The following is a 57,396-nucleotide window of genomic DNA, read 5'->3' on the forward strand; positions in this document are numbered from 1 at the left end:
TGCGCTTCCGCCCCCTGCCTCCGACGACCGCATGGCTCGTCGCCGGCCTGCTGCTGACGCTCTCGTTCTTCCATTATTATACGGCGGGCTTCGGGCTCCTGCGGGAGGCCACCCATCGTGGCATCCACATGGCCTTCGTGCTGGGCCTGATCTTCCTCGTCTTCTCCGCCTTCAAGAGCGGCCAGGAGCGGATCGCCCCCTCGAACTGGTGGCGGCCGGGCAGCATTTCCCTGGTCGACTGGGCCCTGGCCGTCGCGGCGGCGGCGTCCAGCCTCTATGTGCCGTGGATCTTCAACGAGCTGGCCTTCAGGGTCGGAAACCCGTCTCCCACGGACGTGGTCATGGGGACGACCCTGATCGTCGTCCTGCTCGAGGCGACCCGCCGCTCCGTGGGCTGGCCGCTTCCGGTCATCGCCATCGGGGTGATGCTCTATGCCTATTTCGGCCCTTCCATGCCGGGCATACTCCAGCATCCCGGCGCCTCATGGTCGAACATCGTCAACCACCTCTATCTCACGAGTCAGGGCATCTATGGCATCGCCCTGGGAGTCGTTGCCACTTACGTGTTCCACTACGTGCTCTTCGGGGTGCTGGCGACACGGGTCGGGCTCGGCAAGCTCTTCATCGATCTCGCCACCTGCGTGGCGGGCCGCTTCGCGGGCGGGCCGGCCAAGGTCTCGATCTTCGGCTCCGCCCTGTTCGGCATGATCTCGGGATCTTCCATCGCCAATACGGTGACGGTCGGCTCGCTCACGATCCCGGCGATGATCCGCGTCGGCTATAAGCGCCATTTCGCGGCGGCCGTGGAATCGGCGGCCTCGACCGGCGGGCAGATCACGCCGCCGATCATGGGCGCGGCCGCCTTCCTGATGGTCGAATTCCTCAACGTTTCCTACCGGACCGTCATCCTGGCGGCTCTCGTGCCGGCCCTCATGCATTTCTTCGGCGTGTTCATGCAGGTCCATCTCGAGGCCAAGCGGGCGGGTTTGAAGGGGCTGCCGGCCGAGGAGCTGCCGAGGGCCGCCCAGGTCCTTAGGGAAGGGTGGCAGACGATCATGCCGCTGGCCGTGCTGCTGATCGTCCTGTTCTCCGGCTTCACGCCCTATCTCGCCGCCTTCTGGGGCATCACGGCCTGCCTGGTGGTGGGCGCCTCGCGCGTTCCGGCCATCACCCTCGGCTTCCTGGCCGCCATCGCGGGTGCCATCGCCACCGGCATGCTCACGCAGCTGGTCTTCTCGGTTCCGCTTCTCGGCCTGGTCCTGGCCCTCCTCGTCTATACCTTCGTCAAGAGCGACGCGGGCAAGGCGCTCGTGCTCGATCTCGTCGACGCTTTCGTGGTCGGCGCCAAATACGCCATCGGCGTGGGTGCGGCCGCCGCGACGGTCGGCATCATCGTGGGCATCGTCACGCTCACCGGCGTCGGCTTCAAGATCTCCTTCATCGTCACGTCCTTCGCCGCCCAGATGGCTCAGGTCTTCACGGATCTGGTGCCGGCGGGCCTTGCCGACATGAAGGCCATGACCCTGTTCTTCACGCTGCTGATGACGGCCGTCGTCTGCATCCTGCTGGGATGCGGTGTGCCCACGACGGCGAATTACATCATCATGGTCACCGTCGCGGCTCCGGCTCTGGGGCTTCTCGGGGTCCAGCCGCTCGTCGCGCATTTCTTCGTGTTCTATTACGGGGTGCTCGCCGACATCACGCCCCCAGTGGCGCTGGCGGCCTATGCAGGGGCCAGCATGGCGGGCGCCGATCCGTTCAAGACCGGCAACACCGCCTTCCGGCTGGGACTGGGCAAGGCGCTCGTGCCGTTCGTCTTCGTCTACGGCCCGGCCATGCTGATCGTGACGCCCGAGTTCACGTGGTCGGGCTTCCTCTTCGTCACGGCGGGAGCCGTCGTCGGCATCATGTTCCTGTCGGCGGCCTTCGCCGGCTATGCGCTGACGCCGATGCGCGCCTGGGAGCGCTGGCTCATCGGCCTCGCCGCCCTGCCCATCATCGCGCCCAATGGGCAGATGACCCTGATCGGGCTGGCAATGGCGGTTCCCGTGATCGTGTCACAGCTTCTCAGGGCCCGATCCGCCATGGTGCCGAGACCCGCCTGACGCGCCGGAGAGAACCTGAACTATTCGGCGGTCCTTCCGTTGTTCCTTGCTGATGGAAGAACGGGAGGACCACATGGTCGATTACAGGAAACTTTTGGATGCGTTCGTCGGAGCCATTGGCCGTCCCGATCTCCGCAATCCCGACCCATCGAGCCAGGGAAGCATCGGTCAGCAGGCCGGAAGGAGCGTGACGCAGATGACCGGTCAGACGCCGGAACAGCTCCTGCAGAAGGCCAAGGATTTCGCCGCCCAGCATCCGGGACTGACGCAGACGGCTCTGGTCGGCCTGGCGGGTCTTCTGTTCAAGGGACGCAAGAAGAGCGGCAAGCTCACCGGCAATCTGGTCAAGCTCGGCGGCCTCGCGGTGATCGGCGGGCTGGCGTACAAGGCTTACCAGAACCAGCAGACCGCCAAGGGAGGCGCTGGAAGCGACGCCTCTGCGCCCACCGCCCCGGCGGCCGGACCCGATGAGGCCGTCGCCCAATCGGCCCTGAGCTTGCCGGAGACATCCCGGTTCCATCCGGTCTCGCAGACCGAGGACGACGCGCTCCTGTTCCTGCGCACCATGGTGGCGGCCGCGGCCGCCGATGGGCATATCGATCAGGCCGAGCGGGCCCGGATCGTCAAGGGCCTGACCGAAGCCGGAATCGACCCGGAGGCGAGCCGTTGGCTGGAGACCGAGATGGCATCGCCCGCCGATGTGGAGGAGCTGGCCGCCGGCGTCAACGATCCGGACATGGCCGCACAGGTCTATGCGGCCGCCCGACTTGCCATCGACCCCGACACGATCCAGGAGCGCGAGTTCCTGCACCAGCTGGCCGAGGCGCTCGATCTCGACCCGGCCATCCGTTCTCAGATCGACAATACAGCCGAGGGCCTGAGTTCAGTTTGAGACAGCCGCCGGCACGCAGCTGAAGCCGTCTCTCCCGCCCAAGAGATGGGCGGCGCCTTCCACGTCATGGCCGGCCTTGTGCCGGCCATCTCGATAAGTGAGGCTCGGCGTTTCACCCAATCGGAATCACCGGGAATGGTCCCAGGCTAAAGTCCGGGGACGACCAGGATGTGAAGGGCGAGGCGGGTCGCGATGCCCTGCCAGCCAGCATTGGGCGGAGAGCCCGATCTCAGAGCGGCGAAACCCGCCCCAGTGGCCTGATGCTCTGGTATTTGATGGTGGTCTGCGTGCCGGGTCTCTCCTCGTAGCGCTTGGCCAGGACGAAGCCGAGTTCGGGCGAGTAGAGGTCCGTGTGTTCGGACGTCATCTTCCCATCCCCATTGAGGAAGCGGTTGCGCACCACCAGGACATTGTAGGAGCAGGAGCCGAGCTGGATCTGCTCCTGGCCCGTCACGGTCAATTCCAGCGAGATCAGGGCGCCCACCTTGCCCGGCTGGGCAGGTGCGTAGGTCAGAGCCCGCCGGGCTTTCGGTTCGAGCGGAAAGACGGTGCGCAGATCGGAAACGGGAATGTTGATGCTCCGAGCCGTATCGTCGAAACGGCTGATCGGGAAGAAGCCACGGTAATAGATCACGTCCTGTTTTTTACCGCCGGGATATGCGTTCAGCACATGGACGAAATGATCGGAGGTGGGGCGAACCTCCGCAACCGTTCCCTGCCGCTCCAGGATGAAACCCAGCTTCGCAGTCTGGGCCGTCGGGCAGTCGTCGCCATAGGCCGGCGAAGCAAGCAAAGCCGTTAAGGCGAAAGGATATACGGGTCGAAACATGGCGGGGCCCCCGGCGTTATCGAAGAAAGACGAATGTTCAGGAAAGAGACCGGTAAGATCATTTAATAACATTATGTTTGGCGAGGTGGAAAGCGGCTCCGCCCACCCATCGCAGGGCAGCTACTTTAGTCAGGGGATGGTTGATCTCGACGCCTGTCCTGGATCAAATACCGCCACCGCATTTACGGATGCCCGAAAGGAAATGAAGAATGGCTGAGAGGCCTCACCGTCGCACTCCCGATCAGCTTCGCTCACGGCTTTGGTTCGACAATCCCGACAACCCGGGCATGACCGCGCTCTACCTCGAGCGGTATCTCAATTTCGGCCTCACGGGCAAAGAGCTGCAGGGCAAGAAGCCGATCATCGGCATCGCGCAGACCGGCTCCGATCTGTCACCATGCAACCGGCATCACATCGAACTCGCCAAGCGCGTGCGCGACGGAATCACGGCGGCCGGCGGCGTCGCCTTCGAGTTCCCGTGCCATCCGATTCAGGAGACCGGCAAGCGCCCCACCGCCTGCCTCGATCGCAACCTGTCCTATCTTTCCCTCGTCGAGGTTCTCTACGGCTATCCGCTCGACGGCGTCGTGCTGCTCACGGGCTGCGACAAGACCATGCCGGCCTGCATCATGGCGGCCGCAACCGTGAACATTCCGGCGATCTCGCTCAATGTCGGGCCGATGCTCAACGGCTGGCACCATGGCGAGCGCACGGGTTCGGGCACCATCGTATGGAAGGCGCGCGAGCGTCACGCGGCGGGCGACATCGACTACCAGCAATTCATCGACATCGTCGGCTCATCCGCCCCGTCCGTGGGCCACTGCAACACCATGGGCACGGCGTCGACGATGAACGCACTGGCGGAAGCCCTCGGCATGTCCCTGCCGGGCTCCGCGGCCATTCCCGCGCCCTACCGCGAGCGTGGCCAGATGGCTTACGAGACCGGCAGGCGCATCGTCGATATGGTGTGGGAGGACCTGAAGCCGTCCGACATCATGACTCGCGAGGCGTTCGAGAACGCGATCGTCGCCAATGCGGCCATCGGCGGCTCGACCAACGCGCCGATCCACATCAATGCGATTGCCAAGCACATCGGCGTGCCGCTCGATAACAACGATTGGGAGCGCATCGGTTTCGAAGTTCCGCTGCTCGTGAACATGCAGCCCGCTGGCGAGTACCTCGGTGAGGAATACTTCCGCGCGGGCGGCCTGCCGGCGGTCATGGCCGAGCTGATCGGCGCCGGCAAGATCCACACGGACGCGCTGACCTGCACGGGCACCACGATCGGAGAAAACTGCAAGGGCAAGTTCACCTGGGATCACGACGTGATCCGCTCCTACGACAATCCGCTGAAGGAGAAGGCGGGCTTCCTGAACCTGAAGGGAACGCTGTTCGATTCCGCGATCATGAAGACGAGCGTGATCAGCCCGGAATTCCAGGAACGCTACCTCAACAATCCGGACGATCCGAATGCCTTCGAAGGCCCCGTGGTCGTGTTCGACGGACCGGAGGACTACCATCACCGCATCGACGATCCGTCGCTCCACATCGACGAGCACACGATCCTCATCATGCGCGGCGCTGGCCCGATCGGTTATCCCGGCGCGGCCGAGGTGGTGAACATGCAGCCGCCCGGAGCGCTGATCAAACGGGGTGTCCTCTCGCTGCCCTGCATCGGCGACGGACGCCAGTCAGGCACCTCTGGCACGCCGTCGATCCTCAATGCCTCGCCGGAGGCCGCCATCGGCGGCGGGCTGGCACTGCTGCAGACGGGCGACCGGATCCGCATCGACCTGAACAAGCGCAGCGCCGACATTCTGCTGTCGCCGGAAGAGATCGAGAAGCGCCGGGCCGATCTGGAGGCGCGGGGCGGCTATGCCTATCCGGCGAGCCAGACGCCCTGGCAGGAGATCCAACGCTCGATGGTGGATCAGCTCTCCGAGGGCATGACCCTGAAACCAGCCGTGAAGTACCAGAGGGTCGCACAGACCTTCGGCGTGCCGCGCGACAATCACTGATCGACCAAGAAGGAAGCGGGGGCTGTCATGAACAGACTTCAAGGAAGGACAGCCCTCGTCACGGCGGCGGGGCAGGGGATCGGACGCGCCATTGCGGAAGCCTTTCTCCGCGAAGGCGCAAAGGTCTGGGCGACGGATCTCGATGTCGCCAAGCTGGAGGGACTTGACGGCGCCGAGAAGCGCCGGCTTGACGTGCTCTCGAGCGCCGATGTCGAACAACTCGTCGCCGAGGCCGGACCTCTCGATATCCTCGTCAATGCGGCGGGCTTCGTGCATCACGGCACGATCCTCGAATGTTCCGACAGGGATTGGGACTTCTCGTTCGAGCTGAACGTGAGATCCATGCACCGCACCATCAAGGCCGTTCTGCCGGGTATGTTGGAGAAGGGTCGGGGCTCCATCGTCAACATCGCGTCGGGCGCCTCGTCGGTGCGCGGCATCCCCAACCGCTACGTCTACGGCACCACCAAGGCGGCGGTGATCGGCCTGACCAAGGCCGTGGCGGCGGATTTCATCAAGCGCGGCGTCCGTGCCAACGCCATCTGCCCCGGCACGGTCCAATCGCCTTCCCTCGACGAGCGGATCGCGGCGCTCGCAGAAAGTTCGGGACAGAGCCTTGAGACGGTGCGTCAGGCCTTCATCGACCGCCAGCCGATGGGCCGGCTCGGCACGGCCGAGGAGGTGGCGGCGCTGGCCGTCTATCTCGCGTCGGACGAAGCGAGCTACACGACGGGGCATATCCACCTCGTCGATGGCGGGTTCGCGCTGTAGTTTCGCGATCGACAGAGACCACGCTCCACGTCATGGCCGGCCTTGTGCCGGCCATTCCGCTATTGAGAAGCGCCACGCCTTTCCGATCGAGATCACCGGCACAAGGCCGGTGATGACGTCGTTACGATCCAGACCTTCGCCTCAACCCGCTTTGCCCTTGTAAGGCGTCTCCGCCACCGGGGTCAGCGGGCCTTTGCCGTCGAACCACGAGATCAGGTTGTCGGCGACGAGCTTGCCCATGGCATTGCGGGTGTGAACCGACGCCGAGGCGACATGCGGCAGGAGCACTACGTGCTCCAGGTCGATCAGCTCCTGCGGCACGCGCGGCTCGTCCTCGTAGACGTCGAGGCCTGCGCTCAGGATCGTGCCGGACTTGAGCGCAGCGATGAGCGCCTGCTCGTCCACGACCGTGCCGCGCGCGACGTTGATCAGAACGCCGTTGGGCCCCAAGGCCTTCAGCACGTCCGCGTTGATGAGATGCTTCGTGGCGGGGCCGCCGGGCGGGATGACGATGAGCACGTCGCAGGCTTCCGCAAGGCCGGTCACGGTCGGATAATAGGGATACGCTACGTCGTCCTGCTGCGTGCGGCCGTGATAGGCGATGCTCACGTCGAAGCCGGAGAGGCGCCTTGCGATGGCCTTGCCGATGCGCCCGAGTCCGACAATGCCGACCTTCCTGTCGCGCAGGGTCGCCGACAGGGGGAAGGAGGCCTTCAGCCATTTCCCGTCACGCAGGTAGCGGTCGGCCTGCGGGATTTTCCGCAACGTTGCGAGGAGCAGGCCGAGGGTGAGGTCGGCGACCTCGTCGTCGAGAACGCCCGGCGTGTTGGTCACGACGATGCCGCGCCTCGCCGCTTCCTCCGCATCCACATTGTCGTAGCCGACGCCGAAGCTCGAGACGATCTCCGCATGCGGCAGGCGGTCGAGGAGCGTGGAATCCACGCGGCCGAAGAGCGTGCTGGTCGCCACGCCGCGGATGCGCGGGCCGAACTCCTTCAGGAAGGCCTCCTTGTCGGTCTGCTCCCACAGGCGATGGAGCGTGAAGGCCTTGTCGAGCGCGTCGATGACGACGGGCATCATCGGCGCGGTCATGAGGATGTCGGTTCGGCTCATGGCGGTTCCTATTGTCGTGTCGGGTTAAAGGGAGCAGCGTGCGACGCCGCCCCGGCGAAAGGCCTCGTCGATGATCCTGGCCTGCTGCTGGAGCGCAGCCTTCACGTCCCGCGGCAGGTCGAGCCAGTGGCAGCCGCGCAGGGCGGCTTCCAGCGCGTAGAGCGCATTGAGGCTCACCTGCCTGGGAAGCATGAATTTCAGCCGTAGGTAGGCCTCGACGGAGCCCATGGCGCGGAGTTCTCCGACCGTGCGGATACCCGCCTCCGCCAGCCTGCTCCGCGTCACGGAACCGATCCCGGGCAGGGTGTCGATGGCGGCATCACTCACGAGGACGGCTCCGGTTGTCGAGGCTTCACGCGCTCACGGTAGAGCAAATAGAGCCCCGATGCGATGACGATGCCAGCCCCGACGAAGGTCCAAGCATCGGGCCAGTCGCCGAAGAGGACGTAGCCCAGGACCAGCATCCAGACGATCTGGCTGTAGATGAAGGGCGACAGGATCGCGGCCGGCGCACGGGCATGGGCGAGGACCAGAAGCCAATGGCCGAAGGCCCCGTAGAAGCCCGTCGTCGCCAGCAGGAACCACATGAGGGGCGAGGAGGGCGTGGACCATATCCAGGGCAGGATCGGGGTGACGAGGACGATGCCGGCGACGCTCGAGTAAAGGGTCGTCGTCGCGACGGAATCGCTCGATGCGAGCATGCGGGTCACGATGGCGTAGAAGGCATAGGCGACGGAGCCCATGAGCGACAGAAGGGCGGCGGGATGCATGGTGCCTAAGCCTGGCCGCGTGATCACGAGAATGCCGATGAAGCCGATCCCGATGGCGATCATGCGCTGCCAGCCGACGCGCTCTCCGAGAAGCGGGCCGGCAAGGAGCGCTACCAGCAGCGGCGTCGCGAAGATGATCGATTGCGTCTCGACCAGCTGCAGATATTTCAGGGCGAAGAAGTTGCAGATCGTCGATGCGAAGAGCAGGAACGAGCGGATGAGCTGCAGCGGGAGGCGGCGGGTCCTCAGCGCTCCGGGCTGTGTCCTCGGATTGATGACCAGGAAGGTGAGACAGGCCGCCGAGATGTAGCGGGCCCAGACCGTCACCATCGGATCGATGGAGCGGTTCACCCACTTGGCCGTCGCATCGAGGCACGAAAAGCAGAACAGCGCCGCGCACATGAGGGCGATGCCCGCGATGCGGCTCTGGTGCCACGCGGCGGTCTTGGGCGGGGATCGGGTGAGGGTGTCGGCCATGCGGGGAATGCTAGCCGCTTCCCCGTCCCGACACGAATGCCCGCCACGCACGACCCTCGTGCGCGGCACACAGGGGTGAGGATCAGGCGGTTGCGGCCAGTTCCGGCTCGCCGGCGGCTTCCAGCCCGTCGACTTCGTCGTCGGCCTCGAAGCCGGTCTGATCGGCTCCGGTGAGGCCAGCGAGGTTCTTGGCGGCCTTGCGCAGCAGCTTGCGTAGGCGCTTGCGGTCCTTGTTGTCGAAGCCCTGGAGCAGCTCGCCCTCGACCTCCTCCCACAGGGCGTCGATGGCGGCGGCCTTGCGCTTGCCTTCCTTGGTGAGTTTCACGCGAACGACCCGGGCATCGCCGGGTTCGGTGTGGCGTTCCACCAATTTGAGGCTGGAGAGGCGAGAAACCGTCTTGGACGCGGTCGGCGGGCGCACGCGCAGGATGGCCGCGAGTTCGCCCATGGTCATGGGGCCGGAATTGCTGAGGGCCTGGAGAACCTGCTCCTGGCCGGCGAAGAGGCCGAGTTCCGAGAGCTTGTCGCCCGTGCGGCTTCGATGCAGGCGCGAGGCTTGAACCAAAGCCCATCCGACGCTCTTGATGCCCGGATGCTTGTTGTCGGTTTCCATGGATCCTCGCTGTTCGAAGCTTTTCGACCATACCATGGCCCTGACTCATGACGGTACGATGACAAGCCGGCACATTATTAACAGGCTAAGGAATCAAGGGTCTCGGGGAACGGCGCTTTCATGCCAGCGCCGGAGGAGCGCGTGATTGAGCGCAGCCAGAGCCAGGAACAGCCCGATTCCGGTCGCGGCCAGAAGAACGAGCGCCGCGAAGAGGCGCGGAATGTTGAGCCGGTACTGGCTCTCGATGATGCGATAGGCCAGTCCCGACCCCGCCCCGGCGGAGCCGGCGGCCATCTCGGCCACCACGGCGCCGATCAGGGACAGTCCGCCCGCGATCCGCAGGCCTGCCAGAAAGGCCGGGAGGGCGGCCGGGCGGCGCAGGTACCACAGAGCCTTCAAACGCGCCCTGAGCCGCGCGAGAGGGCCTTGCGAGGCCGGGGCGCCGTAGAGCTGAAACAGCTCCATGAGGTTCCTGTCCACGGATTGCAGGCCGAGCATGGTGTTCGACAGAACCGGAAAGAACGCCACGAGCCACGCGCAGGCCAGGACCGCCACATCCTGCGGCATGTAGATCAGCAGCAGGGGCGCGATGGCGATGACTGGCGTGACCTGGAGCACGACGGCGAACGGGTAGAGCGAGTACTCGACGATCCGCGACAGGCTCAGCAGCACCGCAAGGCCCACGCCGCCGATCACCGCCAGGGCAAGACCCGCGAGCGTGGTCTCGAGCGTCGTCAGGAGAGAGCCCCAGAGCAGGGGCCAATCGGCCACCATGGTCGTGGCGATCAGGCTCGGCGCGGGCAGGATGTAGGGCGGGATGCCCTTCAAGCGCACGGTGGCTTCCCACGCGGCGATGGCCGCCGTGAAGACGGCAAGCGGCAGGATGATCCTCAAGGGATTGCCTTGCGGCCGAACGAGCGCCATCACGGCCGCTCCCCGGCGGTCTGGCCGAGCAGGGCCTGCGAGATCCGCCCGCACAGCTGCGTATAGCTCTCGCCGGTGCGAAAGTCCTTCGCGCGCGGTCCGGGCGGCATGCCTTCGATCTCGGCAACGATGCGCCCGGGACGCGGAGACATGACCGCGATGCGGCTCGACAGATAGGCGCTCTCATACACCGAATGGGTCACGAAGACGACCGTGCAGCGCAAGTCGCTCTGCAGGCGAAGCAGGTCGTCGTTGAGCCTGAACCGGGCAATCTCGTCGAGGGCGGCGAAGGGTTCGTCCATGAGCAGCAGCCGGGGCTTCACGGACAGGGCCCTGGCAATCGACACGCGCATCCGCATGCCGCCGGAGAGTTCGCGCGGATAGGCCTTGGCGAAGTCGCTCAAGCCCACGAGGGCAAGGCTCTCTGCGATACGGTCCTGTGCATTGCGTCTGGACACGCCGCGAAGGCGCAGGGGAAGCCATACATTGTCCGCCACGGTAGCCCAGGGCATCAGCGTCGCGTCCTGGAATACAAAGCCGATCTCGCTGCGACGACGATCGTCATTGCAGGAACTCGGCCAAATGACACGGCCCTCGGTCGGACGCGCGAGCCCCGCGATGATGCGCAGCACCGTCGACTTGCCGCAGCCGGAGGGGCCGAGAAGGGAGAGAAACTCGTTTGCCTTGACCGAGAGATCGAAGCCGTCCAGGGCCAGGACGCCGTTACTGAAGCGTTTGCAGATGTCCCGCAGGGCCACCAGCTCTGAAGAGATCGGCGACATGGTCTGTTGCAGTGACGGACTCATCGGAACAGGGATGTCATTGAGGGTTCTGCGGAGCAGATTTGCAAGTCATGCTCCAGGGTTGCCCGGCGTCAATAACGTTGCTTTGACTAAGGATACGATCGAAGCTTTCCTTAGACAGGCCCCTCGCATGGAGCAGCGCGGATGCGTTGTGATCCGTTACGGGAGGCCAGGCAACCAGGACCTCGTCCTTGCGGCCCATGAAATGGTTCGTTCTTGCCGCGGACACATGGCGGCCGCCCATCGAAACCTCCCATTTCTCAGCAAGGGATAAGGGGCCAAGGTCTCTTGGAGGAGTCGGCGCGTTCCACCAGTGCAGGACAATACTGGCTCCTCTTTCATCGGACCAGGAGCAGAAAAGCTGGTCGGTGTGCCCGAGGACAGGAGGCTGAAGGTTCAAATTGGCAACCCGCTCAGTCGTAGCGGCGACCGGCTTCATCTCCGCAGGTAAAAGCAGCAAAAAGCCCGCTGCAATCCAAAGTGTCTCAGGCATGTGGGCGTTGCCTCACTTGCGTGGCCTCAACTCAAGCCCGACACCCTTGTTCACGAACCGGAGCGTATAGGCTTTCCTGTAGTCGAGTTCCGCCTTGAAGAGGCCCGCCTTCACCATCTTGTCGAAGAAGTCCTTCATGCGCGCATCCGTCATGGCGCCGATCCCGAGCTGATGCGTGTCGCCGGAATCGACGATGCCGTATTCCTTCATCTTGGCCTGCGAGAAGCTCAGCAGCTCGTCCGTCATTTCCGGATTGTCGCGCTTGATGAGTTCCTTCGCCTTTGTGTTGTCGCCATAGAGGTAATTGTACCATCCGATGGTCGAGGCATCGACGAAGCGCTGCACGAGATCGGGATTCGTCTCCACGACCTCGCGGCGTGTCTCCACGGTGGTCGAATAGGTGCTGAAGCCGTAATCGGCGAGAAGGAATACGTTGGGCTTGAAACCGGCGGCTTTCTCGATGGTCAGCGGCTCCGACGTGACGTAGCCCTGCTGCACCGAGGCCTTGTTGGCGATGAAGGGAGCCGGATTGAAGCCGAAGGGCTTCACCTGCTCGTCCTTGAACCCGTATTCGGCCTTCATCCACTGGAAGAAGGTGGCGACGCCGTCCTTGGACAGAAGAATGTCGTTCGATTTCTTCAGGTCCGCGAAGGTGTCGAGCCCCTGGCCCGGATGGCTGAGGAGCACCTGCGGCTCCTTCTGGAAATGGGCCGCGACCACGATGGTGGGGATGTCCTTCTCCACGGCCGAGAAGGCCTGAATCATGCTGCCGCCCATGTAGAAGTCGAGCTTGCCGACCGTCATGAGCATGCGGTTGCTGGCGCGGGGGCCGCCCGGCACGATGGTGACCTTGAGGCCATACTTTTCGTATGTGCCGTCGGCCACGGCCTGGTAATAGCCGCCATGCTCTCCCTGGGCGATCCAGTTGGTGCCGAAGGTCACCTCCGTCAGCGGCTGCTGCGCCAGGGCGCTTCCGCTCAGGAAGGCTGCAAGCGCTCCCATGATCCAGGCGTTCAACTTCATCGGCATTGACCCCTTCGCTCAGGCCGCTCGTCGGCCGCGTCAGCTTCTGCGCGGTTCGAGGGGGCTTGGCAAGGTCTTCGTAACGCCGGGTAGGAGGACATGGCAGGCGCATGCCGATCGATCCGTCCAAAGAGCCAGCACCGTGGGGCCCGCAGCTTGCGCTGCGAACCTTTCAGGGTTCGAGGGTGGCGCGTCGGGCAGCCCGGCTCGCTCGTGTGTGTTGATGGAAGAGCCGGACGGCCGCTTCGCGCACGGTTCTTTTCAGGTGGACCAGCTGGGGAGCCCCCAAGGTCGACCTCCCGCGACCACAGGCGTGCGAGGCCTGCGGCGGGACCGTGCCTGCTCTCACTCTTGCGACGCCTCGCGAGCGCGCCCCTCGTCAGAGCAGATCTAGGGCAACGATATAGCCAAGGTTATCCGCCCTGTCAAGAACAAAGTGAGAACATAACATCGCCTTTCCCCCTGCGCCCTCATCCTGAGGAGCGAAGCGTCTCGAGGTCCTGGACCGTGTCCGGGCACGCGGGCGCCTTGCCCTCTGAACGATCCTTCGAGACGCCGCCTTTGGCGGCCCTCAGGATGAGGCCGGAGGGTGTTGGCACGGAAGGCGTGAATGGCCGGCCTTGTGCCGGCCATGACGATGGAAGGTGTTCACTCGCGGGCAAGCAGGCCGGCAATGGTGAGATCCGCGCGGATCACTCCACCGCCCAGGGATAGGTCCAGGTCTCCGTCAGGGCCTTGTTGCCGGCGCGCAGGAAGGCGCGGAGATCCGTGGATTGGCCCGGCTCCAGCTTCACGTCGATGGCCGCCCTGAAGCCGTTCGTGTGGCTGTTGGGCATGATGAAGGTATTGGTGATCTGCCCGGTCGATGTGGAGGGGACCAGCTGCACCTGCTCCGGAGCGCCGAGATAATAGGCCAGGTTGCCGCCCGCGAAGTCGATGATGAAGCGGCGGTGCCCCTGATCGCTCGGCGCGTTCGACCCGCTGGCGCGGGGAGGGGTCTGGAAGGTGTTGATCACCTTTCCGCCCGTATGCATGGCGCCGATCGCCGACAGGGCCCGCAGGCGATAGGACAGGACGACCTCCTGTCCGGGCTCGAACGGCCGGTTCGGCTGCCAATAGGCCACGATGTTGTCATGGGTCTCGTCCGGCGTCGGAAGCTCGACCAGCTCGACCCAGCCCTCGCCCCATTGCCCGATGGGCTCGACCCAGTAGCCGGGGCGCTGGTGGTAATAGGCCTCGATGTCCTGGTAGTTCTCGAACACGCGGTCGCGCTGCATCAGGCCGAAGCCGCGCGGGTTCTTGTCGCTGAAGGACGAGATCGTCTTGCGGGCCGGGTTGCGCAGGGGGCGCCAGATCCATTCGCCCGCTCCGGACTGGATGAGAAGGCCATCCGAATCGTGGATCTCGAGGCGGTAATCGTCCGTGGGCTTCCGGTCGTTCTCGCCTTCGAAGAACATGGAGGTGAGGGGGGCGACGCCCACATTGGCGATAGGCTGGCGCGGGAACAGCGTTGCCGTAACGTCCAGGGTCGTTTCCTTGGACGGGTAGACCTCGAACCGGTAGGCGCCGGCGACCGACGGACTGTCGAGGAGGGCATAGATGATGGCCCGCTCGTCGTTGGGCTTGGGCATCTCGATCCAGAATTCGCGGAAATGCGGAAACTCCTCCGCTTCGCCGCCCTCCACGTTGATCGCGAGGCCGCGCGCCGAGAGGCCGTATTTCTGGTTGGCGCCGAGGAAGCGGAAATAGCTCGCGCCCAGGAAGGCGATCAGCTCGTCGAAGACCTTCGGGTTGTTCAGGGGGTAGTGGAGGCGAAAGCCCGCGAAGCCGAGATTGACGGGCAGCGGCCGCTCGATCTTGTTGCGGCCGTAGTCGAACAGCTCCCGCTGATAGGGGATCGGCGTCGGGACGCCGTCGCGGATGACGTTCACCGTCACGGGCTGCTGGTAGAGGAAGCCGGGATGGAAGAGCTGCATCCGGAACGGCCCGTTGCCGGAGCCGAGCAGGGCCTTGTCCGGACGGAAGCGGATGTCCCGGTAATCGTCGAAGCTGAGCCGGTTGAGCGGCTCCGGCAGCTGCACGTTCGGCGCCTCGTAGGGCACGGCCGCGAGCTCCCGGGCCCGTCGCCCCACGTCCTCGTGGCGGAAGGGACTGGGCGCCGGCACGCCGTTCTGCTGCTGCTGCGCCCAGCTCTGCCGGTTCAAGGCGGGCAGCGCGGTGGCCGCGAGCAGGCTTTGCAGGAGGATACGGCGGGACAGGTTCGTCATGGCTGCGGAACGTTCTCGTCTAAGAGGAAGATGGCCGAAAGTCAGGCTTTGGAATATGGGCCCGGATCGTCATCCGTGTACCTGTCCCGCTTAATGGAGGCTGAATGGTGATGCGGGCAAGACACAGGTCCCGGCAGGGTTAAAAAAATCCTCGGAAGGCCCCGAAAAGCTCTTGTGATCCCTGGCGAATATGCTTATTTCACCCCTGCCCAATTTCGCACGTGCCTGTGGTCGCGTGCCGGTTGGTGGGCATCCGGACAAGAGGCCGGACAGCCGCCCGAGAGCGTCCTAGCTCTCGATACCCCTAACCGGCAGCCGGAGGCGAAAACCGGCGCACCCCGTTCTCAACGGGGGACGCGACTTAAAGCAACGACGAACGGGCTTTTTTGGTCTCGTTGGCCCTCCAAAGGTCAACACCGAAGAGGCTTGTTTATCATTGCCAGGCGTGCGGATGGAGTATCCCCATCCAATCCAAGGCAGCATCGTCGGGTGAAGAACCCATCGCCGCTTCTCGTGTCTCCATCGCACGAAGCGGGATGTCGTCTTCCCTCGCTGACGCCGGACGGCAGGAGTTCCTGATCGTCTGAATTTCAATCCGGAGGCTTGAAGACCTCCATTGAACCTTTGGTGGGGAGAGCGCCATGACTCAGCGCATCCGTGAATTCCTGCGCAACCGACGTGAGGACGGCCCGTGCGTGGTCGTCGACCTCGAGGTCGTGCGCGACAACTACTCGAAGTTTGCCCGTGCGCTCCCCGACACGCGCGTGTTCTACGCCGTGAAGGCCAACCCGGAGCCGCAGGTGCTCAAGCTCCTGGCCGAGCTCGGCTCGTGCTTCGACACGGCGTCCGTGGTCGAGATCCAGCTCGCGCTGGATGCCGGCGCCACGCCCGAGCGCATCTCCTTCGGCAACACGATCAAGAAGGAGCGCGACATCGTGCGCGCCCTCGAACTCGGCGTGCGCCTTTATGCGGTCGATTGCGAAGTCGAGGTCGAGAAGATCGTGCGTGCGGCTGCCACGGCCGGCATCGACGCGTCCGAGGTGAAGGTGTTCTGCCGCATCCTGTGCGACGGCGCCGGCGCCGAATGGCCGCTCTCCCGCAAGTTCGGCTGCGTGCCCGAGATGGCCGTGGACGTGCTGGAGCATGCCTATCGTCAGGGCCTGGAGGCTTACGGCGTGTCCTTCCACGTGGGCTCGCAGCAGCGCAACACGGAAGCCTGGGATCAGGCTCTCGGGTCCGCCTCTGCGATCTTCCGTGAATGCGCTCATCGCGGCATCCACCTGTCGATGGTCAACCTCGGCGGCGGCTTCCCGACGAAGTACCTGAAGACGGTTCCTCAGGTGGAAGCGTACGGCGAGTCGATCTTCCAGGCGCTGTCGAAGCACTTCGGCAACCGCATCCCGGAGACGATCATCGAGCCGGGCCGCGGCATGGTCGGCAATGCGGGCGTCATCGAGGCCGAGGTCGTTCTCGTCTCGAAGAAGAGCCGCGACGAGGAGGAAGTGCGCTGGGTCTATCTCGACATCGGCAAGTTCGGCGGCCTCGCCGAGACGATGGACGAGTCGATCCGCTACCCGATCCGCACGGAGCACGACGACGACCGCATGGTGCCTTGCGTGCTCGCGGGTCCGACCTGCGACTCGGCCGACGTTCTCTACGAGAAGGAGCCTTATCCGCTCCCCGTCTCGCTGGAGATCGGCGACAAGGTGCTGATCGAGGGTACGGGCGCCTACACGACCACCTATTCGGCGGTCGCGTTCAACGGCTTCCCGCCGCTCAAGTCCTACGTGATCTAACTCACGTCCCGCCTGCCTCGTCGAATGAGGCAGGCATCAACCTCAACAGAGTTGTCCCGGACGGCCTGTGAGCAATGATGCTCACAGGTGCGAGGGCTGTCGCTCACCCCACGTGTTTTGGGAGGCCACGGCCATGATCACGATCCGCGAAGAAATCTTCCGCGATGTCGAGGCGCGCGAGGCGCTGCTCGATGCCTGCTTCGGACCCACCCGGTTCCAGAAGACCTGCGAACGCCTGCGCGAGGGCAGGATGCCGGCCGACGGTCTGTCCCTGGTCATCGACCGGGACGGCGAGATCATCGGCACGGTGCGCCTCTGGCACATCTCGGCCGGTCCGAATCGTCCGGCCCTGATGCTCGGGCCCATCGCCATCGACCCGTCCGTGCAGAGTCTCGGTCTCGGCGGCAAGCTGATGCGCGAGGCATTGAAGCGCGCGGCCGATCTCGGTCACAAGGCGGTGCTGCTCGTGGGCGATGCGCCCTATTACGAGCGCTTCGGCTTCTCGACGGACAAGACCGGCTCCCTCTGGCTGCCGGGTCCCTATGAGCGCAACCGCTTCCTGGCGCTCGAACTCGAGACGGGAGCACTCGCGGGTGCCCGCGGGCTCGTATCCGCCACCGGCGCCTTCGAGCGGAAGCCCGATCTCGGCGTGCTCGTCGCCGCCGCCGCGCAGGGTGCGCTGGCGGGCCTTCGTCCGGCGCTCTGAGGCCGTCTATCCCTCCGAGGGCCGCACGTTTGCAGCCCTCGGATCGGGCAGCGCCAAGCAGGCATGTCGTCGTCATCGCACCTTCGTCATCCGCAGGGAAATTTCCCTTTGGCTCTCACGAGGAGCCGCAGCCATTGACCCCGGGGGCTCCTCAATCCTAGATGCGCCCGGAACCGTTCACCCCGGAGACCTCTCGTCCTGTTCCAGGACCCCGCAAAGGAGAATTATCGATGACCACTTGGCCCATCCACGGCCGCATCACCGGCCCGATCGTCATGATCGGATTCGGTTCGATCGGTAAGGGCATGCTGCCCCTGATCGAACGGCATTTCGAGTTCGACAAGAACCGCTTCACGGTCATCGATCCTGTCGACACCGATCGCAGCATGCTCGACGTGCGCGGCATCACGCTGGTCAACAAGGCTCTCACACCCGAGAACTACCGCGAGATCCTGACGCCGCTGCTGACCGAAGGCGGCGGGCAGGGTTTTTGCGTGAACGTTTCGGTGGACACCTCGTCCCGCGCCATCATGGAGCTCTGCCGCGAGCTCGGCGCCCTCTACGTCGACACCGTGGCCGAGCCTTGGGCGGGCTTCTACTTCGACAAGAGCGCAGGCCCGGCTGAACGCACCAACTACATGCTGCGCGAGAACATCCTCGATGCGCGCCGCCAGTCGCCCGGCGGCCCCACGGCGGTGAATTGCTGCGGCGCCAATCCCGGCATGGTGTCCTGGTTCGTGAAGCAGGCGCTGCTCAACATAGCCAAGGATACGGGCCTCGACGTCGAAGTGCCGAAGAACCGCGAGGAATGGGCCGCGCTCATGCAGCGCGTGGGTGTGAAGGGCATTCACGTCGCCGAGCGCGACACGCAGCGCGCCGAGCATCCCAAGCCCATGGGCGTGTTCGTGAACACCTGGTCCGTGGACGGCTTCGTGTCGGAGGGCCTGCAGCCGGCGGAGCTCGGCTGGGGCACGCACGAGACGTGGATGCCGGACAACGCCCGCACGCACGACAAGGGCTGCGGCGCGGCGATCTACCTGCTCCAGCCCGGCGCGAATACCCGCGTGCGCAGCTGGTGCCCGACGCCCGGTCCGCAATACGGCTTCCTCGTCACGCACAACGAGGCGATCTCGATCGCGGATTACTTCACCGTGCGCGACGGCGACAAGGTCGCCTACCGTCCGACCTGCCACTATGCCTATCATCCGGCGAATGACGCCGTGCTGTCGATGCACGAGATGTTCGGCGCCGCCGGCAAGTTCCAGGGCAAGCAGCACATCCTCACCGAGGACGAGATCGTCGACGGCATCGACGAACTCGGCGTGCTGCTCTACGGCCATGCCAAGAACGCCTATTGGTACGGCTCGCAGCTTTCCATCGAGGAAACCCGCAAGCTCGCGCCCTACCAGAACGCCACCGGCCTTCAGGTGACCTCCGCCGTGCTCGCCGGCATGGTGTGGGCGCTGGAGAACCCGAACGCAGGCATCGTGGAAGCCGACGACATCGACTTCCGCCGCTGCCTTGAGGTGCAGCTGCCTTATCTCGGTCCGGTGAAGGGCTATTATACGGATTGGACGCCGCTCGACGACCGCCCCGGATTCTTCCCGGAGGACATCGACACCTCCGACCCGTGGCAGTTCCGGAACATTCTGGTGCGCTGACCGATTCGTCGTGCCCGGGCCGAGCCCGGGCACGACCAATGGAAGGAACCGGCATGCCTCATTTCGAGGAATTCTACGCCAACAAGTTCCGCGGCGGGCTCGGCCTCACGGATGCCGAGAGCGTGCTCGACCTGCGGGGCGTCTCGCGTGAAAAGGCGGAGGCATCGATCAAGGACATGCTGGAGCGCAGCCGCTTCGCGGCGCCGAAAGCGGTCGCCATCCGCCTCGACCCACCGCCGGAAGGCGGCGGCGAGACCCTGTTCCAGCCGGTCGGCAAGGCCCTGCTGGACGCCAAGAAGCGCGGCTGGATCGACCGGCTGCAGACCCTGCCGGCCCAGGACGGCCTGGGGTTCTACGTGGTGCTCGCCGGAAAGCCGGAGCGCGAAGCTTAAGCGATCGCGATATTTGTGTGGGGGCTCGCTCAGGCCCTCGCAGGATGCCTGGGCCGTCGCCACAGGCTGCGGAGGAAGCCCGCCAGCAGGAGCAGGCCGCCCCACAGGACGACGAAGCCGGCTGCGCTCGAAAGGACCCCTTCCTCAGTGACGGGCAGGGCCGGCTCGAAATCGCGATAGACCGCCTCCATCACGTCCTGGTCGCCGTCGCGAACCATCAGGGCGATCCGGCTGAAGGGCCCCGCCTGCATCATCGCGCCGCGATGGGCCTCCAGCCTCCCCAAGCGCTCCACATTGGCCTGCATGGCCGCGCCCTGCCGGCTGACGAAATCGTCCGTGTTGGAACGCAGGCGGGCTATGGCACTCGCCTGGGTCTCGCCGCTGGCCTGGGCATCCGCGTCGAAGCGCGTGATCACCTGCCGCAATTCGTCGATGGCGCCCCCGAGGCGCTGACGGTATTGCTGCGCGAATTCGGGCCCCTGCGAGGCGACGATGCCGCCGCACAGGCCCATCCCGAAGGCGACGATGCGGATAATCCTGGACACGCTTGGCCTCCCTAAAGGTCAAGTGCCCTGATGATATCTTGTTCCGTGACCTCGTCGAGAGGCTTGGCGATCTTGAGCGCCTGGGTCTTCTTGCCGGGCTCCATCACCAGGATCACGGTCTCGATCCCGGGGCAGCCGGGATCGTTGCAGGCGATTTCATTGACCGCGAAGGCGGTGTCGGGCGCGACCTCGAGCGCCGTGCGGGCGAGGTCCTTCACCCGTTCGATGGCCTGCCTGTCGGGTTTCGGGAGGCCGAATGTTCCTCTCAGGAACGCGCCTAGCAACGCCACGGGCGACCTCACGGCAGGGTCAGGATGCCGGCCTGGCCGTCCTCGCAGCCGAAGGCGAGGCGCCGGCCAGCCTTGTCCCAGGCCATGGCCGTAATGCCGCTGTCCTTGACGGCGGGGCGGACCAGAAGCTCCGAGGCGTCGTTGAGACGGATGAGCAGGATGCAGCCGTCCTCGTAGCCGACCGCCAGCACGAGGGTGTTCGGATGGAAGGCCACCCGGCTGACCTTGGCCGGGCGCACGCCGCATTCCCGCGGCGCCTTGCCCATGGGGCCTTCCTTCGATTCGAAGGGCCAGATGATGGCCGCCTCGGCCCCGGAGGTGGCGAGCCATTTGCCGTCGCCCGACCAGGAGAAGGAGCGCGTCTTCGACGGGTAGCCGCTCATGCGCATATGGCCCTTGTCGGGGATGAGCCGCCAGCCGTGGAGGGCGTTCTCCTGCATGGAGGTCACCACGAAGCGGGCATCGGGCGACCAGGTGATGTCGAGATGGGAGCCCTTCCATTCCAGGGATTCGGGCTTGGCTTCCACGTTGGGGAACCAGAGCGTCGCGCCGTTGTAATGAGAGATCGCCAGCCGGTAGCCCTTGGGCGCGAAGGCGAGGCCGCGAGCCGCGGAGGGAACCTCGAGGGTCTTCTCCCGCCCCTTGTCGTCGCGGGCGATCACGCGCTTGCCGACCCCGTAGGCGAAGGCGCCGCCCGCGCTGACGGCGAGCGAGTCGATCCAGGCGCCCTTGGTTTCCGCCAGGGTCTTCGTCGAGCCATCGGAGCCGGTGACCGCCACGCGACCGTCGTCTCCGCCGGTGACGAAGCGCTCGCCGTCGCTTGCCGCCACCAGCACACCGGCGTCCGGATGGGCCTCGACGCGATGGCTCTCGCCCTCCTTGGCCAGCAGAACGCCGCCGTCGCCGAGGCCGAAGGCGGCCGTGCCTTTCAGCCATCCGACGGCCGTGACATGTGCGCCCGCCGCGAGAGGCGTCACGTTCTGGGTCAAGGACGGGGCGGTTCCAGTACTCATCGAGGCGATTCCTTCATGCGCGCTGCCATATAGCATCGGACCCGCCAGGGGACACCACTTGCGGGTCCGATTCCTCAGCCGTCAGGCCGCGCAGGCCAGGAATCCTTCCTTGATTGCCTTCTCGTTCAGGTCGCGGCCGATGAAGACCACCTTCGAGGTGTGCTTCTCGCCGGGCTTCCACTCGCCCTGCACGTCGCCGTCCAGGATCATGTGGACGCCCTGGAAGACGAAGCGCTTGGGCTCGTTCGGGAACGCCACGATGCCCTTACAGCGCAGGATGTTCGGTCCTTCGACCTGGGTGAGGTTCGAGATCCAGGGCATGAACTTCTCCGGATCCACCTCGCCGTCGATGGCGACGGAGACGGACTGCATGTCCTCGTCGTGGTGATGGTGATGGCCTTCCTCCAGGAAGTCCGGCTCGATCTCGATGATCCGGTCGAGGTCGAAGGCCTTGCGGTCGAGCACCTCGGAGATCGGGATCGCACAGTTCTGGGTGCGGTGGACCTTGGCGTAGGGGTTGATGGCGCGGATCCGCGCCTCGACCTCTTCCAGCTCCTTCTCTGAGACGAGATCGATCTTGTTGAGGATGATCACGTCCGCGAAGGCGATCTGGTTCTTCGCCTCCGGGGCGTCCTTCAGCCGGTCGGACAGCCACTTGGCGTCGGCCACGGTCACCACCGCGTCGAGGCGGGCGGTGTCGGACACGTCCTGGTCCATGAAGAAGGTCTGGGCCACGGGGGCGGGGTCGGCGAGGCCCGTGGTCTCGACGATGATGGCGTCGAACTTGCCCTTGCGCTTCATCAGTCCGTCGAGAATGCGGATCAGGTCGCCGCGCACGGTGCAGCAGATGCACCCGTTGTTCATCTCGAACACTTCCTCGTCGGCGCCGACGACGAGCTCGTTGTCGATGCCGATCTCGCCGAATTCGTTGACGATCACGGCATATTTCTTGCCGTGCTGCTCGGTGAGAATGCGGTTGAGAAGGGTGGTCTTGCCGGCGCCGAGATAGCCTGTGAGGACGGTGACGGGAATCTTGTCGGTCATCGGAGCTTCCAGAAAAATTGGGTGTCATCCCCGGCGGCCTGCTTGGCAGGCCGGGAAGGGGATCTAGGCGCAGGTGGGTCACCTTACCTGGATTCCCTTCCCTCGCTGCGCTCGCCGGGAATGACACCAAGCGCCGCAGCGATCAGGGCTTTCAGCGCGACAGGGCCGCGCTGAAAGCCCTTATATTGTGTCTCATCATATCAATGTAAGTGGCAGCGGGGCCGTTCTCGTCCGAGAGCGCATCGGAATAGACCCGCTCTCCGATCCTCGCGCCGGTTTCCTTGGCGATGCGCTCCATCAGGCGGGCGTCGGAGACGTTCTCCACGAAGACGGCGGTGATTTTCTCGCGCCTGATCTGCTGGATGATCCTGGCCACGTCCCTGGCGGAGGCTTCCGACTCCGTGGAGACGCCCTGAGGGGACACGAAGTCGATGCCGTAGGCTGCCTCGAAATAGCGGAAGGCGTCGTGGGAGGTGATCAGCTTGCGGCGCTCAGGGGGGATCTTGGCGACGAGGCTCTTCACCTCCGCGTCCAGCGCGTCGAGCTGCGCGAGGTAGGAGGCGGCATTGGCCTCGTAGGCGGCCTTGCCGGTCGCGTCGGCGGCGATCAGGGCGTCGCGGATATTGGCCACGTAGATCTTTGCGTTGCCGATGCTCTGCCATGCATGGGGATCGGCGCCCCCATGGCCGTGATCGCGTTCCTTCCCATGGCCGTCGTCTTCGCCCGACAGGGGCTTGATGCCCTGGGCGGCCTCGATCGTCACGGCTTTCGTGCCGGAGGATTTCACGAGGCGATCGATCCAGCCTTCGAATTTCAAGCCGTTGGTGAAGACGACCTTCGCCTCGGACAGGCGCCGCCCGTCGGCGGGCGTCGGGGAATAGACATGCGCGTCTCCGTTCGGGCCCACGAGGGTCGTGACCTCGACCCGCTCGCCGCCGACGTTGCGCACCATGTCGCCGAGGATCGAGAAGGTCGCGACGACCTTCAGCTTCTCGGCATTCTGCGCCGCCGCCGGCAGCGACGATGCGGCAAGGGTGAGGCCTCCTGCCAGAAGGGAGAAGGCCGCTCTTCGCGTCAGCATGAATCTTGATCCTTTTAAGGGGTCAGGCTTCCAGGTGCCTGCCGGGCCATGCGAGCCACAGCAGGCCGCCCTCGCGCCCGAGCACGAGGGACATCACGTAGACGGCGCCGGCCGAGAGGATGATCGCCGGCCCGGCGGGCAGCTCCGCGTGGAAGGAGAGCAGGAGACCGCACAATCCGGACAGGATGCCGATCAGGACGGAGGCCAGCATCATCAAAGTGATGTCGCTCGTCCAGAAGCGGGCGGCGGCGGCGGGGAGCATCATCATGCCGACGGAGAGCAGGGTTCCGAGCGCGTGAAAGCCGCCGACGAGGTTCATCACGACGAGCCCGAGAAAGATCAGGTGCGTCGGCGTGCCGGCGCGGCTCACGGAGCGCAGGAAGACCGGGTCCACGCATTCGAGCACGAGCGGCCGGTAGAGCACCGCGAGCGCCAGGACCGTGATGGTCGAGATGGAGGCGAGCAGCAGCAGCGTGTGGTCGTCGAGGGCCAGCACGGTGCCGAAGAGCACGTGGAGCAGGTCCACGTTCGAGCCGCGCAGCGACACGATGGTGACGCCGAGCGCCAGGGACAGGAGGTAGAAGGCCGCCAGCGACGCATCCTCCTTCAGGGAGGTGAAGCGGGAGACGAGGCCCGCCGCGACCGCGACGATCACGCCCGCGAACAATCCGCCGATGGTCATGGCGGGAAGCGAGAGACCGGCCACGAGATAGCCCACGGCCGCGCCGGGCAGGATCGCATGGGCCATGGCGTCGCCGGTCAGGCTCATGCGGCGCAGCATCAGGAAGACGCCCACGGGCCCGCCGCCGAGCGCGATGGCGATCACGCCCACGAGGGCGCGCTGCATGAACTCGAATTCGGAGAACGGTGTGTAGAACAGGTCGAGCATGGATTGGATTCCTCACGCGACGTTGCGGTGGCAGACATCCGCGTGCGGATCGTAGGCCTCGACCATGTGCCGGGCCTTCAGGAGGTTCTCCGGGCTCAAAACCTCGATCGTCTCGCCCCAGGCCACCGGTTCGCGGGCGATCAGCAGGGTCTGCGGGAAGGCGCGCCTGACCATGTCGAGATCGTGCAGCACGGCGACCACGGTGCGGGATTCCGCATGCCAGCGGCGCACCAGATCGAGCAGGTCGGCCGTGGTCTTGGCGTCGATGGCCGTGAACGGCTCGTCGAGCAGGATCACGGGAGCATCCTGGAGCAGCAGGCGCGCGAAGAGCGCCCGCTGCATCTGTCCGCCGGACAGGGTCGAGATCGGACGGCGCTCGAAGCCGGTCAGGCCCACGGCCGCCAGCGCGTCGTCGATCCCGGTGCGGTCCTGCCGGGAGATGCCGCCGAACAGGCCGGAGCGGGACCAGAGGCCCATGGCCACGAGATCGTAGACCGAGAGCGGAAAGGAGCGGTCGATCTCGGCGGCCTGGGGCAGGTAGGCGATGCCCCGCGAGGCCTGGCACCGGATATGGCCTTCGAGGGGCTTGAGGGTGCCGACGATGCCCTTGAGCAGGGTGGACTTGCCGGCCCCGTTGGGCCCGACCACGGCCATCAGGCAGCCGGCCGGGATCTCCCCGTCGAGGTGGTGCACGGCGGGCCTGCGGCCGTAACCCAGGGTTACTTCATCGAAACGGATGGCGGCCGGTGCTGCGGACATGCGTTACCCCATCACCGCGAGGACCAGTATCCATAACCCCGCCACCGCAACGGCCGTAGCGGCCAGGCGTTGCCCGACCGAGAGGCGCAGGAGCGAGAAGGTCGGAGCGGCGGCGACTGCCCGTTGCCCGTGGGAGCGATGATGATGGTGATGGCCATGCGACATGGCCTCTACATAGACCGGGTCGGCAGCCATTTCCAGGGGCGTATAGTATTTTATACGCCCCCATCAACCATATGGTTTATATAGGATATGTCAGAACGCCGGGTGGTATTGGTAGAGCCAGGTTTCGCTCAGGACCTCGTTCTCGTTGCGCAGGTAGCAGCGCATTTCCACCGGCTCGGTTCCGTTGACGGTCAGGTCGAACTGGGTGCGCCAGTGGCCGGGCACGTTGTTGGGCACGGCCTCGGTGAGGATGTTCGAGAACTCGCCCCGGGAGGCGGTCAGCACGGGCCGTGGGATCACGCCGTTCGGCAGCTTGGTCAGGGGCTCGCCGAGGAATTCCACCATGAACTTGCGCACCCCCTTCGGCCGCACGGTACCGGCCTGCCCGCCATTGCCGAGGCGGGTGGCGACCACGCGGGCGAGCGGGGTCGGATAGGGCTCCTCCGCGGACCAGTGCATCTTGTAGCGAAGCTCGATGGCTTGGCCTGCGCGCACCAGCTCGGCCGGCACCCACATGGCCACGATGTTGTCGTGGATCTCGTCGTCGGTGGGGATCTCCACGAGCTGGATGGAGCCCCGGCCCCAGATGCCCTGCGGCTCGATCCAGAGGGAGGGGCGGCGGTCGTAATAGACGCCGTCGAGGTAATGGTCGAAGTTCCGGTCGCGCTGGAGCAGGCCGAACCCCTTCGGGTTCTCGTCCGCGAAGGCCGAGGTGATGATGCGCGGCGGGTTGTTGAGGGGCCGCCAGATCCGCTCGCCGGTGCCGGTCCACATGGCAAGCCCGTCGGAATCGTGGATCTCCGGGCGCCAGTCGATGGCGGTGGTCTTCGACTTCTCCGAGTACCAGTACATGGAGGTCAGGGGCGCGAGGCCGAGGCGGCTCACGTCCTGGCGCATGAAGACGGCGGCATCGATGTCCATGATGACGGCCGCCGCCCGCTGCATGATGAAACGGTAGGCGCCGGCGACGCTCGGGCCGTCGAGCAGGGCATAGACCGTGACCGTATCCTGGCCCGGTTTCGGGGTCTCGAAATACACGTGGGTGAAGTCGGGGAACTCTTCGTTCTTCCCGAAGACGGCCACGTCCACGGCCAGTCCGCGGGCGGAGAGGCCGTACTGATAGAGCTCGCCGATGGCCCGGAAATAGGAGGCTCCGAGGAAGGCCACCCAGTCGTTCTTCTTCCAATCGAGCTTGCCGTTGCGCGATTCCTGGAAGCGGAAGCCCGCGAAGCCCGAATTGTCCGGCAGCTTCCGGGCCGGTGAATCCGCCGGCATGTCGAAATAGTCGCTGTCGTAGATGATCTCGCGCTCCTGGCCGCCCTCGACCACGTGCATGCGCACCGGCTTCTGGAAGAAGCGACCCAGATGGAAGAAGGTGACGGGGAACTCGCTGGGACCGTTGGCCCAGAGCGCCAGGTCGGTCTTGAACCGGATCTTGCCGTGGGCGTCGTAATCGATCTGGGCCAGCACCTCGGGAGAGGGGCTTTGCGGCGCCACATAGGGCGAGCGCGCCATGTCCTGCGCCCGCTTCTTCAAGGCCTCGAACGAGAAGGGCGAGGGAATTCCCATCTTCAGGCCCTGCTGGGCCAGGGCGGCTCCTGAAAAGCCCTGCGCGGCGAGGGCGGCCGTGGCGGTTGCGGTCTGGAGAAAGCGGCGGCGATTGATCATGGATAAGCGCATGTGTCTGTGGAAGGACGCACCCCTACCGACCAAGGTGGCAGGATTAAGTCCCTCTTAGCCTCTTGAGAAATCTTCGTCAGCGGTCAATGTTGGCCCACACACAGGCACAGCGACAGCCAGGCCTTCAACTTAGGGAGTACGCCATGTATCGAACAGTCATGCGCCGCGTCGTCGGCGCAGCGGCCGCCATTGCGCTTGCGGGCGCCAGCGTTCCGGCCCAGGCTCAGGATTTCATCAACGTCCTGACCGGCGGTACCTCGGGCGTCTATTATCCGATGGGCGTCGCTCTCTCCAAGATCTTCACCGAGAAGGTCCAGGGTTCCCGCCCGTCGGTCCAGGCCACGAAGGCATCGGTGGAAAACCTTACGCTCCTGCAGCAGGGCAAGGGCGAGATCGGCTTCACCCTCGGCGACAGCCTCGCCATGGGCTGGGCGGGCGACGAGGAAGCCGGCTTCAAGAGCAAGCTCGACAAGCTGCGCGGCGTCACGGCCATCTACCCGAACTACATCCAGATCGTCGCGACGCAGGAATCCGGCATCAAGTCGCTCGCGGACCTGAAGGGCAAGCGCCTCTCGGTCGGCGCGCCGAAATCCGGCACCGAGCTCAATGCCCGGGCGATCCTTCAGGGTGCGGGCCTGACCTACAAGGATCTGGGCAAGGTGGAATACCTGCCCTTCGGCGAATCGGTCGAGCTGATGAAGAACCGCCAGCTCGACGCCACCCTGCAATCGGCCGGTCTCGGCGTCTCCTCGATCCGCGATCTGTCCACGTCGGTGCCGATCGTCGTGGTGGAGATCCCGGCCGCCGTCGTGGAGAAGGTCGGCACGCCCTACATCAAGGCCACGATCCCGGCCAACACCTATGGCGGCCAGACCGCTCCCGTCCAGACGGCCGCCGTCGTCAACTACCTGGTCACTCATTCCGGCGTGAAGGACGAGACCGTCTACCAGATGACCAAGGCGATCTACGAGAGCCTGCCGGAGCTTGCCGCGGCCCATGCGGCCGCCAAGGACATCAAGCTCGAGAGCGCGCTCGCCGGCATGCCCGTCCCGATGCATCCGGGCGCGCAGCGCTATTTCGATGAGAAGGGCGTGAAGAAATAAGGCTCCTAAACCCTTCGGATGATTTACATCCAGGCCGGGGCGGGTGAACTGCTCCGGCTTTTTCATGCCAAGAAATTTTAGTCTAAAGGAGAGACCACGCCATGAGTCAGGGTGTGAACGCATCTGAGGTCGCAACGCTGGAGGCGCCGTCGACGCCGGTAGCGAACCCGGAGCACGGTCTCCCGGAGAATTTCGGCGCGGGCCTTCTCGGCAAGCTCCTGTTCTGGATCGCGGTGGCCTTCTCCACCTTCCAGATCGTCACCGCCTTCGGCATCCCTCTCGACAGGCCGTTCTTCGCCAGCTTCTCGCTGATTCATCTGATCGGCGCGGCCTTCGTGGCCTGGGCCGGCTGGCTCGTCTTCCTCCACCTCCAGGGCCGGAGCGTCATCGGCGGGGTGCTGGCCCTGATCACGCTCGCAGTGACCTACGGGCTCATCCTCAAGTTCCCGGGCGGCCTGCCGAGCCAGGTGGTGCGTGCGATCCATGTGGGGTTCCTGAGCCTCGTCGCGGGCGCCATGCTGGCCAACCACAAGGCCCGCAGCCCCGCCACCGTGGCACTCGGCTGGATCGTCGGCCTCACCGGATTCGGCATCGGCCTCTATCACTGGGGGCTTTACGAAGAGCTCCTGGTGCGCGCCGGCGAACTCACCCAGGGCGACATGATCGTGGGCATCGCGGCCATCGCGATCCTGCTTTATCTCGTCTGGCGCGTCATGGGGCCGGCGCTGCCCATCGTGGCGGGCCTGTTCCTCGCCTATTGCCTGTTCGGCAATTATCTGCCGGCACCCTTCGACCATCGCGGCTATTCCCTGGAGCAGGTGATCGAGCACATGTCCTTCGGGACGGAGGGGCTCTACGCCACGCCGACCCTGGTCTCGGCCACCTACATCTTCCTGTTCATCCTGTTCGGCGCCTTCCTCGAGCGCGCCGGGATGATCCAGCTCTTCACCGATGTGGCGATGGGCCTGTTCGGGAGCGCCACCGGCGGGCCCGCGAAGGTCGCGGTCTTTTCCTCCGCCCTGATGGGAACGATCTCCGGATCGGGCGTCGCCAACGTGGTCTCGACGGGGCAGTTCACGATTCCGCTCATGAAGCGCTTCGGATATCGCTCCGAATTCGCGGGCGGCGTCGAGGCGACCGCCTCGATGGGCGGGCAGATCATGCCGCCGGTCATGGGCGCGGTTGCCTTCATCATGGCCGAGACCATCGACGTGCCCTATGTCGAGATCGTCAAGGCCGCGATCATCCCGGCCATCCTGTATTATGCCTCCGCCTTCCTCGCCGTGCATCTCGAAGCCGGTAAGTCCGGGCTGCGGGGCCTCCCAAGGTCGGAGCTGCCGAGCGCCGCGCGGGCTCTCAAGGAGAAGTGGCACCTCATCCTGCCGCTCGCCGTTCTCGTCTACCTGCTGTTCTCCGGCTATACGCCGCTCTTCGCCGGCTCCATCGGCCTGGCGCTCACGGTTGTGCTCATCCTGGCCGGCTCCTTCGCGTTCGGCATCCTGAACCAGACCGCGCGCATCATCTTCTGGGTCGGGCTCGGCCTGATCGCCGGCACCTTCCTGTGGATCGGCGTCACGCTCGTCCTGGCTCTGGTGGCCCTCCTGGTCCTCGTAAGCCTGTTCGTCCGTGGCGGGCCCGAGACGCTGGGGGCTTGCCGCGATGCGCTGGCCGATGGCGCCCGCCAGGCTCTTCCCGTGGGTCTCGCCTGCGCGGTCGTCGGCATAGTGATCGGCACGATGACGCTCACCGGCATCGGTACGATCTTCGGCAATTGGGTCGTGTCCATCGGAAAGGATTCGCTCATCGCATCGCTGGTCCTGACGATGGTCGTCAGCCTGATCCTCGGCATGGGCATCCCGACGATCCCGAACTACATCATCACCTCGTCGCTGGCCGCTCCGGCGCTGCTGACCCTGGGCGTCCCGCTCATCGTCTCGCACATGTTCGTGTTCTACTTCGGCATCATGGCGGACCTGACGCCGCCGGTGGCGCTCGCGGCCTTCGCCGCGGCACCCATCGCCAAGGCGTCCGGCTTCAGGATCGGCTTCGCGGCCCTGCGGATCGCGCTGCCCGGATTCGTCATTCCCTACATGGCGGTCTACGATCCGACGCTGATGATGCAGCCCGTGCCCGGTCTCACCGGCGCCGCTTTCTGGGCGAACGTCGCCTACATGGTGGTGAAGGCGGGCCTTGCGGTCCTGCTCTGGGGCGCGGCCTCGGTGGGTTATCTCGGCACGAAGATGCCCTGGTGGGAGCGGCTTGCCGCGGCGGTGGCGGCGGCCTTCCTGGTCCTGGCGCTGCCGGTGACCGACGAGGTCGGCTTCGCTCTGGCGGCCCTCGTCCTGGGCTTCCACTTCTGGAGGTCCCGCCGGGTTGCCAAGCCCGCCGTCGGTTGATGATCTGCCTGCTCGCCGGCTCCACGATCGCGCCCCTGATGGCGGGCGCGATCACGCTCGCCTGGACGCATTCGGTCGAGAAGATCGTCTGGGAGGAGGATTGGCGCTCGACGCCGGCAGGGCTCGAACTCGTCGAGGCGCGGGTGCGCGGATCAGGCGCCGGGATGGAGCCGCCGCCCGAAGCCACGTTCGCCCACGGCGTCTGGTCATGGAAGCCGAGCCTGCCGCCGCAGGCCCAGGTGGTCATGCGCCGCTCGGGCGCAACGGCGGATTGGCGGATCTGCATCGCGGGCCGGTGCCGCCCGATGGACGCCTATGTGCCGCCCGCGGCCGATCCGGTCGTCATGAGGGCGTGTGAGAAGCCTTAAGCCCGCCCGGTCAGCGGCTCGGCCGAGACGCAGCGGCGCCAGAGATGGACCAGGGCGTAGACGGCGAACAGGCTGAACAGGACCATGAGGGCATAGCCGACATGCTCCCCGAGCTCGAACAGGCCCGCGATGGCCCAGCCGGCGGCGATCGCGACGCCGAAAACCTCCGCGCCGACCAGAACCATGATGCTCACGATGGTGATCACGTTGCGCCAGTTGGTGCTTTTCGCCTGAGCCACTTCTGCTAACTCCAGTTGTTGTAAGGGGACTACCCTAAACGCCCCCTCGGGTGCAAGTTCTCACCGAATCTCATTCTGTCGCGCCTCGCATTCAAGAGACCATGGCTGAAACTCCCGTTTTCTCGACCGCCGCCGTCGCGGCCCCCCACACGCTCGCCGCCGAGACCGGTCAGACCATCCTGGCAGCGGGCGGCAATGCCATCGAGGCCATGGTGGCCATGGCGGCCACCATTGCGGTGGTCTATCCGCACATGAACGGCATCGGCGGCGACGGGTTCTGGCTCGTGCGCGAGCCGAGGGGGCGCATTCATGCCCTCGATGCGTCTGGGCCCGCCGGCTCGCTCGCAACCATCAAGCGGTACCGGGAGAAGGGCTATGACGCCGTCCCGCCGCGCGGACCGGATTCGGCGCTCACCGTGGCGGGTGCGGTCAGTGGATGGGGGCTGGCCCTGGAGCTTTCCAAAGCGCTCGGTGGGCAGATGCCGCTCGATCTGCTGCTCGGAGATGCCATTCGTCATGCCCGCGATGGATACCCGGTCTCCCGCTCCGAAGAGCGGTTCGTGACCAGCGAGGAAGCCGCCCTCTATGAGGTTCCCGGTTTCGCCGAGGCCTTTCTGGTCGACGGCCGGAGAGCGCCGCAGGGGACGCAGAGGCGGACGCCGCGCCTCGCCGACACCCTGGAGCAACTCGCCCATGCGGGCTTGGCCGATTTCTACCGTGGGGATGTCGGGCGGGAAATCGCCCTCGATCTGGAGCGGATCCGCGTGCCCATTACCCGTAAGGATCTGGAGACCTATCGTGCCCGGGTCGTGGAGCCCCTGTCGGTCAGGCTGCAGACCTCCACCGTCTACAATCTGCCGCCTCCGAGCCAGGGACTGGCCACCCTGCTGATCCTCGGCATGGTCGAGCGCCTCAAGGGGCTTCGGGCCGAGACGCCGGAGCATCATCATGCCCTCATCGAGGCCGCGAAGCGCGCCTTCTCCCTCCGCGATCGGGTGGTCGCGGACCCCCGCAACCTCGTTCACGACCCGGCCTCCTTCCTGACGCCCCAGGCGCTGGAGAGGGAGGCCGCCCTCATCGACATGAAGTGCGCCGTCTCCTTTCCGCTGCCGCGTCCCATCGACGGGGATACGATCTGGATGGGGGCGATCGATCGCGACGGGCTCGCCGTGTCCTATATCCAGTCCGTGTTCTGGGCCTATGGCTCCGGCTGCCTGCTCCCGGCGACGGGGGTCCTCTGGCACAATCGCGGCACGGCCTTCTCGCTCGATCCTGCGAGCCGCAACCGGCTCGAGCCCGGCCACCGGCCGCTCCATTCCCTCAATCCGGCCATGGCCGTGTTCGACGATGGGCGGGTTTTGTCCTTCGGGGCGATGGGGGGCGAGACCCAGCCTCAGTTCCTCAGCCAGATCTTCTCGCGCTACGCGGAGGCCGGGATGGGATTGGCGGATGCCGTGGAGGCGCCACGCTGGCTGCTCGATGCACGGCCACGCGAGCGCGAGGCCGTCCTGAAGGTGGAGAGCCATTTCGACCCTGGCCTGATCCGAGGCCTATCGCGGCTCGGCCATCGCATCGAGGAGATCGACGAGGCCTATTCCGGACGCTTCGGTCATGCGGGGATGCTGGTGAAGCACTCCCGCAACGGGCGCGTCGAGGCTGTGCACGATCCGCGCTCGGATGGCGGATCGCTGGGGCTCTAACCTGCCCACAATCCGTAGAGAAGGCTCACGCCCAGCACCAGCACGAAGGCGGCGGCCAGGAGTTCGAGCCCCGCGATGGCGATGGCCCCCGAGGCCCCCCGTCCGCCGGCGACCCGCAGGGCCATGGCCTTGAAGAAGACCGCGAGCGCCGCGATGGCCCCGGTGGTGAGCGCCGTGCCGAGCGCCATGGCGAAGGTCGCCGCGATGCCGGCCGCGAAGACGCCTTGAGACAGGGCGAAGACCAGGACGATGAGGGCGCCCGCGCAGGGCCTGATCCCGGCGGCGACCGCCACGCCCGCCATGTCGCGCCAGCGGGTCAGGCGGCTGAGTTCCTGCGGAGGCGGCATGTGGACATGGTCGCAATCCTCCTGCACGGCCGCATAGGGATTGCGGGCGAGCGCCATGACGCCCAGCACCTTGCCGGCCTTGCGCCAGGTGATGACGGCGCCGAGCAGGGCCACGGCGACGAAGCTTGCCAGCTCCACGTTCATGGCGAGCTTGTTCATGGTGGAGGCCGTCGCCCGCAGAACGAGGTTGACGATCGACACGATGCCGATGGCGACCAGCGCCTGCACGAGGGCGGCGGCCAGGCTCAGGGCGAAGCCTTTTCTCAGGGCTTTGTCGTCGGCCACGAGATAGGCCGAGATCACGCCCTTGCCGTGTCCGGGTCCGGCCGCATGGAACACCCCGTAGGCGAAGCCGACGAGCAGGAGAGAGGAGAGGGCGGAGCCGTTCTCCTTCATCTGGCGCACGCCCGCCTGCAGGCTTGCATAGAAGCCGGATTGCACCGACAGGATCCAGGCGCCGATGCTGCCTGAAGGTGTCGCCTCCCGCAGGCCCATGCCGAAGGGATTGCGCGGCGGCGGCTTGCCGACCGGGCCGAGCCACAGGCCGATCAGCCCCATGCCTAAGGCGATGACCGCGATGGCCGCGAGCATCAGGCCGAGCCTTCGCGCGAGCGGCGCTCGGCCGGGGTTCGGAAGGGCAGGGGTGTCGGACGTCAGGGACATGCGATGATGGCCCGGTTGGAATATTCGATGCCGATATCCTGCGGCTGGATGGCTCCCTCGCTCTGCAGGATCTGCTGCATGGTGGCATCGAGCGGCTTCGCCTTCGCGATGGTCGTCACGCAGCCTTGCGGCGCGTTGGCGAGCGAAATGGCGGCCTGGCCCTCCGACAGGCTGAAATAGACGAAAAAGGTCGGGTCCTCGATCTCGATGGATACGGCTCCAGAGGGGGGCACAGGCGCCCTGAGCGGCAGGAAGAACGACATGGCGACCTGCTTCTTCTCCATGCTCATCCGGGCCTCGCGCGGTGCGTCGAAGCTCTGCGGCTTGCCGCGGGCCTTGAGCACGGTGAAATACTCGAACTCGTTCAGGGAGGCGGCATTCTCGTCCGCGAGTTCCTGCAGCTCCTCCGGCGTCAGCTTGCCGTCGTTGTCCTTGTCGAGTCCCTGCGTGACGTAAGCCGTATAGGCCTCGTCGAACGTCCAGTGATGGCGCACGCCTGTCACCTTGCCGTCGGGCGCGAAGACGACCTCCGCCTTGGCCGTCACCCACACATGGGGATGTGCCAGGGCCGGTGAAGCCAGGCCCATGCTCAAAGCCGCCAGGGCAGATATCAGTCCGAGATGGCGTGTCATGCGTCGACCTTGGAACAATGACGTCCGGCCAAAAGCCGGGACCCTGAGAGCGGTATGAGGGTTTCATGGTTAACGGAGGCGAAACGAAGGCGCTCGATTGACGGCCTCCGGAAGATATGTCAGCATTGCTGACATATTCACAAAAGAAGACCGGATCACCGGCAGCGGAGCGATAGGCTCCAGGAGGATAACGGGTAATGGCCGACCGTCATGGTGCGCTCCGCGACGTCACGCTCGACGATAAATACGATCTCTCCAAGGATCACGTTTTCATTACCGGCACGCAGGCGGTCGTCCGGATGCTGCTCATGCAACGTGAGCGGGACAGGCTGGCGGGCCTCAGCACGGCGGGATTCGTCTCCGGCTATCGCGGCTCGCCCATCGGCGGCCTCGACCAGAATCTCTGGCGTGCCCGGAAGTGGCTGGACGCCTCCAACATCGTCTTCCAGCCCGGCCTCAACGAGGAACTCGCGGCGACCGCCGTCTGGGGCACGCAGCAGGCCGAAATCCGGGGCGACGGCAAATATGACGGCGTGTTCGGCCTCTGGTACGGCAAGGGCCCCGGTGTCGACCGCTCCGGCGACGTGTTCCGCCACGCCAACATGGCCGGCTCCTCCCGGCACGGCGGCGTGCTCGCCCTGATGGGCGACGACCACACGGCGGAATCCTCCACCGTCGCGCACCAGTCCGAGTTCCATTTCGTCGACGTGATGATCCCGATCCTGAACCCGGCGGGCGTTCAGGAAATCCTGGATTACGGCCTCTACGGCTACGCCATGAGCCGCTTCTGCGGCACCTGGGTGGCGTTCAAATGCGTGAAGGACAACATCGAATCGACCGCCTCCGTCGATTCCTCCCTCGACCGCGTGAAGATCGTCATCCCGGATGATTTCACCATGCCGCCCGGCGGCCTCAACATTCGCAACCGCGACGGCGTGCTCGACCAGGAGGCGCGGCTGCAGGACTTCAAGCGCGACGCGATGCTGGCCTTCGTGCGCGCCAACAATCTCAACCGCATCGTCCTGTCCGGCGGCCGCAATCCGAAGATCGGTATCATCACGGTCGGCAAGTCCTATCTCGACGTGCGCCAGGCCCTCGACGAGCTCGGGCTCGACGAGGTGAAGGCGAACGACATGGGCCTTCGCCTCTACAAGGTCGCGTGTCCCTGGCCGCTGTCGCAAACCGAACTCGCGGATTTCGCGCGCGGGCTCGACAAGGTCATCGTGGTCGAGGAGAAGCGCTCCCTCATCGAGGTGCAGCTGCGCGAGGAGCTTTACGGCACCGCCAACCAACCGCTCTGCATCGGCAAGAAGGACGAGGAGGGCCGCTGGCTCTTCCCCGTGAAGGGCGCGCTCGATCCCAACGACATCGCCATCGTCATCGGCGAGCGGCTGCTCGCGTACCACAACAACGACGATCTGCGCGGGCGCGTGGCGCGGCTTCGCCATGCGCAGGAGGTGCTGACGACGACCGGCGACGTCGCCACCCGCGTGCCGCATTTCTGCTCCGGCTGCCCGCACAATTCCTCGACGAAGGTGCCGGACGGCATGCGTGCCTATGCGGGCATCGGCTGCCATTACATGGTGCAATGGATGGACCGCTCCACGGAGGGGTTCACCCAGATGGGCGGCGAGGGCGCGAACTGGATCGGCGAGGCGCCGTTCTCCAAGCGCGGCCACGTGTTCCAGAACCTCGGCGACGGCACCTACAACCATTCGGGCGTCCTGGCCCTGCGCTGGGCGATCCACACCAAGACCAACGTTACCTACAAGATCCTCTTCAACGACGCGGTCGCCATGACCGGCGGTCAGAAGCACGAGGGCGGTCTCACCGTCGACATGATCGCCCGTCAGGTGCGCGAGGAGGGCGTGGAGCGCATCGCCCTCGTCACCGACGAGCCGCACAAATACCCGAAGGAGATCCGCTGGCCGTCCGGCATGACGATCCATCACCGCAGCGAGCTCGACGCGGTGCAGCGCCAGCTCGCGGAGGTTACCGGCGTGACGGTGATGATCTACGACCAGACCTGCGCGTCCGAGAAGCGCCGCCGCCGCAAGCGCGGCGAGTTCCCGGATCCGGACAAGCGCGTGATCATCAACGATCTCGTGTGCGAGGCCTGCGGCGATTGCTCGGTGCAGTCGAACTGCGTTGCCGTACAGCCGGTCGAGACCGAGTTCGGTCGCAAGCGCCAGATCGACCAGTCGAACTGCAACAAGGACTTCTCCTGCGTCCAGGGCTTCTGCCCGTCCTTCGTGACGGTGCACGGAGCCAAGATCAGGAAGGCCGTTCCCGAGACGGTGCCGACGGACGGCATGGCGTTCAAGCCACTGCCCGATCCGGCAATCCCCGCCATCGACCGCACCTTCAACGTGATCGTCACGGGCATCGGCGGAACGGGCGTCGTGACCATCGGGGCGATTCTCGGCATGGCGGCCCATCTCGAAGGCAAGGGCCTCGGCATGATCGACATGGCGGGCCTCGCCCAGAAGGGCGGGGCGGTCTACAGCCATGTGCGGCTCGCCAACAACCAGGACGACATCCACGCCATCCGCGTGAGCGCAGATTCGGCCCATCTCGTGCTCGGCTGCGATCTCGTGGTCACGGGCACCAGGAAGGTGCTGGCCTCCGTGAAGAATGGGCAGACCGCACTCGTGGTGAACACGGCGGAAGTCATGCCGGGCGAGTTCACCCGCAATGCCGATTTCTCGCTTCCGACCGAGCGCCTGAAACGCGCCATCCGGTCGGCGGCGGGCCAGGAGGGCGTGTCCTTCGTCGACGCGACGGCAATTGCCACCGCGCTTCTCGGCAATGCCATCGCGGCCAACATGTTCATGCTGGGCTATGCCTACCAGGCCGGTCGCGTTCCGCTCTCTGGCGCCGCTATCGAGAAGGCGATCGAGCTCAACGGCGAGGCGGTGAAGATGAACCTCGCCGCCTTCACCTGGGGGCGCCGGGCGGCAGCCGAGCCCGAGCTGATCGCCGCCATGATGAGCGAGCTGAAGGCCCCGACGGAATCGCGCAAGCTGTCCGAGACCCTGGACGAGGTGATCGAGCGGCGTGTGGCGTTCCTCTCCGGGTACCAGAGCAAACGCTACGGACGCCGTTATCGCGGCCTCATCGAGCGTGTCCGCGCAGCGGAAGACAAAACCGTGCCGGGCTCGACTGCGCTTGCCGATGCGGCAGCGCGTTCTCTGTTCAAGCTCATGGCCTACAAGGACGAGTACGAGGTGGCGCGTCTCTACACGAACGGTCATTTCGAGAAGCAGGTCGCGTCGGCCTTCGAGGGCGACAACCTGCGCTACGAGTTCCACCTCGCGCCGCCGCTGCTCGCCAAGAGGGATCCGGTCACGGGCCTGCCGAAGAAGATGAGCTTCGGGCCGTGGATGATGAAGGCCTTCCGCGTTCTCGCGGGCCTGAAATCGCTCCGCGGCACCCCGTTCGACGTCTTCGGCTATACCCACGAGCGCCGCACGGAGCGCCAGCTGATCCGCGACTTCGAAACGCTGGTCGATGAGATCGTCGCGAAGCTCGATGCCGGCAACCATGCGGCGGCGGTGGGACTTGCCGCCATTCCACAGAAGATTCGCGGCTTCGGTCACATCAAGGAGCGGAACTTGAAAGCCGCGAAGGCGGAGGAGGCGGACCTCCTCGCCAGGTTCCGCGCCGGGCCGCAGCCGATGGCTGCGGCGGCGGAGTGACGGCTGAACCTTTCCTTGTCATGGCCGAGCCTGTCCCGGCCATCTCGATAATGTAAGGCTCTGCGCTTTTCTAATCGAGATCACCGGCACGGGTCCCCGGATCAAGTCCGGGGAGGTGATGACGTGGTGTAAAAGGCTTGCTCAACCCCGCGCTTGAAAAGCCTCGACGAAGCTCTTCGCCACCTTGGGCACATTCGCCTCGTTCAGGCCCGCCACGCACATGCGGCCGGATCCGACGAGATACACGCCGTCCCGCTCGCGCATGGCGTCGACCTGCTGGGCGTTCAGTCCCGTATAGCTGAACATGCCGCGCTGGTTGAGCAGGAAGCTCACGTCGATCTCATTCGACAGCGCGCGGATGTGCTCGGCCAGGAGCTTGCGCATGGAATCCATGCGGGTGCGCATGGTCTCGACCTCGCCGGCCCATTGGGCGCGCAGTTCGTCGCTGCCGAGCACGGTCGCCACGAGGAGACCGCCCGTCATCGGCGGGCTCGAATAGCTGCGGCGCACGGCGAGCTTCAACTGGCCGAGCACGCGCTCGGCCTCGTCCGCGTCGCGGCAGACCACGCTCAGGCCCCCGCAGCGCTCGCCGTAGAGCGAGAAGTTCTTCGAGAAGGAATTGGCCACGAGGCAGCTTGCGCGCTGAGCATAGCGGCGCACGAAGGCTGCATCCTCGTCGAGGCTGGTGCCGAAGCCCTGATAGGCCATGTCGAACACGACGATGTGGCGCTTGGCGAGCAGCACGTCGGTGACGGCCTCCTGCTGACGCTCGTCGAGATCGACGCCGGTCGGGTTGTGGCAGACCGGCTGGAGCACCACGATCGAGCCGTTCTCGGCTGCTTCCAGCGCCTTGACCATGCCGTCGAAATCCACCGAGCGGTTGGCGCGATCCCAATAGGGATAAGTGGCGGTCTTGAACCCCGCCCGCTGGAACAGGCCGTGGTGGTTGTCCCAGGTCGGGTCGCTCACCAGCACCGTGCGGCCGGGGCAGTGCTTGGCCAGGAAGTCGGCCGCGATACCCACTGCGCCGGTGCCGCCGAGGGTCTGGATCGTGGCGATGCGCTTCTCGGCCCGGGCCGGATGGCCGTCGCCGAAGACGAGCTTCTGCACGCCCTCGCGATAGCCCGCATGGCCTTCCATGGGCAGATAAGGCCGCTCGGCGAAGCCGCTCCGCTCATAGGCCGTCCTGACCGCTCCCAGGACCGGGATGCGGCCCTTCTCGTCGGTGTAGACGCCGATGCTGAGATTGACCTTCTCGGTCCGGGGATCGGCCTTGAAGGCGTCGTTGAGGGAAAGGATCGGGTCGCCCGCGAAGGCCTCGACCTGTCCGAAGAGGGATTCCGTCATGCTGATCTCCAAGCCCGTGGCGGCCGTATCTGCGCGACCGCATTCTTCGCTGCGGCGAGACCTAGCCCCGATGACGGTCTCTCGGCAAGGATCTTTCCGGCAAGTCAGGCATCAAGCCGCCAGTCGACCGGCTCCAAACCCTTCCCGACCAGCCAGGCATTGGCCCGGCTGAAGGGATGGGTACCCCGGAAATCGTTGAGCCGGTTGAGCGGGGAAGGATGGCCCGCCTCGATCACGAGGTGCTTCGTCCGGTCAACGAGCGCCGCCCGCTTGCGGGCCGGAGCGCCCCAGAGCAGGAAGACCACGGCCGGCTGCCGCTCCGAGACGGCCGCGATCGCCTGATCGACCAGGGCCGACCAGCCGAACTTCATGTGCGCTCCGGACTGTCCCGCTTCCACCGTCAGCGCGGTGTTGACGAGCAGCACGCCCTGCCTGGCCCATTTCGACAGGTCGCCCGATTTCGGCATCGGCACGCCCAAATCCTCGGCCATCTCGGCCAGGATCGTGCGCAGGGAGGCCGGAAGCCGGCGAGAGCCGCGATAGGAGAAGGCGAGGCCGTGGGAGTCGCCCGGCGTCGGATAGGGATCCTGGCCGAGGATGACGACCTTCACCCTGTCGAGCGGCGTGAGGGAAAGAGAGGTGAAGACGAGATCCGGGGGAGGGAGCACATGCGCGCCCTCGGCGATGCGGGCGTCGACCTTGGCGGCGACCTCATCGGCATGCCCTTCCTGAAAGAAAGGCAGCGCGGTCCAGGCGCGAGAACCGGAGGCGCTCGCGCGTAGATGCGCGAGCGCCTGTGCAACGGGACCGCTCATCGGATGACGATGCGGCTTTCGACCTTGGCATCCACCGTGCCGAGCTTGCGGACATAGGCCATGACCTCGTTGGCCATGAGCTTGCCGTCCGTCACGCCGATCAGCACCTTGCCCTTGCCGAAGGAGGCATAGCCGTCGCCGCCGGTGAGCATGAAGTTGTTGGTGGCGACCTTGTAGGTCCCGGCCATGTCGATGGGCTGGCCGTTTACGAGGATGTTGCTCACGCGCGAACCTGCGGGCGCCTTCGAGTCGACCTCGAATTTCAGTCCCGAGACCTGCGGGAAGCGGCCGGCGCGGTTTTCCATCTGCGAGACGCCGTTCTCCAGCGCCGCCTTGATGTCGGCGCCCGTGATCGCGACGAGCGAGGTGGAATTGCCGAACGGCAGCTCCGAGAGAATGTCGCGTCGGGTCAGCTTCACGCCCGCCGGATATTCCTTGTTGGCGCGGATGCCGCCGCCATTGACGATCGCCACGTCTCCGCCGGTCGAGGCCTTGATCGCATCGGCGATCAGGTTGCCGATGGCGGCCTCCTGCGAGCGGACGGTGGAGGAGCGGCTGTCGAGCGCGTTGGTGGAGGTGCCGAGTTCGACATCGAGCTCCTTGGAGAGAAGGGCCTCGTACTTCTTGACCACGGCCTCGACATCCGCATCCGGCGCGTAATCGGCCGTGTTGTGGATGCGGAAATTCGGCGTCCAGGAGACCTTGCGGTCCTTGCCTTCGCCGGACACCGTGGCGGTGATGTCGAGGGATGTCACGTAATGGGCATCCTCGCCGGATTCCACCATCGCGGTCTTGTCGTTGTAGGTGACGATGAGATCGTGGTCGTGGCCGGTGAGCAGCACGTCGACGACGCCCGATTGCACGATGGCATTGTCGACGCTGCGGTCCGTGTGCGTGACGGCGACGATCATGTCCGCGCCCTGTTTGCGCAGATCAGCGGCCTGCGTCTTGAGAGTCTCGAGCTCGGGCAGGAACTTGAGGTCGCCGGGCGAGGAGAGACGGGCGGTCTCCGCAAGCGCCAGCCCCACGACGCCGACCTTCACGGGTCCGAGATCGAAGATCGCGTTGTCCTTCATGCCGGGAACCGGCGTCCCGTCGGCTTGGCGGATATTGGCGCCGAAGAACGGGAACTTCGCTTCGCCCATGCGCTTCAGGTAGATGTCCTTGCCGAAATCGAATTCGTGGTTGCCCGGCACGAACACGTCGGGTTTGACCATGTTGGTCAGCTCGACGATATGCTCGCCCTGGTCGAAGCCCGACATCAGCGAGGGTGAGAAGGTGTCGCCGCCATGGGCGAACAGCATCGGTACGCCGCGGGCGCGCTCTTCCTTGACGATGGTGGCCAGCTTGCCGAAACCGCCCCGCCCCTTCTCAGCGGACATCTTGTAGATGTCGTTCACGAGAAGCAGGCTGAAAGTGGGCTTGGGCGGGGTCGTCTGCGCTCGGCTCGGTCCGGTCAGCAAGGTTGCCGAGAGAATGGCTCCGAGGCTGAGCCCGAGGGCATGACGGCGTGATAGTTTCAACATGGCTGGTTCCGCTGCTGGATGGGCCGCAGGGCCCTTTGAGTTCTTATGCGGGCCCAGAATGCTCAGTTCCCAAAGGGTGAGCAAGCCCGTTCTGCAATCATGATGCATCCGTTCACATTCGCCTGAGACATATCGGGGCGAGGAGAGTTCGGCCCGCCTACAGCGGCGGCTTTGCTTGACGCATGGACATTTCGGCGCGAAGCATCTTAATCTGCCCGCCTTTGCGGCTCTTTCCTTCCCGTGCGCGCATGGAGACACTTTTCAAGCAGACACGAGATTTTGTTGCATAAATTGAAGTTGCCGTTTTCCCAGCCCAGAAATCCAGGACATCTCCCGTCCAAAGTCGGTACGGCCCTCCGTCGCCGCGCCCGGGCCCGTGCGAGGGGCCGGCTGACCCTTTCCATGGGCCTGTTCGGTGTCGTGTTCATCCTCCTGACCTTCGGCTACATCGCCTGGGAGCAGCGCAACCGCCTGATCCAGCGCAACGAGGACGACATCCGGAACGCGGCCTTCTTCCTGGCCGATCATACGGCTCGGCTTCTGGAGGTCACGGACCTGACCTTGAAGCAGGCCGCCGCTCTGGTCCAGGGTCATGGCTGGGACGAGGTCGAGACGTCGAGACCTCTGTGGCAGCAACTCCATGCCGTTCAGGACGCGCTGCCTTTCGTCGAGGATATCTGGCTCAACGATTCGAGCGGCCGCCTGCGCCTCACGTCGGAACGGTTTCCGACACCCTTGTCCGACGTCTCCGGGCGCGACGTCTTCAGCGCCCAGGTGAGTGCCGATCAAGGATTGTACATCGGGGAACCGATCGTCGGACGCGTGACGAAGACGCCCACCTTCATGATCAGCCGCCGCCTGAAGGATGGAAACGCGGAGTTCGGCGGCATCGCGGCGGTGACCGTCTCCCTGTCCTATTTCTACGATTACTGGTCGAAGATCCGCTTGCCGAAGGGCAGCCGGGTTGCTCTGATGCGCGCGTCCGATGGGTCCGTCATCGCGCAGCATCCACCGCCGCCCGACGGCCTCTCCTTCGCTCCCATCGACAAGGCCGCCTTCGACAGGGCGCTGGTCTCCTCCTCTCAGGCGGGCCTCTATCCTTTCGTCAGCCTGGGCCAGGAGCGCACGGGAGCCTATCGTCAGGTCGATGCGATGCCGCTCTATATCGGCGTCAGCATGCCCCAGGATGCCTATTGGACGCCGTGGTTCGTCCAGACGCGGCTCTACGGCGCCTTCGCACTGGTCGCTCTTCTGGCCTTGCTCGCCCTGACGGTGCTGGCCTCCGAGCAGTTCCACGAACAGGCCGCCGATGCGGCGCTCCTCGAGCGGCAGGTCGCGTTGCGGACAAGCGAGCTGCGCACCGAAACCGCCGCCCTGGAGATCCTCAACCGCACGGGCAGCGTGCTCGCCGCCGAACTCGACATCGACCGCATCATCGAGAGCGTGGTCAATGCCGGAATCGAGCTGACCGAAGCCCGGTTCGGCGCCTTCTATTGCGGCGCGTCCCAGAGCGAACGGGAGCATTATGGGAAATTCGAGCCCGCAAGCCTGCGCGAGGCATTCGCCGCCCTGAACATCCGAGAGATCTGCGCCCCGGCTTTCCTGGCAGGCAGGACGGTCCGCCTGGACAACGTGGCCGTCGAGCAGGGGCATGACGGCACGCCCTTCACGCTGGACAGCACGGCGGGCCACCCTGTGATCCGCAGCATCCTGGCCGTTCCGATCGTTCTGCGCACGGGGGAGACCCACGGGATTCTCGTCTTCGGGCACGAGCGGACGGGAATGTTCAACCGGCGCTCGGAGCGCCTGCTGGCGGGCCTGACGGCCCAGGCGGCCATCGCGCTCGAAAACAGCCGCCTCTATCGCAACGCGCAGAGCGAGATCGAGGAGCGCAAGCAGGCCCAGACCCAGCAATCCCTGCTCATCCGCGAGCTTCATCACCGGGTGAAGAACACCCTGGCCACGGTCCAGGCGGTGGTGGGCGCGACGGCACGCTCCGCGCTCAGCATCGACGACTTCTACCAGGCCTTCGTCGGACGCATCATCTCGCTCGCCAACACCCATTCCCTGCTGACCGAGGCCGTCTGGCAGACCGCGTCCCTGCGGGAGATCCTGGAAAAGGAGCTCCGCCCCTACAACGATGCCGCGGCCGAGAGGATCGCCTTCCACGGCCCCGAAGTCGATCTGCCCTCCGAGGCGGCCGTGCCCATCGGCATGGCGATCCACGAATTGACCACCAACGCGGCCAAATACGGCGCCCTCTCGGTTCCCGAGGGCAGGGTTTCGATTTCCTGGCAGGCGGGGCCGGCCGAAGACGGAACGCGCCTGGTGCTCGTCTGGGAGGAGCGGGGAGGCCCCGCCGTTAGGTCTCCGACGCGCCAGGGATTCGGCTCGCGTCTGCTCCACCGGGTGCTGGCCACTCAGCTCAATGCCAAGGTCGAGACGAATTACGAACCGGCGGGGGTGCGTGTGGCCATCGATGCCGTGCTCAAGGAGGCGCGGTTTCCCGACATGAGCGTCTGACGCGCCTACGCCCCCGCGCGAGGTCGATTTGCAGGCAATCCTGACAATGCGCCGAGGCGTCCTGTTGGCGGAACTGCCTGAAACTTCTATCTAAGGCGGCATCGAGAGCGGGATTCGTGTCTCGGATCCTGTGCCAAGGGACTTTTCATGAACGAGAGCGTGAGTCTGACCGATCTTCGCCAGGGCGTGCGCCCGGTGGACCATCCGGCTGTTCGAACCGGGCGGATCGGGGTGCTTCTTCTGAACCTGGGGACCCCCGAGGGCACCGGCTACTGGCCGATGCGGGCCTATCTGAAGGAGTTCCTCTCCGACCGGCGCGTCATCGAAACGCCGCGCCTCCTGTGGTGGCCCATCCTCAACCTGATCATCCTGACCAAGCGCCCCGGTCCCAAGGGCCGCGACTATGCGTCGATCTGGAACAACGAGCGCGACGAGGGCCCGCTCAAGACCATCACCCGCAACCAGGCCGAGAAGGTGGCGGCGCACATCCGCAGCATCGCCGGCGACAAGGTGACGGTCGACTGGGCCATGCGCTACGGCAAGCCCGAGGTGCGCGAGCGCATCCAGGCGCTCCTCGACCAGGGCTGCGACCGCATCCTCCTGGTGCCGCTCTATCCGCAATATGCGGCGGCGACCTCGGCCACGGCCTGCGACCAAGCCTTCCGCGCCCTCATGGACATGCGCTGGCAGCCGACGGTCCGCGTCTCGCCGCCCTATCACGACGATCCGGTCTATATCGACGCGGTCGTCGCTTCCATGAAGAAGGAGCTGGCGAACCTCACCTTCGAGCCCGAGGTAATCCTCGTGTCCTTCCACGGGGTGCCGAAGGAATACCTTTTGAAAGGCGATCCCTATCACTGCCAATGCGTGAAAACCTGGCGGCTGATGCGCGAGGCTTTCGGCTGGTCCCCGGACAAGTTCCGCATGAGCTTCCAATCCCGCTTCGGCAAGGCGGAATGGCTGCAGCCCTACACGGACAAGACCGTCGAGGCCCTGGCCAAAAGCGGCGTGAAGCGCATGGCCATCGTGGCGCCGGGCTTCTCGGCCGATTGTCTGGAAACCCTGGAAGAACTCAACGGCGAGAACCGGGAGATCTTCATGCATAACGGCGGCGAGGAATTCGCCTATCTGCCCTGCCTCAACGACAGCGACGACGGCATGCGCGTGATCAACCACATCGTGGAGCGCGAGCTTCAGGGATGGATCTAGGAGTCTAGACCTCTTTGCGCTAGCGTGAGCCCTCTGCAACAGGATTGCCCGGGGGGCTCATGCCGCTGAGTGGTTTCGATATCTTCGTCATCGTACTGGTGCTCGTCGTCGTGGTGACGATTGCCATGGGCATCCGGACGGTTCCGCAGGGTTATGCCTACACGGTCGAGCGGTTCGGGCGTTATTCGCGTACGCTGACGCCGGGTCTCGGCCTGATCGTGCCCTATATCGACCAGATCGGGAAGAAGGTGAACGTCATGGAGCAAGTGCTCGACGTTCCGAGCCAGGAGGCCTTCACCCGGGACAATGCCGGCGTCACCATCGACGCGGTGGCCTTTTTCCAGGTGCTCGATGCGTCCCGCGCCTCCTACGAGGTGTCCAATCTGCATCAGGCCCTGCTGGTGCTGACCATGACCAATATCCGCACCGTCGTCGGCTCCATGGACCTCGACCAGTTGCTCTCCCATCGCGACGAGATCAACGAGAAGCTCCTGCGCGTCGTCGATGCGGCGGCCTCGCCCTGGGGGGCCAAGGTCACCCGCGTCGAGATCAAGGACATCGTCCCGCCGCAGGACCTCGCCGGCGCCATGGCGCGGCAGATGAAGGCCGAGCGCGAGAAACGCGCCGCCGTCCTCGAGGCGGAAGGGATGCGCCAGTCCGAGATCCTGCGAGCCGAAGGCCAGAAGCAAGCGCAGATCCTCGCCGCCGAGGGTCGGAAAGAAGCGGCGTTCCGGGACGCCGAGGCGCGCGAGCGTCAGGCCGAGGCTGAGGCCAGGGCGACCGGCATGGTCAGCGATGCCATTACCAAGGGCGATCTCAACGCCGCCAACTTCATCGTGGCGGAAAAATACATCGACGCCATCCGGGCGCTCGCCTCGGCGCCGAACCAGAAGGTGGTGATCGTTCCCATCGAGGCGGCCGGGCTGGCCGGGACCCTGGGCGGCATCGCCGAATTGACCAAATCCGTGTTCGGGGAGAACGGAGCGAGCGCCAGGCCCGCCCGCAGCGTTCCCACGGTTCCCGGCGGAGCCGAGCGCTCATGATCGCCGAGGCGTTCATCGGCTTGGGCGCATGGGCCTGGATCATCCTTGGGGTCGTCCTTATCGGCGTCGAGCTTCTCGCGCCCGGCTCGTTCTTCCTCTGGCTCGGCCTCGCTGCCATCATGACCGGAATGCTTGATGCCCTCCTCGGCCTGTCCTGGCAGGCCGCGGCGCTCCTCTTCGCGCTCCTGTCCGTCGGATCGGTGATCCTGGGTCGCTACGTCACCCGCTCGAAGACGCAGCCGGAGACGGAGGCCGCGCCGCTCAACCAGCGCGGCCACTCCCTGATCGGACGGGTCTTCACCCTGGAAACGCCGATCAAGGACGGCGAAGGGCGCATCCGGGTCGACGACAGTTCCTGGCGGGTGACGGGCGCCGACCGCTTTGCCGGTGCCAAGGTACGGGTCGTGCGGATCGAGGGATCGACGCTCGTGGTGGATGACCCGTAACAGCTTGAGAGGCAGCCCAAGCATGTCCTTGCAGCTCTATGCCCGATCGGGACTGACTGCGAGGTAGACTAAGCCGCCCCGGCCCGCAGCAAATCGAGATAATGCACCAGACCGATGGGTCGGCTGTTCTCGACCACGATCAGGGCGGTGATCCGGGAAGCCTCCTCCATCTCCAGCGCGGTCGCCACGAGGGCGTCGGGCGCGATGGTCCGGGGCGTCCGGGTCATGATGGCCGTCACAGGCAGGGTCATGAGATCGGGCTTAAGATTGCGGCGCAGGTCGCCGTCGGTGACGATGCCGGCGAGCGTGCCGTCGCCGTTGATCACGATCACGGCCCCGAAGCCTTTGCGGCCGATCTCGGCGATGGCCTCGTCCATGCGGGCCTCGATGCCGACGACAGGCAGGCGCTCGTCCCTATGCATGATGTCGCGCACCAGCTTGAGGCGGGCGCCGAGCTTGCCGCCCGGATGGTAGACCTTGAAATGCTCCGCCGTGAAGCCGCGCCTTTCCAGAAGGGCGACCGCCAGGGCGTCGCCCAGCGCGAGCTGGATCGTGGTCGATGTGGTGGGCGCCAGCCCGTTGGGGCAGGCTTCCTTGGCCTTCGGCAGGGTCAGGCAGATGTCGGCCGCACGGCCGAGGGTCGATTCCGCGTTCGACGTCAGGGCGATCAGCGGCACCCGGAAGCGCCGGGAATAACCGATGATGTCGGCGAGTTCCGCGGTCTCTCCCGACCAGGACAGGGCGATGATCACGTCGTCCGTCTGGATCATGCCCAGGTCGCCGTGGCTCGCCTCCGCCGGATGGACGTAATGGGCGGGTGTGCCGGTCGATGCGAAGGTGGCGGTGATCTTGCGGCCCACATGGCCGGATTTGCCCATGCCGGTGACGATGACCCGGCCCTTGGCCGCGGCCAGGGTTTCGACCGCACCCGTGAAATGGGAACCGAGGCCGTTGCCGATGGCGTCCATCAGAATCGTCAGGCCGTCCCGCTCGGTTTCGAGCGTGCGCAGGGCCGAGGCGATGGCAGGATCGGGCGAAAGGGGGGCTGGCTGTGCAAGCGTCATGGCCGCCCTCTAGCACAGAGAGGCGGCCATGAGGAACCCTTGGTGGAACCTTCGCGCCTACTTCTGCCGCAGCAGGGCTTCGAGTTCCCGGCGGAAATCGGCGGAAAGCTCCTCGCGCTCGAGGGCATAGGCCACATTGGCCATGAGGAAACCGATCTTGGAGCCGGTGTCGTAGGTCTTGCCCTCGTACTTCATCCCGAAGAAGGGCTGATCCTTCATCAGCCGGATCATGGAATCCGTGAGCTGGATCTCGTTGCCCGCGCCGCGCTCCTGGGTGGAGAGCAGGTCGAAGATCTCAGGCTGCAGGATATAGCGGCCGGAGATGATGTAGTTCGAGGGGGCGGTGCCCTTCGGGGGCTTCTCCACCATGCCGGTGATCTCGAAGGTCTGGCCGAATTCCTGGCCGACCGACACGATGCCGTACTGGTGCGTCTGGTCCTCCGGCACCTCCTCGACGGCGATGATGTTGCCGCCGTGCTTGTCGTAGGCTGCGATCATCTGCTCCATGGAGCCGCGGCTGAGCATGTCGGGCAGGATCACGGCGAAGGGCTCGTCGCCCACGAGTTCGCGGGCGCACCAGACCGCGTGTCCGAGGCCGAGCGGCTCCTGCTGGCGGGTGAAGCTCGTCTGGCCGGCCTGGGGCTGATCCTTGGCGAGAAGCTCCAGCTCCTTGGTCTTGTTGCGGCCCTCAAGGGTCCGGTTCAGCTCGTAGGCGATGTCGAAATGGTCCTCGATCACGGCCTTGTTACGGCCCGTAACGAAGATGAAATGCTCGATTCCGGCGGCACGCGCCTCATCCACCACATGCTGAACGACCGGGCGGTCGACGACGCAGAGCATCTCCTTGGGAACGGCCTTGGTGGCAGGCAGGAACCGGGTGCCGAGACCGGCGACGGGAAGGACTGCTTTGCGAATTCGCTTCATTGATTGAGCCATGATTGAGCATCAAGAGGGAAGGGTAATCTAAGTCAGGATGGGGAAAAGGGAACCGATAACTGTCAAGCTTCGGCACCTTCCAACGCGGCAGCGCCTCTGAGGTTTCACTGTTGCGGCGCCATCGTGTAGCTCCCGACCTGAATCAGAGCTGAAGTCTTATGGTTAAGCTGCCAACCATGACGGTTTTGCGGAGGCGAACCGGCCGGACGATCCGGCGAGGGTACATAAGGACGCACTCCCAACACGGATAGCTATCAACCGGCTGTTAACCTGCTTAGTGTCGCATGGCAGGGCAGATCTGTCCTGTTCCGTGAGCGACTCCCATGCGCCAGCCGCTTTCCGTCGTGCGCCGCCTTTCCGGCGCACTCCTTCTCGGTCTGAGCCTCACCGTCGGTGCAGGCGGCAGCATTTCGCCCGTGCAGGCGCAGGAAACGTCCCAGGCCGGGTTCCAGCGCTTCGTGCAGGGTCTCTGGCCCGCCGCCAAGGCGCGGGGCGTGTCGCGTGGGACCTTCGAGGAGGCATTCCGGGGTGTCGAGCCCGACGCCAAGATCATCGCGCTCACGAAAAAGCAGTCAGAATTCGTCCGTCCTATCTGGGATTACATCGACGGAGCCATCTCGGCCCAGCGCCTGAAGCGCGGCCAGGACATGGCGGCCGAATGGTCGAAGACCCTCGCCGCCGTCGAGCGGACCTATGGGGTTCCGCGCTCCGTGGTGCTCGGCGTCTGGGGCATGGAAACCAATTTCGGCAGCTTCACAGGGTCGATCTATACGGTCCGGGCGCTGGCGACCCTGGCCTATACGGGCTACCGGGGCGAGTTTTTCCGCGAGGAGCTGCTCACCGCGCTCCAGATCCTGGAAGGCGAGCATATCGACCGCTCCAAGATGCTGGGATCCTGGGCCGGGGCCATGGGCCAGACCCAGTTCATGCCCTCGAGCTTCATGAAATACGCCGTCGACGGCAACCGGGACGGGGTCCGGGACATCTGGTCCTCCGTGCCCGACGCCCTGGCGTCCACGGCCAATTACCTGCGCCAGCACGGCTGGGACCCGGGCCTGCCCTGGGGCTTCGAAGTGGCCCTGCCGCGCGGCTTCGATTACCGGCATCTCAGGCAGGATTTCGCCCGCTGGCAGGCCGTGGGCGTGCGGCGTGCCGACGGGAAGGCGATGCCCCGTACCGGCGAGGCCACCCTGTTCCTGCCGGGCGGCGCGGGCGGCCCGGCCTTCCTGGTGACCCGCAACTACGACGTGATCAAGGCCTACAACTCCTCCGACGCCTATGCCATGGGCGTCGCCCATCTCGGCGACCGGGTCCTCGGCGGCATGCCGATCCAGGGGGCTTGGCCCAAGGATCAGCCCATGCTGAGCAAGGATCACAGCCAGGAATTGCAGGAGCGCCTCGCCCGCCTCGGGCTCTATGAAGGCGATGCGGACGGCAAGCTCGGCTCCAAGACCCGGGAGGCCGTGCGGAACTTCCAGCTGCGCCGTGGCTTGATCCCGGATGGATATGCCGATTATGCGGTCCTGCGCGAACTGCGCACGACCCGCTGACGGAGCTCCCGCAAGGCTCTATACTCAAGGCTGGTCCGGACAGAAGTGGAACCGCCGATGTCGTTAGCGCCGATTCTTCGCCCTCTGACCCTGACTTTGCTGCTTGCCGTCGGTGCAAGCGGCGCTGCCCTGGCCCAATCCGGCTATTACCAGCCGCAGGGCCAGCGCGATCTCAGAGCCTATCCGCCCGGTTATTATCCCGGAAAGCTCGTCCAGCCCGCCCAGCCCCAACAGCAGCAGGGCTTCAGCCTCCGGCGCTTCTTCGGGGTGCCGGACGAGCCGCCGCCGGCGGCCCGCACGCCCGTGGTCCGCCCCCGCAAGTCCGCCCCGCCCGCGACGGCCACGGCCAAGCAGGAGAAGCCGAAGGTCGATCCGAGCACCTTCGTGGTGGTGTTCGGGGATGCCCTGGCCGGCTATGCCCGCCAGGGACTCGAAGCGCATTTCGCCGAGAACCAGGACGTGGCGGTGGTGCCGAAGGTCCGGGACATGGGCCTGGTGCGCGTCGACCCTGCCGACTGGCCCAACTTCATCAGGTCGACCCTGGACGAAGGCCAGAAGACGAGTGTCGCCGTGGTGGTGCTGGGAACGAGCGACCGGCAGGCGATCAAGGATGGCGACAACACCGTCGAGCCCCTGTCGGACCGGTGGAAGGAGCTCTATCGCCAACGGGTCGATGCGATCGTGGCCACGTTCAAGGAGCGCGGGATCCCGCTGGTGTGGATCGGTCTTCCGCCGATGAAGAACAGCAAGGCGTCCGAGGATCTGGTCGTCATCAACGAGATCTACAAGGAGAGCGTCCAGCGCGGCGGCGGCACCTATGTGGATATCTGGCCGGGCTTCGTGGACGACGAGAACCGGTACACGGCCGACGGGCCCGACGTGGATGGCGAGCCCGCCAAGCTGCGCACCAACGAGGGCGTGTTCTTCACCCGCGCGGGCGCCCGCAAGGTCGCCTTCTTCGCCGACACGGAGATCAAGCGGATCCTGGGCAAGGGTGGTACGGCCGTGGCAGCTCCTGCCAGTCCGGCTGACATCACGCCTGCCGATGGATCGTCCGCTCCCTCGATCGAGGCGGCGATCCCGGCACCGCCGGATGCGGCCGCGCCGGTCTCCCTGCCCTCGAAGCCCCTGGTCGGTCCGGTCCTTCCCCTGACCCGTCAGGACGTGACGCCGGGCGGGACCCTGGTCTCGGCCCCGCCGAAGCTCACAGGGGACAACGCCTATACGGTGCAGCGCGCCCTGCGGGTGGGCATCGCCCCAGGCTCGCGCCCGGGGCGGGCGGACGATTTCCGATGGCCGAACAACTGAAGACAAACAGACAATAAAAAGCGGCGGCCCATTTGCGCGATGGGCCGCCGCTTCCCTTCTAAGAGGTGGATGGATCAGACCGGCAGGTCGCTCCCGCCCATCAGGAAGGTGTCGATGGAACGCGCGGCTTGGCGGCCTTCGCGGATGGCCCAGACGACCAGGGACTGGCCCCGGCGCATGTCGCCGGCCACGAAGACCTTCTCGCTCGAGGTCCGGTAGCTCCGGTCGTCCGCCACCACGTTGCCGCGACGGTCCATGGCCACGCCGGATTCGTCCAGCAGGCCTTCCTTCACCGAGCCGGCGAAGCCGATGGCGATGAAGACGAGGTCGGCCTTGAGGATGAACTCGCTGCCCGGAATCGGCTGGCGCTTCTCGTCCACGCGAGCGCATTGCACACCGGTGGCCTGGCCCTTCTTGCCGACGATGCCGAGAGTGGCGGCCTGGAACTCGCGCTCCGCGCCTTCGGCCTGAGAGGACGAGGTGCGCATCTTCGTCGGCCAATAGGGCCATACGGTCAGCTTGTCCTCGCGCTCCGGCGGCTTGGGGCGGATGTCGAGCTGCGTGACCGAGAGGGCGCCCTGGCGGAACGCGGTGCCGACGCAGTCGGAGGCGGTGTCGCCGCCGCCGATGACGACCACGTTCTTGCCGGCCGCGAGGATCGGCTCCATCGTCACGGCTTCGCCGCCCACGCGCTGGTTCGACTGGGTGAGATAGGGCATTGCGTAGTACACGCCCTTCAGGTCCTGGCCCGGCAGGTTCGGGTTGCGCGGATCCTCCGCGCCGCCGGCGAACAGCACCGCGTCGAACTCGTTGTGGAGCGACGCGAAGCTCTTGTCGACGCCGATGTTTACGCCGCAATGGAAGACGACGCCTTCCGCTTCCATCTGCTTCACGCGACGGTCGATGTGGTACTTCTCCATCTTGAAGTCCGGGATGCCGTAGCGCAGCAGGCCGCCGGGCTTCGCCTGGCGCTCGAACACGTGCACCTCGTGGCCCACGCGGGCGAGCTGCTGGGCGGCCGCCATGCCGGCCGGTCCCGAGCCGATCACGGCGACGCGCTTGCCCGTGGAGAAGCCCGCGGGCTCCGGCTTCACGAAGCCCATGTCCCAGGCCTTGTCGGCGATGGCCTGCTCGATGGTCTTGATGGTGACCGGCTGGTTTTCCAGGTTGAGCGTGCAGGCTTCCTCACAGGGGGCAGGACAGATGCGGCCCGTGAATTCGGGGAAGTTATTGGTGGTGTGGAGGTTGCGCGCAGCCTCCTCCCAGTCGTTCTGCCAGACCAGATCGTTCCAGTCGGGAATCTGGTTGTGCACCGGACAGCCCGTCGGCCCGTGGCAGAACGGAATGCCGCAATCCATGCAGCGTCCAGCCTGCTTCTTCAGGTCGTTGTCGTCGAGCGGCAGCGTGAACTCACGGAAGTGGCGCACGCGTTCTCCGGCGAGCTGATACTTCTGCTCCTGCCGGTCGTATTCGAGAAAGCCTGTGACCTTGCCCATCGGTTTGCCCCTTAATCCTTATTCCGCCGCCTGCAGGTTCCGGAGACGATCCATCTCCTGGAGCGCGCGGCGATACTCGACCGGCATGACCTTCACGAACTTGGTGCGATAGGTTGCCCAGTTGTCCAGGATCTCCTTGGCGCGCGTCGAGCCCGTATAGGTGTGGTGATTGGTGATGAGCTGCATCAGGCGCTCTTCATCGGGGCCTGACATGTTGGCCATGATGTCGATGCGGCCCTTGGTCTCCAGGTCGCCGCCGTGATGGTGGAGGCGGCGCATCAGGTCCTCCTCCTCCTCGACGGGTTCGAGATCGACCATGGACAGATTGCAGCGCTTGCCGAACGTGCCGTCCTCGTCGAGCACATAGGCGATGCCGCCCGACATGCCCGCCGCGAAGTTGCGGCCGGTCTGGCCGAGCACGACCACGAGGCCGCCGGTCATGTATTCGCAGCCGTGATCGCCGGTGCCTTCCACCACCGCGATTGCGCCGGAATTGCGCACGGCGAAACGCTCGCCTGCGACGCCGCGGAAATACGCTTCCCCCGCGATGGCGCCATACATCACCGTGTTGCCGACCACGATGGAGTTCTCAGGCAGAGCCTTCGAGGCCGGGGACGGGCTGATGATGATCTTGCCGCCCGACAGGCCCTTGCCGACATAGTCGTTGGCTTCGCCTTCGAGGTTGAGCGTCACGCCCGCGGCCAGCCACGCGCCGAAGCTCTGGCCCGCCGTGCCCTTCAGGTTCACGGTGATCGTGTCGTCGGGCAGGCCTTCATGGCCGTAGCGCTTCGCCACCTCGCCGGACAGCATCGCGCCCACGGTCCGGTCGGAGCTGCGCACCCGGGATTCGATGACGACGGCCTCGCCGTTCTCCAGGGCGGGACCAGCCTGCGCGATGAACTCGCGGTCGAGCACGTTGGCGATCGGGTGAACCTGACGCTCCTGGTGACGGATCGCAACGCTCGCTGGCACCTCCGGCTTGTGGAAGAGCTTCGTGAAGTCGAGGCCCTTCGCCTTCCAGTGGTCGATGGCGACGTTCTTGTCGAGAAGGTCGGACTGGCCGATCATCTCCTCGATGGAGGTGAAGCCCATCTCGGCCATCAGCTCGCGCACTTCCTCGGCGACGAAGAAGAAGTAGTTGATGACGTGCTCAGGCAGACCTTTGAAGCGCTTGCGCAGCACCGGATCCTGCGTGGCGACGCCGACCGGGCAGGTGTTGAGATGGCACTTGCGCATCATGATGCAGCCCGCCGCGATCAGAGGCGCGGTCGAGAAGCCGTACTCGTCGGCACCGAGCAGGGCCGCGATCACCACGTCGCGACCCGTACGCAGGCCACCATCCGCCTGCAGCGCCACGCGGCCGCGCAGGCGGTTGAGCACGAGGGTCTGCTGGGTCTCGGCGAGGCCGATCTCCCAGGGCGAGCCCGCATGCTTGAGCGAGGTGAGGGGAGACGCGCCCGTGCCGCCCTCGAAGCCCGAGATCGTGATGTGGTCCGCGCGCGCCTTGGCGACGCCCGCCGCCACCGTGCCGACGCCCACCTCCGCGACGAGCTTCACCGACACGTCAGCCGAAGGGTTCACGTTCTTCAGGTCGAAGATCAGCTGGGCCAGATCCTCGATGGAATAGATGTCGTGGTGCGGCGGCGGCGAGATGAGGCCGACGCCGGGCGTGGAGTGACGCACGCGGGCAATCTTCACGTCGACCTTGTGGCCGGGAAGCTGTCCGCCCTCGCCGGGCTTCGCGCCCTGCGCCACCTTGATCTGCATCATGTCGGCATTGACGAGATATTCCGTCGTCACGCCGAAGCGGCCGGAGGCCACCTGCTTGATGGCGGAGCGCTTGGAGCGTCCGTCGGCGAGCGGGCGGAAGCGCTCCGGCTCCTCGCCGCCTTCACCGGTGTTGGACTTGCCGCCGATGGCGTTCATGGCGAGCGCCAGCGTCTCGTGCGCCTCCTTCGAGATCGACCCGAAGGACATGGCGCCGGTGGAGAAGCGCTTCACGATCTCCTGGGCAGGCTCGACCTCGCTCAAGGCAACCGGTGCGCGTCCCGTCTCTTCAGCATTCTTGATGCGGAAGAGGCCGCGAATCGTCTTCAGCTCGTTGTCCTGCTCGTTCACGAGGCGGGCATATTCGCGGTAGCGGTCCTGCGCGTTGAGGCGCACCGCGTGCTGCAGCGTCGCGACCGTGTCCGGGTTCCAGGCATGGACCTCGCCGCGCTGGCGATAAGCGTATTCGCCGCCCACATCGAGGGCGTTGCGGTAGACCGGCGCGTCGCCGAAGGCGTCGCGGTGGCGGCGCACGTTCTCCTCCGCCACCTCGTCCATGCCGATGCCTTCGATGGTGGTCGCCGTGCCGAAGAAGTCGCGGGACACGAAGTCGGAGCGGAGGCCGACCGCGTCGAAGATCTGCGCGCCGCAATAGGATTGATAGGTGGAGATGCCCATCTTCGACATGACCTTGAGCAGGCCCTTGCCGATGGACTTGATGTAGCGCTTGATCGCCTCGTCGGCGTCCACCTCTTCCGGCAGTTCGCCGTTCTCGAGCATGTCCGCGATGGTCTCGAAGGCGAGGTACGGGTTGATCGCCTCCGCGCCGTAGCCGGCCAAGCAGGCGAAGTGATGGATCTCGCGTGGCTCGCCGGATTCGACCACGAGCCCGACCGAGGTGCGAAGGCCTTTCCGGATCAGGTAATTGTGCACGGCCGCCGTGGCCAGCAGCGCCGGGATCGGGATGCGGTCCGGGCCGACCATGCGGTCGGACAGGATGATGATGTTGTAGCCGCCGTGCACGGCCGCTTCCGCGCGGTCGCAGAGGCGGTCGAGCGCGCCGTCGAGGGCGGCGGCGCCGAGTTCCGCATCATAGGTGATGTCAAGGGTCTTCGTGTCGAAGCGGTCCTCGAAATGACCGATGCAGCGGATCTTCTCCAGGTCCTCGTTGGTGAGGATCGGCTGGCGCACTTCGAGCCGCTTGCGGCGCGAGGTACCCTCCAGGTCCAGGATGTTCGGACGCGGGCCGATGAACGACACGAGGCTCATGACGAGCTCCTCGCGGATCGGATCGATCGGCGGGTTCGTCACCTGGGCGAAGTTCTGCTTGAAATAGGTATAGAGCAGCTTCGCCTTGTCGGAGAGCGCGGAGATCGGCGTGTCCGATCCCATGGAGCCGACGGCTTCCTGGCCGGTGACGGCCATGGGCTGCATGAGGAGCTTGAGGTCCTCCGCCGTGTAGCCGAAGGCCTGCTGGCGGTCGAGGAGCGATACGTCCGTGCGCGACTCGCGCGCCTGCACGGGCTTCAGGTCCTCCAGCACGATCTGCGTGCGCTTGAGCCATTCCTTGTAGGGGTTCGCCTGCGCGAGCTGCTGCTTGATCTCGTCGTCGGAGACGATGCGGCCTTCCTCCAGGTCGATGAGGAGCATCTTGCCCGGCTGGAGACGCCATTTCTCGACGATCTTCTCCTCCGGGATTGGCAGCACGCCCATCTCGGAGGCGAGCACCACGAGGCCGTCATCGGTCACGAGATAGCGCGCGGGGCGAAGGCCGTTGCGGTCGAGCGTCGCGCCGATCTGCTTGCCGTCCGTGAAGCACACGGCGGCCGGGCCGTCCCACGGCTCCATGAGGGCGGCGTGATACTCGTAGAACGCGCGCCGGTCGTCGTTCATGAGCGGGTTGCCGGCCCAGGCCTCCGGGATCAGCATCATCATCGCGTGCGACAGCGAGTAGCCGCCGCGCACCAGGAATTCGAGGGCGTTGTCGAAGCAGGCCGTGTCGGACTGGCCTTCGTAGGAGATCGGCCAGAGCTTCGAGATGTCGTTGCCGAAGAGCTCGGAATCGACCGAGGCCTGACGGGCCGCCATCCAGTTCACGTTG

The 57,396-nt window shown here is 65.6% G+C and carries 48 protein-coding genes (2 of these 48 cut by a window edge); 19 read left to right on the forward strand and 29 right to left on the reverse strand.

The annotated features are described in order from the left end of the window. Both H0S73_RS06300 and H0S73_RS06305 read left to right on the forward strand, forming a co-directional pair. Positions 1–2,105, forward strand: the 3' portion of a protein-coding gene (locus tag H0S73_RS06300; protein WP_181051349.1) for a TRAP transporter permease. The gene continues 67 nt to the left of window position 1, outside the view; 2,105 of the gene's 2,172 nt are visible here — the last part of the coding sequence; its start codon lies beyond the left edge, outside the window; it ends in the stop codon at positions 2,103–2,105. Positions 2,106–2,178: 73 nt separating this feature from the next. Further along, on the forward strand, positions 2,179–2,997 hold the full coding sequence (locus H0S73_RS06305; protein ID WP_246388751.1) for a tellurite resistance TerB family protein: 819 nt from the start codon (positions 2,179–2,181) through the stop codon (positions 2,995–2,997). A gap of 229 nt (positions 2,998–3,226) precedes the next feature. On the opposite strand, the gene H0S73_RS06310 is transcribed toward H0S73_RS06305, so the two are convergent. Next, on the reverse strand, positions 3,227–3,826 hold the full coding sequence (locus H0S73_RS06310) for a hypothetical protein (RefSeq protein ID WP_181051350.1): 600 nt from the start codon (positions 3,824–3,826) through the stop codon (positions 3,227–3,229). Between the two features lie 209 nt (positions 3,827–4,035). On the opposite strand from H0S73_RS06310, the gene H0S73_RS06315 reads away from it, so the two are divergent. Together H0S73_RS06315 and H0S73_RS06320 are read left to right on the forward strand one after the other, a co-directional pair. Next, complete coding sequence (locus tag H0S73_RS06315) at positions 4,036–5,844, forward strand: IlvD/Edd family dehydratase (RefSeq protein WP_181051351.1); 1,809 nt, start codon at positions 4,036–4,038, stop codon at positions 5,842–5,844. A gap of 27 nt (positions 5,845–5,871) precedes the next feature. Then, positions 5,872–6,615, forward strand: a complete 744-nt coding sequence (locus H0S73_RS06320; protein ID WP_181051352.1) for an SDR family oxidoreductase — start codon at positions 5,872–5,874, stop codon at positions 6,613–6,615. A 141-nt stretch (positions 6,616–6,756) separates the two neighbouring features. Here the strand turns inward: H0S73_RS06320 and H0S73_RS06325 are convergent, their stop codons facing one another. From H0S73_RS06325 to H0S73_RS06365, 9 genes are all read right to left on the reverse strand, one after another. After that, positions 6,757–7,728, reverse strand: a complete 972-nt coding sequence (locus H0S73_RS06325) for a 2-hydroxyacid dehydrogenase (RefSeq protein WP_181051353.1) — start codon at positions 7,726–7,728, stop codon at positions 6,757–6,759. 24 nt (positions 7,729–7,752) lie between these two features. Continuing rightward, entirely contained in the window at positions 7,753–8,055 is a 303-nt protein-coding gene (locus H0S73_RS06330) for a TfoX/Sxy family DNA transformation protein (RefSeq protein ID WP_181051354.1), read from the reverse strand. Next, positions 8,052–8,975 (reverse strand): DMT family transporter, encoded by a 924-nt coding sequence (locus H0S73_RS06335; RefSeq protein WP_181051355.1) that lies wholly within the window; start codon positions 8,973–8,975, stop codon positions 8,052–8,054. The genes H0S73_RS06330 and H0S73_RS06335 overlap by 4 nt, the downstream gene beginning before the upstream one ends. Positions 8,976–9,057: 82 nt before the next feature. Next, the gene (locus H0S73_RS06340) at positions 9,058–9,588 is read right to left on the reverse strand and encodes a MarR family winged helix-turn-helix transcriptional regulator (RefSeq protein ID WP_246388753.1); all 531 of its coding nucleotides are present in this window, start codon (positions 9,586–9,588) and stop codon (positions 9,058–9,060) included. 93 nt (positions 9,589–9,681) lie between these two features. Next, positions 9,682–10,512: an ABC transporter permease gene (locus H0S73_RS06345; protein WP_181051357.1), complete on the reverse strand. Its 831-nt coding sequence runs from the start codon at positions 10,510–10,512 to the stop codon at positions 9,682–9,684. Then, the gene (locus H0S73_RS06350; RefSeq protein WP_246388755.1) at positions 10,512–11,294 is read right to left on the reverse strand and encodes an ABC transporter ATP-binding protein; all 783 of its coding nucleotides are present in this window, start codon (positions 11,292–11,294) and stop codon (positions 10,512–10,514) included. Before H0S73_RS06350 ends, H0S73_RS06345 begins: the two co-directional genes overlap by 1 nt. 37 nt (positions 11,295–11,331) lie before the next feature. Further along, positions 11,332–11,808, reverse strand: coding sequence for a hypothetical protein (locus tag H0S73_RS06355; RefSeq protein ID WP_181051359.1), 477 nt, complete (start codon positions 11,806–11,808; stop codon positions 11,332–11,334). A gap of 12 nt (positions 11,809–11,820) precedes the next feature. Beyond that, the gene (locus tag H0S73_RS06360) at positions 11,821–12,831 is read right to left on the reverse strand and encodes an ABC transporter substrate-binding protein (protein ID WP_181054259.1); all 1,011 of its coding nucleotides are present in this window, start codon (positions 12,829–12,831) and stop codon (positions 11,821–11,823) included. A 692-nt stretch (positions 12,832–13,523) separates the two neighbouring features. Beyond that, complete coding sequence (locus tag H0S73_RS06365; protein WP_181051360.1) at positions 13,524–15,098, reverse strand: OpgD/OpgG family glucan biosynthesis protein; 1,575 nt, start codon at positions 15,096–15,098, stop codon at positions 13,524–13,526. 641 nt (positions 15,099–15,739) lie between these two features. Here H0S73_RS06365 and H0S73_RS06370 point away from each other — a divergent pair. The 4 genes from H0S73_RS06370 to H0S73_RS06385 all read left to right on the forward strand — a co-directional run bounded on the left by H0S73_RS06370 (position 15,740) and on the right by H0S73_RS06385 (position 19,653). Beyond that, positions 15,740–16,894, forward strand: a complete 1,155-nt coding sequence (locus H0S73_RS06370) for a type III PLP-dependent enzyme (protein WP_181051361.1) — start codon at positions 15,740–15,742, stop codon at positions 16,892–16,894. Between the two features lie 133 nt (positions 16,895–17,027). Further along, complete coding sequence (locus tag H0S73_RS06375) at positions 17,028–17,600, forward strand: GNAT family N-acetyltransferase (protein WP_181051362.1); 573 nt, start codon at positions 17,028–17,030, stop codon at positions 17,598–17,600. A gap of 230 nt (positions 17,601–17,830) precedes the next feature. Further along, positions 17,831–19,261: a homospermidine synthase gene (locus H0S73_RS06380; protein ID WP_181051363.1), complete on the forward strand. Its 1,431-nt coding sequence runs from the start codon at positions 17,831–17,833 to the stop codon at positions 19,259–19,261. Positions 19,262–19,314: 53 nt separating this feature from the next. Beyond that, complete coding sequence (locus H0S73_RS06385) at positions 19,315–19,653, forward strand: hypothetical protein (protein WP_181051364.1); 339 nt, start codon at positions 19,315–19,317, stop codon at positions 19,651–19,653. 29 nt (positions 19,654–19,682) lie between these two features. Here H0S73_RS06385 and H0S73_RS06390 read toward each other — a convergent pair whose 3' ends face one another. The 9 genes from H0S73_RS06390 to H0S73_RS06430 form a co-directional block, all read right to left on the reverse strand. Continuing rightward, positions 19,683–20,198 (reverse strand): DUF2937 family protein, encoded by a 516-nt coding sequence (locus tag H0S73_RS06390; protein ID WP_181051365.1) that lies wholly within the window; start codon positions 20,196–20,198, stop codon positions 19,683–19,685. Between the two features lie 11 nt (positions 20,199–20,209). Further along, complete coding sequence (locus H0S73_RS06395) at positions 20,210–20,488, reverse strand: hypothetical protein (RefSeq protein ID WP_181051366.1); 279 nt, start codon at positions 20,486–20,488, stop codon at positions 20,210–20,212. 8 nt (positions 20,489–20,496) lie between these two features. Then, entirely contained in the window at positions 20,497–21,501 is a 1,005-nt protein-coding gene (locus H0S73_RS06400) for a WD40 repeat domain-containing protein (protein ID WP_181051367.1), read from the reverse strand. An 81-nt stretch (positions 21,502–21,582) separates the two neighbouring features. Then, positions 21,583–22,545, reverse strand: a complete 963-nt coding sequence (locus H0S73_RS06405) for a CobW family GTP-binding protein (protein WP_181051368.1) — start codon at positions 22,543–22,545, stop codon at positions 21,583–21,585. Positions 22,546–22,696: 151 nt separating this feature from the next. Beyond that, entirely contained in the window at positions 22,697–23,626 is a 930-nt protein-coding gene (locus tag H0S73_RS06410) for a metal ABC transporter substrate-binding protein (protein ID WP_181051369.1), read from the reverse strand. Positions 23,627–23,648: 22 nt separating this feature from the next. Beyond that, positions 23,649–24,515 (reverse strand): metal ABC transporter permease, encoded by an 867-nt coding sequence (locus H0S73_RS06415; RefSeq protein ID WP_181051370.1) that lies wholly within the window; start codon positions 24,513–24,515, stop codon positions 23,649–23,651. A gap of 12 nt (positions 24,516–24,527) precedes the next feature. Beyond that, positions 24,528–25,274 (reverse strand): zinc ABC transporter ATP-binding protein AztA, encoded by a 747-nt coding sequence (gene aztA / locus H0S73_RS06420; protein WP_181051371.1) that lies wholly within the window; start codon positions 25,272–25,274, stop codon positions 24,528–24,530. Between the two features lie 3 nt (positions 25,275–25,277). Further along, on the reverse strand, positions 25,278–25,469 hold the full coding sequence (locus H0S73_RS06425) for a hypothetical protein (protein WP_181051372.1): 192 nt from the start codon (positions 25,467–25,469) through the stop codon (positions 25,278–25,280). A 60-nt stretch (positions 25,470–25,529) separates the two neighbouring features. Then, positions 25,530–27,107, reverse strand: a complete 1,578-nt coding sequence (locus H0S73_RS06430) for an OpgD/OpgG family glucan biosynthesis protein (RefSeq protein WP_181051373.1) — start codon at positions 27,105–27,107, stop codon at positions 25,530–25,532. A 155-nt stretch (positions 27,108–27,262) separates the two neighbouring features. Here H0S73_RS06430 and H0S73_RS06435 point away from each other — a divergent pair, with 155 nt between their 5' ends. The 3 genes from H0S73_RS06435 (at position 27,263) to H0S73_RS06445 (ending at position 30,986) form a co-directional block, all read left to right on the forward strand. Next, positions 27,263–28,222: a TAXI family TRAP transporter solute-binding subunit gene (locus H0S73_RS06435; RefSeq protein WP_425488174.1), complete on the forward strand. Its 960-nt coding sequence runs from the start codon at positions 27,263–27,265 to the stop codon at positions 28,220–28,222. A 101-nt stretch (positions 28,223–28,323) separates the two neighbouring features. Next, the gene (locus H0S73_RS06440) at positions 28,324–30,618 is read left to right on the forward strand and encodes a TRAP transporter permease (protein ID WP_181051374.1); all 2,295 of its coding nucleotides are present in this window, start codon (positions 28,324–28,326) and stop codon (positions 30,616–30,618) included. Further along, the gene (locus H0S73_RS06445; RefSeq protein WP_181051375.1) at positions 30,618–30,986 is read left to right on the forward strand and encodes a DUF1850 domain-containing protein; all 369 of its coding nucleotides are present in this window, start codon (positions 30,618–30,620) and stop codon (positions 30,984–30,986) included. Before H0S73_RS06440 ends, H0S73_RS06445 begins: the two co-directional genes overlap by 1 nt. Here H0S73_RS06445 and H0S73_RS06450 read toward each other — a convergent pair. Continuing rightward, positions 30,983–31,171 carry a hypothetical protein gene (locus H0S73_RS06450; protein ID WP_181054261.1) on the reverse strand — a complete coding sequence of 63 codons (189 nt, stop codon included), beginning with the start codon at positions 31,169–31,171 and terminating at the stop codon, positions 30,983–30,985. The two genes, H0S73_RS06445 and H0S73_RS06450, sit on opposite strands and share 4 nt — an antisense overlap. Positions 31,172–31,326: 155 nt before the next feature. Here H0S73_RS06450 and H0S73_RS06455 point away from each other — a divergent pair, with 155 nt between their 5' ends. Then, the gene (locus tag H0S73_RS06455; protein ID WP_181051376.1) at positions 31,327–32,925 is read left to right on the forward strand and encodes a gamma-glutamyltransferase family protein; all 1,599 of its coding nucleotides are present in this window, start codon (positions 31,327–31,329) and stop codon (positions 32,923–32,925) included. On the opposite strand, the gene H0S73_RS06460 is transcribed toward H0S73_RS06455, so the two are convergent. Continuing rightward, complete coding sequence (locus H0S73_RS06460; RefSeq protein WP_181051377.1) at positions 32,922–33,935, reverse strand: nickel/cobalt transporter; 1,014 nt, start codon at positions 33,933–33,935, stop codon at positions 32,922–32,924. The genes H0S73_RS06455 and H0S73_RS06460 overlap by 4 nt on opposite strands. Further along, positions 33,926–34,567: a DUF1007 family protein gene (locus H0S73_RS06465; RefSeq protein ID WP_181051378.1), complete on the reverse strand. Its 642-nt coding sequence runs from the start codon at positions 34,565–34,567 to the stop codon at positions 33,926–33,928. Before H0S73_RS06465 ends, H0S73_RS06460 begins: the two co-directional genes overlap by 10 nt. A 197-nt stretch (positions 34,568–34,764) precedes the next feature. Between H0S73_RS06465 and H0S73_RS06470 the strand changes: the two genes are divergently transcribed. Next, positions 34,765–38,265: an indolepyruvate ferredoxin oxidoreductase family protein gene (locus tag H0S73_RS06470; RefSeq protein WP_181051379.1), complete on the forward strand. Its 3,501-nt coding sequence runs from the start codon at positions 34,765–34,767 to the stop codon at positions 38,263–38,265. Positions 38,266–38,406: 141 nt separating this feature from the next. Here the strand turns inward: H0S73_RS06470 and H0S73_RS06475 are convergent, their stop codons facing one another. The 3 genes from H0S73_RS06475 to H0S73_RS06485 all read right to left on the reverse strand — a co-directional run bounded on the left by H0S73_RS06475 (position 38,407) and on the right by H0S73_RS06485 (position 41,953). After that, a complete protein-coding gene (locus H0S73_RS06475; RefSeq protein WP_181051380.1) occupies positions 38,407–39,612 on the reverse strand; it encodes an amino acid aminotransferase in 1,206 nt (401 codons plus the stop codon). 104 nt (positions 39,613–39,716) lie between these two features. After that, on the reverse strand, positions 39,717–40,427 hold the full coding sequence (ung, locus tag H0S73_RS06480; RefSeq protein ID WP_181051381.1) for a uracil-DNA glycosylase: 711 nt from the start codon (positions 40,425–40,427) through the stop codon (positions 39,717–39,719). Further along, positions 40,424–41,953 carry a bifunctional metallophosphatase/5'-nucleotidase gene (locus tag H0S73_RS06485; protein ID WP_181051382.1) on the reverse strand — a complete coding sequence of 510 codons (1,530 nt, stop codon included), beginning with the start codon at positions 41,951–41,953 and terminating at the stop codon, positions 40,424–40,426. The genes ung and H0S73_RS06485 overlap by 4 nt, the downstream gene beginning before the upstream one ends. 402 nt (positions 41,954–42,355) lie before the next feature. On the opposite strand from H0S73_RS06485, the gene H0S73_RS06490 reads away from it, so the two are divergent. The 4 genes from H0S73_RS06490 (at position 42,356) to H0S73_RS06505 (ending at position 47,174) form a co-directional block, all read left to right on the forward strand. Continuing rightward, positions 42,356–44,476, forward strand: a complete 2,121-nt coding sequence (locus tag H0S73_RS06490; protein WP_181051383.1) for an HWE histidine kinase domain-containing protein — start codon at positions 42,356–42,358, stop codon at positions 44,474–44,476. Positions 44,477–44,623: 147 nt separating this feature from the next. Beyond that, positions 44,624–45,685, forward strand: a complete 1,062-nt coding sequence (hemH, locus tag H0S73_RS06495; protein WP_181051384.1) for a ferrochelatase — start codon at positions 44,624–44,626, stop codon at positions 45,683–45,685. Between the two features lie 59 nt (positions 45,686–45,744). After that, positions 45,745–46,728, forward strand: coding sequence for an SPFH domain-containing protein (locus H0S73_RS06500; RefSeq protein WP_181051385.1), 984 nt, complete (start codon positions 45,745–45,747; stop codon positions 46,726–46,728). After that, a complete protein-coding gene (locus H0S73_RS06505) occupies positions 46,725–47,174 on the forward strand; it encodes an NfeD family protein (protein ID WP_181051386.1) in 450 nt (149 codons plus the stop codon). The genes H0S73_RS06500 and H0S73_RS06505 overlap by 4 nt, the downstream gene beginning before the upstream one ends. 68 nt (positions 47,175–47,242) lie before the next feature. Here H0S73_RS06505 and H0S73_RS06510 read toward each other — a convergent pair whose 3' ends face one another. Beyond that, positions 47,243–48,238, reverse strand: a complete 996-nt coding sequence (locus H0S73_RS06510) for a KpsF/GutQ family sugar-phosphate isomerase (RefSeq protein WP_181051387.1) — start codon at positions 48,236–48,238, stop codon at positions 47,243–47,245. Between the two features lie 57 nt (positions 48,239–48,295). Beyond that, the gene (gene galU / locus H0S73_RS06515) at positions 48,296–49,162 is read right to left on the reverse strand and encodes a UTP--glucose-1-phosphate uridylyltransferase GalU (RefSeq protein ID WP_181051388.1); all 867 of its coding nucleotides are present in this window, start codon (positions 49,160–49,162) and stop codon (positions 48,296–48,298) included. A gap of 335 nt (positions 49,163–49,497) precedes the next feature. On the opposite strand from galU, the gene H0S73_RS06520 reads away from it, so the two are divergent. After that, positions 49,498–50,724 (forward strand): lytic murein transglycosylase, encoded by a 1,227-nt coding sequence (locus tag H0S73_RS06520; RefSeq protein ID WP_181051389.1) that lies wholly within the window; start codon positions 49,498–49,500, stop codon positions 50,722–50,724. Between the two features lie 57 nt (positions 50,725–50,781). Continuing rightward, positions 50,782–52,032 carry an SGNH/GDSL hydrolase family protein gene (locus tag H0S73_RS06525; RefSeq protein ID WP_181051390.1) on the forward strand — a complete coding sequence of 417 codons (1,251 nt, stop codon included), beginning with the start codon at positions 50,782–50,784 and terminating at the stop codon, positions 52,030–52,032. Between the two features lie 74 nt (positions 52,033–52,106). Here the strand turns inward: H0S73_RS06525 and H0S73_RS06530 are convergent, their stop codons facing one another. Together H0S73_RS06530 and gltB are read right to left on the reverse strand one after the other, a co-directional pair. Next, positions 52,107–53,528, reverse strand: coding sequence for a glutamate synthase subunit beta (locus H0S73_RS06530; protein ID WP_181051391.1), 1,422 nt, complete (start codon positions 53,526–53,528; stop codon positions 52,107–52,109). An 18-nt stretch (positions 53,529–53,546) separates the two neighbouring features. Continuing rightward, positions 53,547–57,396, reverse strand: partial view of a glutamate synthase large subunit gene (gene gltB / locus H0S73_RS06535; RefSeq protein ID WP_181054262.1) — the 3' portion only. 812 nt of this gene lie beyond the right edge of the window; 3,850 of the gene's 4,662 nt are visible here — the last part of the coding sequence; its start codon lies off the right edge, out of view; the stop codon is at positions 53,547–53,549.

The sequence above is a fragment of the Microvirga mediterraneensis genome, assembly GCF_013520865.1.
GTDB lineage: Bacteria > Pseudomonadota > Alphaproteobacteria > Rhizobiales > Beijerinckiaceae > Microvirga > Microvirga mediterraneensis.

Bases quoted from the DNA above. Each gene is read 5' to 3' on its own strand.
- H0S73_RS06435 (WP_425488174.1), top strand. From the start codon at position 27,263: ATGTATCGAACAGTCATGCGCCGCGTCGTCGGCGCAGCGGCCGCCATT.
- H0S73_RS06350 (WP_246388755.1), bottom strand. From the start codon at position 11,294: ATGTCGCCGATCTCTTCAGAGCTGGTGGCCCTGCGGGACATCTGCAAA.
- H0S73_RS06365 (WP_181051360.1), bottom strand. From the start codon at position 15,098: ATGACGAACCTGTCCCGCCGTATCCTCCTGCAAAGCCTGCTCGCGGCC.
- H0S73_RS06430 (WP_181051373.1), bottom strand. From the start codon at position 27,107: ATGATCAATCGCCGCCGCTTTCTCCAGACCGCAACCGCCACGGCCGCC.
- H0S73_RS06385 (WP_181051364.1), top strand. From the start codon at position 19,315: ATGCCTCATTTCGAGGAATTCTACGCCAACAAGTTCCGCGGCGGGCTC.
- H0S73_RS06310 (WP_181051350.1), bottom strand. From the start codon at position 3,826: ATGTTTCGACCCGTATATCCTTTCGCCTTAACGGCTTTGCTTGCTTCG.
- H0S73_RS06405 (WP_181051368.1), bottom strand. From the start codon at position 22,545: ATGACCGACAAGATTCCCGTCACCGTCCTCACAGGCTATCTCGGCGCC.
- galU (WP_181051388.1), bottom strand. From the start codon at position 49,162: ATGAAGCGAATTCGCAAAGCAGTCCTTCCCGTCGCCGGTCTCGGCACC.
- H0S73_RS06360 (WP_181054259.1), bottom strand. From the start codon at position 12,831: ATGAAGTTGAACGCCTGGATCATGGGAGCGCTTGCAGCCTTCCTGAGC.
- H0S73_RS06370 (WP_181051361.1), top strand. From the start codon at position 15,740: ATGACTCAGCGCATCCGTGAATTCCTGCGCAACCGACGTGAGGACGGC.
- H0S73_RS06490 (WP_181051383.1), top strand. From the start codon at position 42,356: ATGGGCCTGTTCGGTGTCGTGTTCATCCTCCTGACCTTCGGCTACATC.
- H0S73_RS06410 (WP_181051369.1), bottom strand. From the start codon at position 23,626: ATGCTGACGCGAAGAGCGGCCTTCTCCCTTCTGGCAGGAGGCCTCACC.
- H0S73_RS06450 (WP_181054261.1), bottom strand. From the start codon at position 31,171: ATGGTTCTGGTCGGCGCGGAGGTTTTCGGCGTCGCGATCGCCGCCGGC.
- aztA (WP_181051371.1), bottom strand. From the start codon at position 25,274: ATGTCCGCAGCACCGGCCGCCATCCGTTTCGATGAAGTAACCCTGGGT.
- H0S73_RS06375 (WP_181051362.1), top strand. From the start codon at position 17,028: ATGATCACGATCCGCGAAGAAATCTTCCGCGATGTCGAGGCGCGCGAG.
- H0S73_RS06470 (WP_181051379.1), top strand. From the start codon at position 34,765: ATGGCCGACCGTCATGGTGCGCTCCGCGACGTCACGCTCGACGATAAA.
- H0S73_RS06400 (WP_181051367.1), bottom strand. From the start codon at position 21,501: ATGAGTACTGGAACCGCCCCGTCCTTGACCCAGAACGTGACGCCTCTC.
- H0S73_RS06315 (WP_181051351.1), top strand. From the start codon at position 4,036: ATGGCTGAGAGGCCTCACCGTCGCACTCCCGATCAGCTTCGCTCACGG.
- H0S73_RS06380 (WP_181051363.1), top strand. From the start codon at position 17,831: ATGACCACTTGGCCCATCCACGGCCGCATCACCGGCCCGATCGTCATG.
- hemH (WP_181051384.1), top strand. From the start codon at position 44,624: ATGAACGAGAGCGTGAGTCTGACCGATCTTCGCCAGGGCGTGCGCCCG.
- H0S73_RS06335 (WP_181051355.1), bottom strand. From the start codon at position 8,975: ATGGCCGACACCCTCACCCGATCCCCGCCCAAGACCGCCGCGTGGCAC.
- H0S73_RS06425 (WP_181051372.1), bottom strand. From the start codon at position 25,469: ATGGCTGCCGACCCGGTCTATGTAGAGGCCATGTCGCATGGCCATCAC.
- H0S73_RS06465 (WP_181051378.1), bottom strand. From the start codon at position 34,567: ATGACACGCCATCTCGGACTGATATCTGCCCTGGCGGCTTTGAGCATG.
- H0S73_RS06345 (WP_181051357.1), bottom strand. From the start codon at position 10,512: ATGGCGCTCGTTCGGCCGCAAGGCAATCCCTTGAGGATCATCCTGCCG.
- H0S73_RS06505 (WP_181051386.1), top strand. From the start codon at position 46,725: ATGATCGCCGAGGCGTTCATCGGCTTGGGCGCATGGGCCTGGATCATC.
- ung (WP_181051381.1), bottom strand. From the start codon at position 40,427: ATGAGCGGTCCCGTTGCACAGGCGCTCGCGCATCTACGCGCGAGCGCC.
- H0S73_RS06455 (WP_181051376.1), top strand. From the start codon at position 31,327: ATGGCTGAAACTCCCGTTTTCTCGACCGCCGCCGTCGCGGCCCCCCAC.
- H0S73_RS06530 (WP_181051391.1), bottom strand. From the start codon at position 53,528: ATGGGCAAGGTCACAGGCTTTCTCGAATACGACCGGCAGGAGCAGAAG.
- H0S73_RS06325 (WP_181051353.1), bottom strand. From the start codon at position 7,728: ATGAGCCGAACCGACATCCTCATGACCGCGCCGATGATGCCCGTCGTC.
- H0S73_RS06415 (WP_181051370.1), bottom strand. From the start codon at position 24,515: ATGCTCGACCTGTTCTACACACCGTTCTCCGAATTCGAGTTCATGCAG.
- H0S73_RS06445 (WP_181051375.1), top strand. From the start codon at position 30,618: ATGATCTGCCTGCTCGCCGGCTCCACGATCGCGCCCCTGATGGCGGGC.
- H0S73_RS06475 (WP_181051380.1), bottom strand. From the start codon at position 39,612: ATGACGGAATCCCTCTTCGGACAGGTCGAGGCCTTCGCGGGCGACCCG.
- H0S73_RS06305 (WP_246388751.1), top strand. From the start codon at position 2,179: ATGGTCGATTACAGGAAACTTTTGGATGCGTTCGTCGGAGCCATTGGC.
- H0S73_RS06320 (WP_181051352.1), top strand. From the start codon at position 5,872: ATGAACAGACTTCAAGGAAGGACAGCCCTCGTCACGGCGGCGGGGCAG.
- H0S73_RS06500 (WP_181051385.1), top strand. From the start codon at position 45,745: ATGCCGCTGAGTGGTTTCGATATCTTCGTCATCGTACTGGTGCTCGTC.
- H0S73_RS06440 (WP_181051374.1), top strand. From the start codon at position 28,324: ATGAGTCAGGGTGTGAACGCATCTGAGGTCGCAACGCTGGAGGCGCCG.
- H0S73_RS06485 (WP_181051382.1), bottom strand. From the start codon at position 41,953: ATGTTGAAACTATCACGCCGTCATGCCCTCGGGCTCAGCCTCGGAGCC.
- H0S73_RS06525 (WP_181051390.1), top strand. From the start codon at position 50,782: ATGTCGTTAGCGCCGATTCTTCGCCCTCTGACCCTGACTTTGCTGCTT.
- H0S73_RS06340 (WP_246388753.1), bottom strand. From the start codon at position 9,588: ATGGAAACCGACAACAAGCATCCGGGCATCAAGAGCGTCGGATGGGCT.
- H0S73_RS06520 (WP_181051389.1), top strand. From the start codon at position 49,498: ATGCGCCAGCCGCTTTCCGTCGTGCGCCGCCTTTCCGGCGCACTCCTT.
- H0S73_RS06355 (WP_181051359.1), bottom strand. From the start codon at position 11,808: ATGCCTGAGACACTTTGGATTGCAGCGGGCTTTTTGCTGCTTTTACCT.
- H0S73_RS06510 (WP_181051387.1), bottom strand. From the start codon at position 48,238: ATGACGCTTGCACAGCCAGCCCCCCTTTCGCCCGATCCTGCCATCGCC.
- H0S73_RS06460 (WP_181051377.1), bottom strand. From the start codon at position 33,935: ATGTCCCTGACGTCCGACACCCCTGCCCTTCCGAACCCCGGCCGAGCG.